Genomic DNA, 57,242 nt, shown 5'->3' with positions numbered 1-57,242 from the left:
GTAGTGAAACCGGCGGAACGCTATATCGATACCGAAACCCAGTTGCTGCTGGGGCAGCCTGAAGAGTATCCGGCGGCGATGGTGGATGCGCTGACGACCTTGTTCAGCCAGCGGAAACCGGTACGCCGCGCTTTCCTGGCGTTGATGCACGATCGCGCCGTAGACGAGAAGCCGAACCTGTTAGTGGGTCTGGAAGTGGATGGCGATCCGGCAGAGATTGAAGCCCTGATCAGCGAAGCCGGCATGGTGGCCAGCGAAACCGCGCCGAACGATGAGCCAGTCGATTTTTGCCTGGTAGAAGAGAATGCGCGGGGCGTGAGCCATTACCTGATCACCCATACCCAGGCCTTCTATCAGCGTCGCTGGGGCAGTTGGCTGCGCAATATGATCCCATCGACCGATAAAACCCAGTAAGCCGACCGACCAGGATCCCATTTGTCGCTGACTATCGAGGATTAAGATAATTTTTTTTTAATGAAATGTTGATTTTCCCGTAGGCAAGCGTTAACAGCGCACATATAATCTGCGCCACTTGAAAGGCCGGCACCTCACCTTATCGCCCGGCCTGTTTTGGAAGACATAATAGAGGCCATCATGACCGTAGAACGTACCTTTTCCATCATTAAACCAAACGCTGTAGCTAACAATGACATCGGCGCTATCTATGCTCGTTTCGAGCGCGCGGGTTTCAAAATCATCGCATCTAAAATGTTGCGTCTGACTCGCGAACAAGCGGAAGGCTTCTACGCTGAGCACAAAGGTCGTCCTTTCTTCGACGGTCTGGTGGAGTTCATGACTTCTGGCCCAATCGTAGTTCAGGTTCTGGAAGCCGAAAACGCCGTACAGCGTAACCGTGACATCATGGGCGCAACCAATCCGGACAACGCATTGGCCGGCACCCTGCGTGCTGACTATGCGGACAGCTTCACGGCCAACGCCGTGCACGGCTCAGACGCAGTAGAATCTGCCCAGCGTGAAATCGCCTATTTCTTTAACGAAAGCGAAATCTGCCCACGCTAATACCCGCCGTCTTTAGGGTTAAGTAGGTTTCACTTGGTGAGAGCGGTGTTTACCGGCAGATACAATAAAAAATGTCGTGAAAGCCGTTCAGACGTAGAAACCCGCTACTAAAATTTGTACAATGCCGCGCCCCAGGGAAGCTATCTTGCCTGGGGCGTGTCTTTTGATGACACACTTACTTTCCACTCCTTCAAGCCATAACGTGTAATAACGAGGCTAAGAGATCATTATGTTAGAACCCATCGCGCCCGAGCATACCTTGTCTGAAAATAATTCCCTGACCGTGCAAACGGAACAACTGGCTACGGCCAAAATCAACCTGCTGGATTTGAACCGCCAGCAATTGCGCGAATTTTTCGCCAATATGGGTGAAAAACCTTTCCGCGCCGATCAGGTGATGAAGTGGATGTATCACTATTGCTGCGATGATTTTGAGCAGATGACCGACATCAACAAGGTGCTGCGCAATAAATTACAGCGCGTAGCGGAAATCCGTGCGCCGGAAGTCGCAGAAGAGCAGCGTTCGGCCGATGGCACCATCAAGTGGGCCATCAAGGTGGGCGATCAACAGGTCGAAACCGTCTACATCCCAGATGGCGATCGCGCCACCCTGTGCGTGTCTTCACAGGTAGGCTGCGCACTGGAGTGCAAATTCTGTTCCACGGCTCAGCAGGGCTTTAACCGCAACCTGCGCGTCTCGGAAATCATCGGCCAGGTTTGGCGTGCCGCTAAAATCCTGGGGGCCATCAAAGTCACCGGCCAACGTCCTATCACCAACGTGGTGATGATGGGCATGGGCGAGCCGTTGCTTAACCTGACCAACGTGGTGCCAGCGATGGAAATCATGCTGGATGACTTTGGTTTTGGTCTGTCCAAGCGCCGCGTTACCTTGTCTACCTCCGGTGTCGTACCCGCTCTGGACAAATTGGGTGACATGATCGATGTGGCTCTGGCCATTTCGCTACATGCGCCTAACGACAAGATCCGCGACGAGATCGTGCCGATCAACCGCAAGTACAATATTGAAACCTTCCTGGCAGCGGTACGCCGTTATCTGGAAAAATCCAATGCCAACCAAGGGCGGGTCACCGTTGAGTACGTGATGCTGGATCACATCAACGACAGTACCGACGATGCGCACCAACTGGCGGAAGTGCTGAAAGATACGCCGTGCAAGATCAACCTGATCCCATGGAACCCGTTCCCTGGGGCACCTTATGGCCGCAGCTCCAACAGCCGCGTCGACCGTTTCTCCAAGGTGTTGATGGAATACGGCTTTACGACTATTGTTCGTAAAACCCGTGGCGATGACATCGATGCTGCCTGTGGGCAGTTGGCGGGAGAGGTGATCGATCGTACCAAGCGTACCCTGAAAAAGAAAATGGCCGGGGAACCTATCAACGTACGAGCGGTCTGAATCCTATAGCATGATTTTTTTGTTATCTAACAGCCTGTTATGTGAGCAGCAATCCTTCAGGCGATCGGGTAACATCGGATAAGGAAATGAGTGCAAGCATGAAGCTGAAACTGTGGGGTGTAATATTGGCGGCCAGTTTGCTGGCGGGCTGCTCCAGCTCGCAACCCGATCACGACGGGCCAGCGGTGGCAGCAGGCCAGACCCGGTTACAACTGGGCCTGGAGTATCTGAACCAGGGCGATCTACCGGCTGCCAGGCAGAATCTGCAAAAAGCGGTCGATGCGGCCCCACAGGATTATCGTACCCAATTGGGCATGGCACTCTACAACCAGCGGATTGGCGATAACGCCGCCGCTGAACAGCGTTATCAGCAAGCGCTTAAACTTGCACCGGGTAACGGTACCGTATTGAATAATTACGGTGCGTTTCTCTGTAGTTTAGGGCAGTATGTACCGGCCCAACAGCAGTTTAGCGCTGCGGCACTGGCGCCAGAATATGGCCAGGTTGCCGACAGTCTGGAAAACGCAGGTTACTGTTTCCTCAAGGCCGGTCAAAATGATGAAGCTCGTAAGTTATTAACGCGAGCGCTGAAGATCGATCCGGACAAGGGGGCTCCGCTACTAGTGGAAGCAGAAAAGCAATTTGGAGAAGGGAAGCGCGCGCAGTCGCAACTTTTATTGGACAGTTATCAACATGTTCTGCCGGCGAGTGCCGACAGTCTATGGTTACAGATTCGTTTCGCCGCGTTAGCGGGCCGTCAGGATAGCGTTCAACGCTATGGCAAACAGCTAGCGCGAAGTTTTCCACAATCCAAACAGTACCAGCAGTTCTTAGCTAATGAATACTGAAGATTCCCAAGATAAAACCGTATCTATGACAACAGGTCAACGCCTGCGCCAGGCTCGTGAACAACTCGGGCTGAGTCAACAGGCCGTGGCTGAACGCCTGTGCCTAAAAATGTCTACCGTGCGCGACATTGAAGACGACAATATGTCTGCCGATCTGGCTTCAACGTTCGTGCGTGGTTATATCCGTTCCTATGCCAAGCTGGTGCATTTGCCAGAAGATGAACTGTTGCCGATGATGGAAAAACAGGCACCGGTGAGAGCGGCCAAGGTGGCTCAGATGCAGAGCTTCTCTTTGGGTAAGCGCCGTAAAAAGCGTGATGGCTGGCTGATGAGCTTTACCTGGCTGATTGTGTTTGTGGTCGTGGGTTTGACCGGTGCCTGGTGGTGGCAGAATCACAAGGCTCAGCAGGAAGAGATCGCCACCATGGCGGATCAATCTTCCGCACAGTTGTCTCAGCATGGTGAAGGCCAGCCCGTGCCATTGACCGACGGTAACGTGGATAATGGTGCATCGGCAGTTGTTCCAGACAACAGCCCTGCGCCGTCAACCAATAGTGCTGCTACGACTCAACAGGCCCCGGCCGTGCTTGATCCTCAGGCGGCTCAACAGCCTGCTGTGGTAGCACCAAGCCAGGCTACTATCCCGGATGCGACATCGACCGCGCCAGTCGCTCAGGCTCAGTTGCCTACCGGTGCTGCTGGCGTCAGTGCTTCAGAGGCTGATGCCAACGGGCTGGTGATGGATTTTTCCGGCGACTGCTGGGTACAGGTGGTTGACGCGACTGGGAAATCCTTGGTCAGCGGCATCCAGAAAAGCGGTTCCCGGCTGAATCTGGCTGGCAAGGCGCCGTTTAAACTGACCCTTGGCGCACCGGCTTCGGTACAGGTCCAATTCCAGGGTAAACCGGTCGATTTAAGCCGGTTTGTCAAGTCAAACCGTGTTGCTCGTCTGACCGTTGCCGCGCAGTAATTGCGCGGCTATTGTCGGAATAAAAGAGCAGCAGTGGAGAGTAACTGATGCATAACCAAGCTCCCATTAACCGCCGCAAATCCACCCGTATTTACGTCGGTAACGTGCCTATAGGCGATGGAGCGCCGATTGCCGTGCAATCGATGACCAACACCCGTACCACCGATGTCGAAGCGACGGTTAATCAGATCCGGGCTCTGGAGCGCGTGGGGGTTGATATCGTCCGCGTTTCCGTTCCCACCATGGACGCCGCCGAGGCGTTTCGGCTGATCAAGCAGCAGGTCAACGTACCGCTGGTGGCCGATATCCATTTCGATTACCGCATTGCGCTGCAGGTTGCCGAATACGGCGTTGACTGCCTGCGTATCAACCCTGGCAACATCGGCAACGAATCTCGTATCCGTTCAGTGGTTGATTGTGCGCGTGACAAAAATATCCCGATCCGCATCGGCGTTAACGGCGGCTCGTTGGAAAAAGATATTCAGGAAAAGTACGGCGAACCTACGCCGGAAGCGCTGCTGGAATCCGCTATGCGTCACGTGGATATTCTGGACCGTCTCAACTTTGACCAGTTCAAGGTGAGCGTGAAAGCGTCCGACGTGTTCCTGGCCGTGCAGTCTTACCGGCTGCTGGCTGCCCGTATTGACCAGCCCTTGCATCTTGGCATCACCGAGGCGGGCGGAGCACGTAGTGGCTCAGTAAAATCAGCCATTGGCCTAGGTATGCTGCTGTCGGAAGGGATCGGCGATACGCTACGCATTTCGCTGGCGGCGGACCCGGTCGAAGAAGTGAAGGTTGGCTTTGATATCCTGAAGTCCTTGCGCATCCGCGCCCGTGGCATCAACTTCATTGCCTGCCCAACCTGTTCACGTCAGGAGTTTGACGTCATTGGCACCGTCAATGCGTTGGAACAGCGCCTGGAAGACCTCATCACCCCGATGGATGTGTCCATTATCGGTTGCGTGGTGAACGGGCCGGGCGAAGCTCTGGTGTCGACTATTGGGGTAACCGGTGGGCACAAGAAGAGTGGCTTCTACGAAGACGGCGTGCGCCAGAAAGAGCGTTTTGATAACGAACAGATGATTGACCAGTTGGAAGCTAAGATCCGGGCCAAAGCGGCCATGATGGACGAATCCAAGCGTATTTCGATCAATCTTCTGGAAGAATAAGTCGGCGGCTATTGGCCCGCTGATTGTTTATCCGAGGACTGGATTGCGCATCTGCGTTGAATAGCGGGTGGCAAAGTCCCTATAATCGGATCCATTTTATATAAACGGACAGAGAACTCACGTGGCAAAAAACATTCAAGCCATTCGCGGCATGAACGATTACCTGCCGGAAGAAACGGCACTGTGGCAGCGTATTGAAGGCACACTCAAGCAGGTGCTGAGCGGCTATGGCTATAGCGAAATCCGGTTGCCGATTGTAGAGCAGACCCCGTTATTTAAACGCGCCATCGGTGAAGTGACCGACGTCGTGGAAAAAGAGATGTATACCTTCGAGGACCGCAACGGCGAAAGCCTGACGTTGCGCCCGGAAGGAACGGCTGGCTGCGTACGCGCCGGTATCGAACATGGTCTGCTGTACAATCAGGAACAGCGTCTGTGGTATATCGGCCCGATGTTCCGTTACGAACGTCCACAAAAAGGCCGTTACCGCCAGTTCCATCAGTTAGGGGCTGAGGTATTTGGCCTGCAAGGCCCGGATATTGACGCCGAACTGATCCTGCTCACCGCCCGCTGGTGGAAAGCGCTGGGTATTGCCGAACACGTCAATCTGGAACTGAACTCCATCGGTTCACTGGAAGCTCGCGCCAACTATCGTGACGCTCTGGTGGCTTTCCTGGAACAGCATCAGGAAAAACTCGACGAAGACTGCAAGCGCCGCATGTACAGCAACCCACTGCGCGTGCTGGATTCTAAAAATCCAGAAGTGCAAACCCTGCTTAACGATGCGCCGCGTCTTTCCGATTATCTGGATGACGAGTCCAAAGCCCACTTTGCCGGGCTGTGTGAACTTTTAGCTCAGGCCGGTATCCCATATACCGTTAACGAGCGCCTGGTGCGCGGCCTGGATTATTACAATCGCACGGTGTTTGAGTGGGTCACCACCAGCCTGGGCGCTCAGGGCACCGTGTGTGCCGGTGGCCGCTACGACGGCCTGGTTGAGCAACTGGGTGGGCGCGCTACCCCTGGGGTTGGTTTTGCCATGGGTCTGGAGCGTCTGGTGCTGCTGGTTCAGGCGGTTAATCCGGACTTCAAGGCACCGGCCACCATCGACGTGTACGTCATATCGAGCGGGGCGGGTACCCAGAGTGCGGCCATGTTGCTGGCAGAGCAGGTTCGTGATGCTGCGCCGCAGATTAAATTGATGACCAACTATGGCGGCGGCAACTTTAAAAAGCAGATCACCCGTGCGGACAAGTGGGGCGCGCGTATCGCCCTGATCCTGGGGGAGAATGAAGTCGCAGCACAGCAGGTGGTGATTAAAGACCTGCGCAGTGGTGAACAAGAAACGCTGGCGCAAAGCGAAGTCGCTGCGCGTCTGGCTTTGATGTTAGGTTAAGGAGAAGGACACCGTGGAAGTCTATACCACTGAAAACGAACAGCTTGACGCCGTGCGCAACTTTTTTGCCGAAAACGGTAAAGCTTTGGTTGTGGGTGTGGTGCTCGGTATTGGTGCCCTGGTTGGTTGGCGCTATTGGCAGAGCAACCAGACCTCCAGCATGATGGCTGCCTCACAGTCTTATCAACAGGTTGACGTTGCCCTGGCATCGGGTAAAGCCGAAGACGTGGCAACGGCAGAGAAGTTTATCCAGGCGAACGACAACAGCTACGGCGTGTTCGCGGCTCTGGATTTGGCTAAACACTTTGCAGAACAAGGTGATTTCGCCAAGGCAGAACAGCAACTGGTGGTGGCACAGGGCCATGCCAAAGATGAAAACCTGCTGGCGCTGGTAAACCTGCGTCTGGCTCGTATTCAGTTGCAAGAGAAAAAGCTGGATGAAGCGCTGAAAACGCTGGATGGCGTGAAAGGCGAGGGTTGGATGGCGATGATGCAAGACGTACGCGGCGACGTACTGTTGGCCAAAGGCGACAGCAAAGGTGCGCGCGAAGCTTACAGCAAAGGCATCGAGTCCAATGCTTCTCAGGCGCTTGCGGCAGTAATGCGCATGAAATTGAATAACTTGTCCAGCTAAGGGGAATTCCCATGCAATTGCGTAAAACACTCTTGGTCGGACTGGTTTCCGTGACTTTGCTGAGCGGTTGCTCGCTGTTTAGTGGCGAAGAAGACGTGGTTACCATGTCGCCGCTGCCAAAGGTTGAAAATCAGTTCACGCCGAACAAAGCGTGGAGCACGTCAGTCGGCGATGGCATTGGCGAGTATTACTCTCACCTGCGTCCGGCTTATCAGGACAGCACGGTTTATGCTGCCGACCGTCGCGGTACGGTGAAAGCGATGGACCTGGCCGACGGTAAAGAAAAATGGAAGGCCGATCTCTCCGAGAAAACCGGCTTCTTCTCCAGTAACCTGCCTGCTCTGCTGTCTGGTGGCCTGACGGTGTCTGGCTCCAACGTATACGTTGGCAGTGAGAAAGCGGTGGTGTATGCGCTGAATACCGAAGACGGTAAAGTCGCCTGGCAAACCAAGGTGGCGGGTGAAGCGATTTCCCGTCCGGTGGTCGCCGAGGGGCTGGTGCTGATCCATACCACCAACGGCCAGCTGCAAGCGTTGAACGAGTCTGATGGTGCCATCAAGTGGACGGTCAACCTGGATATCCCTTCACTGTCACTGCGTGGTGAGTCTGCTCCGGCAACGGCCTTTGGTGCAGCGGTAGTTGGCGGTGACAACGGTCGCGTCAGCGCCGTGTTGATGCAGCAGGGTCAGTTGATCTGGCAGCAGCGTATTTCCCAGCCAAGCGGTGCGACCGAGATCGACCGCCTGAATGACGTAGACACCACGCCGGTGATTATTGACAACGTGGTCTATGCCTTGGGTTACAATGGCAACATGGCGGCGCTGGATCTGCGCTCCGGCCAAATCATGTGGAAACGTGATATGGGCTCGGTGAACGACTTTATCGTCGACGCAGGCCGTATCTATGTGGTCGATCAGAATGACCGTGTAGTGGCGATGAATACCGAAGGTGGTGTTAACCTGTGGCGTCAGAGCGATTTGCTGCACCGTAACCTGACCGCACCAGCGTTGTATAACGGCTACCTGGTTGTCGGCGATGCCGAAGGTTATCTGCACTGGATCAATACCACCGATGGCCGTTTTGTGGCTCAGCAGCAAGTGGATAGCTCCGGCTTCCTGTCCGCGCCAATTGTGGCCGGTGACAAACTGCTGATCCAGGCGCGTGGCGGCAAGGTTTACGCCTTCACTCGCTAACCGTTTTAGCCCCAATAGATCGCAGGCTGTGCAGCCTGTAAGATTCATGGGATAACGGCTCCTGATACCAGGAGCCGTTTCGTATTTTTAAGCTATGCTGCTGCTGTCTATTGCGCTGCATAGTAACGCATTGATTATTAAGTAATGAGGCTTCAACATGATACCTGTCGTTGCGCTGGTCGGGCGCCCGAATGTCGGTAAATCCACCTTGTTTAACCGTTTAACACAGACGCGCGATGCGCTGGTGGCGGATTTCCCCGGGCTAACGCGAGACCGCAAGTATGGTCGTGCTGAAGTTGAGGGCAACGAATTTATTATCGTCGATACCGGGGGTATTGACGGGACGGAGGATGGCGTTGAAACGCGTATGGCCGGTCAGTCGCTGCTGGCGATCGAAGAGGCCGATATCGTGCTGTTTATGGTCGATGCTCGTGCCGGCCTGATGCCTGCCGATCAGGGGATTGCTCAGCACCTGCGTAATCGCCAGAAGGCGACGTTTCTGGTTGCCAACAAAACCGATGGCATGGATCCGGACACCGCGACGGCAGATTTCTATTCCTTGGGCCTGGGCGACGTCTATGCGATTGCCGCTTCCCATGGCCGTGGCGTCACGCAGCTGATTGAACACGTGCTGGTGCCGTTCATTCCGGCAAAACCGGAAGAAGTCGAGCTGACCGAAGAAGAAGCCAATGCCGCCTATTGGGCCGAGCAGAGCGGTGAGCTGGAAGAGGGTGAATATGAAGATCCGGAAGATGACTTCAACCCGCAGGATCTGCCGATCAAGCTGGCGATCGTTGGCCGCCCTAACGTAGGTAAGTCGACGCTCACTAACCGTATCCTCGGCGAAGAGCGTGTCGTTGTGTTTGACATGCCAGGCACGACCCGCGACAGCATTTACATTCCGATGGTGCGTGACGAGCGTGAATACGTGCTGATCGACACCGCCGGGGTGCGCAAGCGCGGCAAAGTTACCGAAACCGTAGAGAAATTCTCGGTGATCAAAACGCTGCAGGCGATCGAAGATGCCAACGTAGTGTTGTTGGTGATCGACGCCCGCGAAGGCATTTCCGATCAGGATCTGTCGCTGCTGGGCTTTATCCTCAATAGTGGGCGCTCACTGGTGATTGCGGTCAACAAGTGGGATGGCATGAGTGAGGAAGATCGCGATCACGTGAAAGAGATGCTCGATCTGCGTTTGGGCTTTGTCGATTTTGCGCGTGTGCACTTTATCTCTGCGCTGCACGGCAGCGGTGTGGGTAACCTGTTCGAATCTGTGAACGAAGCCTATGAGTGTGCTACTCGTCGCGTAAATACCTCGATGCTGACCAAGATCATGCAGATGGCTGCCGAAGACCACCAGCCGCCGTTGGTGCGTGGCCGCCGCGTGAAGCTCAAATACGCGCACGCAGGGGGTTATAACCCGCCTATCGTGGTGATCCACGGTAACCAGGTATCCGATCTGGCCGACTCCTACAAACGTTACCTGATGAACTACTTCCGTCGTTCACTCAAGGTGATGGGGACGCCGATCCGCATCCAGTTCAAAGAGGGCGAGAACCCGTTTGCGGGTAAGCGCAATACCTTGACGCCAAACCAGATGCGCAAGCGCAAGCGCTTGATGAGCCACCTGAAGAAGTCAAAATAACAATCGTAGGGCGTGGAATTGATACCGCGCCCTATTTTTATCCAGCTTAAACCGTTCTATTATCTGCCAATCTCACTTCTTCACCGACCCTGCAAAGGAACCTCATGTCCTGGGAAACCTGGAGTTTTGCCTTTAGCGTCACCGTACCCAACTTATTGATGATGCTGCTGGGGATCCTGCTGCGCCACTGGCGGCTGATGGACGACCGCTTTATCGATGGGGCCACCAAACTGGTCTTTAATCTGGCGCTGCCCTGCTTGTTGTTCTTCAGCATCGCCACCAACCATCCGCAACTGCGCGATAATTTTGCTCTGGTGATCTACGGTGCGGTAGGGACGATAGCGACCTTCTTGCTACTGGAGATCGCGGCCAAGTGGCTGGTGAAAGAGCCACGCGAGCGTGGCGTGTTTGTACAGGGAGGGTTCCGGGCGAATACCGCGATTGTTGGTCTGGCTTATGCTATGACTGCCTACGGCGATGAGGGCGTCGCGATTGCCTCGCTGTATCTGACCGTGACGGTGATCCTGTTTAACGTGCTGTCGGTCATCACCCTGACGCGCAGCCTGCAAGGCGGCAACGGGCAGAAGATCAAACATTTGTCATTGCTGCGCAGTATCGTGACTAATCCGCTGATCTTGGGGCTGCTGAGTGGCCTGGCCTATGCGCAGACCGGGTTGGGGATTGCGCCAGTGCTCAAGCAGACCGGCAGCTATATCTCAGGCCTGTCATTACCGTTGGCCTTGCTGTGTACCGGGGCCAGCCTCGATCTGCGGGCAATGTTCCGCTCTTCCAACGTCGCGGCGTTGTCTTCGTCGGCTAAACTGTTTTTGGTGCCGGTGTTGATGACGTTTGGGGGTTGGCTTTGCGGTTTCGAGGGCGCTACGCTCGGCATTATTTTTATGTTCTCTGCGACGCCAACCGCCTCCGGCAGCTATGTGATGACGCGTGCCATGGGGGGCAACGCGACGTTGGCCGCCAATATTATTGCGATCACCACCGTGGGATCCTTCTTTACCACCGCGTTGGGGATCTCTTTCTTACGCTCGTGGGGCGTGATTTAAACCAGGAGGAAAGATGGACGCCTTATGTCCGGTTTGTGCCCAGCCGATGAGCTGGGTGAATGGCCACTATCATTGTGACGACTGCAACAGCGATTACCGGCAGCTTGCCGAGTGCCCCGACTGCGGGCAACCGTTGCAAGAACTGAAAGCCTGTGGCGCCGTGGATTATCTCTGCCAGCATGGCCATGGGCTGATCTCCAAAAAGCGGGTGAAGTTCAGCTATCAACCGGTGGAATGACCTTATGCATCATAGAGCCGGTGGTCGTGCGTGCTGACCGCTGGCGACACCTTGTTTTGGCTGAGCCGCTTTACCGATGCCCGAACCGCTAAACGCCCATGCAACAGCATATTGCTGGGTGGCGCATCCGGGCGCAGCATACGGCGCTGCAACAGCGCTATGGCCTCTGCACCCAGCTCATCACGAGGAACGTGAACCGAGGTTAGCGGCACGTCGTGGATCTCCGCCAGATTAAAACCATCCGTACTCATCACCGAAATATGCCCCGGCACGCTGATGTGCATTTTCTTTAGCGCATTGACGGCACCCACCGCCATATAATCCCCCCCTGCCAGGATCGCCGTTGGCAATTGTGCCCGATCGGTAACGCCGTTGATAAAGGCTGTGATGGCCTGCTCGGCTTCTTCGCTGCCAAAACCTGAGGTGGTGACCAGATGCTGGCGGTCATCGAAGGGAATATTATGCCGCACATAGGCTTGTTTGATCCCCGCCAGCCGCAGCTCCATGGTGTTGCGCCGTAGACATTGCAGATTGAGGATACGGCTGTGGCCCTGTTGCAACAGATAGTTGGCGGAATACTCCCCAATCAGCTGATGGTCGGGGGAAACGCTGTCTAACCGCATCTGGCGATCGGTGCAGTTAATCAGAATGCAGGGTTTGTTCAGATCGGCGGCCAGCGTATGGATATGCTCGTCATCAATGCCGATGATCAGCACGGCTTCGGTTAACGGATCGCCCATCTTTTCCAAAAACAGCACGCTGTCGCTGTGTTGCTCCTCCAACCCGCAGTAGCGGATCCTCACATCATGTTGCGCCAGTGCGGTGGTGATCCCCTGGATCACCTTGTAGTAGAAAATATCGGTGCGGACATCAAAGGCGCGCTGTGGGGCAAATACCATCACGTTGTTCAACATCAGCCTGCCGTTGGAAAGCCCCTGCAAGATACCGTTTTGCTGCGCGCAAGCCAGCACCCGTTGCCGCGCCTCGGCGCTGGTGTTGGCTTTTCCTGCCAACACGCGTGAAACGGTGCTGATCGAAAGCCCGGTTTGGCGCGCAATTTCCTGTATTTTCAGCTTTCCGTTCATTTTGTGATCTCCTTCAAATTTGGTCGTGAGAATATTTTCACGGCGTATGTCTTCCTTTCAGACGGCTTTCTATGGCTATAACGGCGAAAATTTAGCTGGTGTATGAAAATTTTTGCAAATTTCGCCATTTCACTTGCACTCTCCGCTGGTTAGTCTGCCTTGGTACACCAATTTTATAGATTTATCAGTCCAATTTATTGGATGGAATACAAGTAAAACAACATTAAATCATAGGGTTGTCGCAGCATTGACGTTGTATTTGTGGCCGACGTCACAAATAACGCTGTTAACACCTCCGTTAGCAAGAGTTGCCCTACCAAAAAGGCGTATGGTCGCCACGGAGATCAAGATGAGTGTAGAAATCAATCAAACGGTCGTCGCCAGCAGTCGCCGTAAATTCAAATCGTTGCGCTGGTGGATGTTGGCCCTGTTCCTGTTAGGCGTCACGGTTAACTACATTACCCGCAACTCGCTGGGTATTCTGGCACCTGAGCTGAAAACCAGCCTCAACATGACCACCGAGCAATATTCTTGGGTGGTGGCGTCCTTCCAACTGGCTTATACCCTGTTCCAACCGATCTGCGGCTGGCTGATAGACGTCATTGGTTTGAAGATGGGGTTTCTGGTTTGTGCCAGCATCTGGGCGGTGGTGTGCATGATGCATGCTGGCGCGGGCAGTTGGTTGCAACTGGCGATCCTGCGTTTCTTCATGGGCGCAGCTGAAGCGGCGGCTACCCCGGCTAACGCTAAAGCCATTTCTGACTGGTTCCCGAAAAAAGAACGGCCGATTGCCGCTGGCTGGGCAGGGGTTGGCTTCTCGATCGGCGCGATGTTGGCTCCGCCGATCATTGTGATTGCCCATGTGTCCTTCGGCTGGCAGGGGGCATTTCTGTTCTCCGGTGCCTTGGCGCTGATCTGGGTGGTTTTGTGGTGGGTGTTTTACCACTCGCCGCAACAGCATCCGAACCTGAGCCAAAAGGAGTTTGACCTGATCAACGAGGACAATGAACCGGTACTGCCGAAGCTGCCGTTCTTTAAATCGTTGGCGATCCTGTGCAAAAACAAAAAATTCTACGGCATCGCCATCCCTGCGTTTCTGGCTGAACCGGCATGGGCGGTGTTCAGCTTCTGGGTGCCGCTGTATCTGGCCACCGAGCGCGGCATGGATCTCAAACAGATCGCCATGTTTGCTTGGCTGCCGTTCCTGGCAGCGGATATCGGCAGCGTCGCCAGTGGTTATCTCACTACGCTGTATCGCAAATGGTTCGGCTGTTCACGGGTGAACTCGGTGGTGGCCAGCTCGGTGACCGGAGCCTTCATGATGGTATCGCTGGCGTTTGTCGCGATCACCAAAGACCCCTACATCGCGATCGCGCTGATCTCCATTGGTGGCTTTGGCCACCAGGTGATCTCCTGCATGTTGAGCGCGCTGGTGGTGGAATCCTTCGATAAAAACCAGATGGCGACGGTGAACGGTATGCGCGGCTCCAGCGCCTGGATCGCCAGTTTCCTGTTCACGCTGTTGATTGGTGCCGTTTCCGACACCGTCGGCTTCAACCCGCTCTTCGTCGCCATGGGCTTCTTCGATCTGATTGGTGCGATGTTCCTGATCGGTTTGATCGCCGAGCGCGGCAAAAAACCTTCACCTACTGTTTAAGTTGGATAATTATGAAAACGTTAAAAAACTGGACGCTGGCTGGGCAATACGCCGACCGTGTTGAACTGCTGGTGGATGAGCAACACCTGTTCTGCCTTTACGTGCTGGAAAGCAATCTGTTCCGCGTGCTGATCAAACGCCACGGCGAACTGGCACTGGATCGTACCTGGAGTATCGCTCCGCAGGAGGATGTGCCTTGGGAAGGGCGGGATCGCCTCAGCGTCGCCGGTTTTGGTCTGCCGGGCTATCAACTTGGCCAGCAGGCAGACCGTTTGACAGTAGCGACTCCGCAGTTGCGCGTGACGATACATCAGCCGCTATGGCTGGAATGGGAATATTGCAATGCGGCGGGGGAATGGCTACCACTGGCTGCGGATCGCCCAACCAGTGCCTATCTGCTTAATGCGCACGGTGACGGCGTGGCGCACTATCAGCGCCGCCATCAGTGCGAACGTTACTATGGGCTAGGTGAAAAAACGGGCGATCTGGAGCGTACCGGCCGCCGCTTTGAAATGCGTAACCTGGACGCGATGGGTTACAACGCCGCCAGCACCGATCCGCTTTATAAACATATCCCGTTTACTATCACGCGCCGGGAAGAGGTCAGCTTTGGCCTGTTTTATGACAACCTGAGCAGTTGCTGGCTGGATCTTGGGAATGAGATCGACAACTATCACCTGGCCTATCGCCGCTATCAGGCCGAGGCGGGCGATCTGGATTACTATCTGTTCCTGGGGCCAAGGGTGCTCGACGTCACCAAGGCCTTCGTGCGTCTGACCGGTAAAACCCATTTTGGGCCGAAGTGGAGCCTGGGGTACAGCGGCTCGACGATGCACTACACCGACGCACCGGATGCCCAGCAGCAGTTGCAGCAGTTTATCCAGCTGTGCCGCCAGCACGCCATCCCGTGCGATTCGTTTCAGCTCTCTTCCGGCTATACCTCGATCAATAACAAACGCTACGTCTTCAACTGGAACTACGACAAGGTGCCGCAGCCTAAACAGCTTAGCCAAGCCTTTCACGATGCTGGGCTGAAGCTGGCGGCGAATATCAAACCCTGTCTGTTGCAGGATCATCCCAAATATCAGCAGGTGGCGGAACTAGGCTTGTTTATCCGCGATTCGCAGAGCGACGGCCCAGAACGTTCCAGCTTCTGGGATGACGAAGGTTCGCATCTCGACTTTACCAACCCGGCAGCGGTGCGCTGGTGGCAGCAGGGGGTGACGGAGCAACTGCTGGAAATGGGGATTGATTCCACCTGGAATGACAACAACGAGTATGAAGTGTGGGATGGTGAAGCGCGTTGCCATGGCTTCGGCAAGCCGATTGCCATCAAGCATATTCGCCCGGTGATGCCGTTGCTGATGATGCGTGCCTCACTTGAAGCACAGCAGCGTTTTGCGCCGAACTTGCGGCCTTATTTGATCTCGCGTTCTGGCTGCGCCGGTATGCAGCGTTATGTGCAAACCTGGAGTGGCGACAACCGCACCAGTTGGCAAACCTTGCGCTATAACACCCGAATGGGGGTGGGGATGAGCCTGTCCGGGCTGTTTAACGTTGGGCATGACGTGGGCGGTTTCTCCGGCGATAAGCCAGACGCGGAGCTGTTGGTGCGTTGGGTACAAAACGGAGTAATGCACCCGCGCTTTACCATTCATTCCTGGAATGATGATGCTACCGTCAATGAACCCTGGATGTACCCGGCGGCGACGCCGATGATCCGAGATGCCATCAACCTGCGTTATCGCCTCATGCCATACTTCTACACGCTACTTTGGCAGGCAAGCCATGATGATGAGCCGATGCTGCGGCCAACCTTCCTCGATCATGAGCACGATGAGCGCACCTTCGGTGAGACCGATGATTTCCTGATTGGCCGCGACCTGCTGGTGGCCAGCGTGGTGGATCAGGGGCTGCGCCAGCGTGAAGTCTACCTGCCGGATAACGTTGATGGTTGGTATTGCTTCTATAGCGGCCAATGGTACAGCGGTGGTCAGAGTATTGTGCTAGAGGCACCGCTGGAACGCTTGCCGTTACTGGTACGCGCTGGGGCCGGGCTCCCGATGTCACAACGGTTGGGGCATGTAGACAATGCGGCAGACGATCGCCGGGAACTGCGGCTGTTCCCCACCAAGGGCTGCGGATGGTCCTCAGGCCTGCTGTTTGAAGACGATGGGGAAAGCCATCGCTGGCAGCAGAATAATGCGCTGTGGCTCCGCTGGGAGGCGGTGAGTGACAATCAGCGCATCGAGCTGACCTTCACCCACGAGGGGCATTTCAAACCGACGTGGCAGGTGCTGAACATTGTGCTGCCAGCAGGTGAGACTCGCGAGCTGTGGGTGAACGGGGTTTGCCGGGATACTTTTGTGCTGTAATTAATGTCATATCCCAACCCTCTGCAGAGGGTTGGGGAAGTATCAAACTGGATGAAGCTTTGCGTGGGATTGGTTATCATTAATACACTGCTATCCAGGTAGCCTTACGCTACGCAATTAGGATACGCTGATCCGTGAGTTGGCCAGTCGTGCGCCATCGCATGAGGAGGAATTGATGACTATTGCAGAATATCTTGAGCAAAAAGGACGGCTAGAAGGCAAACTTGAGGAAGCAGTGAAAATAGCTCGTTCCATGCTGGAGAACGGTTTCGAACGCACCATGGTAATGAAACTGACCGGCCTTTCCGCAGAAGAAGTCGATCAGCTCTGCCACTAACCGCTATTCCACCACGCGTTTCTTACGCGGCTTTTTTGCCACGGTGACGGTTTTGACTTCGCTCTCCACCCAGCCATCCTGCAGGCGGGTTTTCAGCATTTCCCCAACCTGTGCCTGTTTGGTGGTTTTCAGTAACTCACCCTGTGGCGTCTGCGTTACGCTATAGCCGCGAGCCAGGGTTGCCAGCGGGCTAACCGCCTCCAACTGACTACAGGCGACGCCAAAGCGTTGGCGATAGCCATTGAGTTGCCGCTCCATCCCTTGCTGCAATCGGTATTCCTGCTGCTGAACACGCTGCTGCAAGCGGTGGATGCGGCCCATCGGCTGTACCTGCGCCAGGCGCTGCTGCACGCGTTCACTGCGGCGAGAAGATAGCCGTAATTGCTGCTGCATCCCATCTTCCAAACGGCGCTGTAGCTTGAATAACAGCGTTTGCTGCCGAGCTAGCCGCAGGTGTGGATGCTGCTGTTGCAGACGGTGGTTGATGCGGGTGAACTGCTGCTGGCGCTGCGCCAGATAATAGTCCATCGCCATTTCCAGCCGCTGTTGCTGTGACTGCAATTGGCGCAACAGCTCAAGCTGATTACGGCTGACCAACTCTGCGGCCGCGGAAGGGGTAGGTGCCCGCAGGTCGGCAACAAAGTCGGCAATGGTGACGTCTGTTTCATGGCCGACGGCGCTGACGATCGGGATACGGCTGGCAAAAATTGCCTTCGCGACGCGTTCGTCGTTAAAGCTCCATAAATCTTCTAACGAGCCACCGCCGCGCCCGACGATCAGCACATCGCACTCATCACGGCGGTTGGCGGTTTCGATCGCGCGAACGATCTGCAACGGTGCTTCTGCACCTTGCACGGACGTGGGATAAATCACGATCGGCAGTGAAGGATCCCGCCGCTGTAGCACCTGCAAAATATCGTGCAGCGCTGCGCCGCTGGCGGAGGTGATCACCCCAACGCATTTGGCCGGGCTTGGCAAGGGTTGTTTGAACTGCTGATCAAATAAACCTTCGGCCGCCAGGCGCTGTTTTAACTGTTCGAATTGTTGTTGCAGCAGGCCGTCACCGGCAGGCTGCATGCTTTCGGCGATCAGTTGGTAATCACCACGTGGTTCATACAGGGTGATGCTGGCACGTACCAGAACCTGCTGGCCATTTTGTGGGCGAAAGGTGGTGCGGCGGTTGCTGTTGCGGAACATCGCGCAACGCACCTGGGCACGGTCATCTTTCAGCGTGAAATACCAGTGACCGGAGGAGGGCTGGGAGAAGTTGGAGATCTCGGCGGAGAGCCAAATCTGCCCCATTTCCATTTCCAGCAGCTGTCGAACCGTCTGATTGAGGCGGCTTACGGTAAAAATGGACGGTGAAGTAGGTAGTGACATGTGACCCAGATCAAATTTCAAAACAAGCACTTAATTGGTCGATATTACAGCTCGGCGAAAGGTAATCAAGAGTTTTTGTAAGAAAGTGCTGGAGGCAACCGATTACGCTCTGTATAATGCCACGGCAATATTTTATCTTTTCCGCATCCACCTTGGTGAGATATTGCCCATGCTACGTATTGTAAAAGAAGCTCTAACGTTTGATGACGTTCTCCTGGTTCCAGCCCACTCCACAGTTCTGCCTAATACCGCAGATCTTGGCACCCAACTGACCAAATCTATCCGCCTGAATATCCCTATGCTGTCCGCAGCCATGGATACCGTAACCGAATCCAACCTGGCCATTGCGCTAGCGCAGGAAGGCGGTCTGGGCTTCATTCACAAAAACATGTCCATTGAGCGCCAGGCGGAAGAAGTTCGCCGGGTGAAAAAACATGAAAGCGGCGTGGTCACGGACCCACAGGCCGTTACACCTTCCACCACGTTGGCAGAAGTGAAAGAGTTAACCGCGCGTAACGGCTTTGCCGGTTACCCGGTTGTGACCGAAGAAAACGAACTGGTGGGGATCATTACCGGCCGTGACGTGCGCTTCGTAACCGATCTGACTCAGCCTGTCACCGCAGTGATGACGCCAAAAGAGCGCCTGGTCACCGTCAAGGAAGGCGAAGCGCGTGAAGTTGTGCTGCAAAAAATGCACGAAAAACGCGTCGAAAAAGCGCTGGTGGTGGACGACAGCTTCCACCTGCTGGGCATGATCACCGTCAAAGACTTCCAGAAAGCAGAGCGCAAACCTAACGCCTGTAAAGATGAGCATGGCCGTCTGCGCGTAGGCGCTGCGGTAGGTGCCGGTGCCGGTAACGAAGAGCGTGTTGATGCGCTGGTCGCTGCTGGTGTTGACGTACTGCTCATCGACTCTTCACACGGCCATTCCGAAGGCGTGTTACAGCGCATCCGTGAAACCCGTGCCAAATACCCAGACCTGCAAATCCTTGGCGGCAACGTCGCGACCGGGGCTGGTGCCAAAGCCCTGATGGAAGCTGGCGTAAGCGCGGTGAAAGTCGGTATCGGTCCTGGCTCTATCTGTACGACTCGTATCGTAACCGGCGTGGGTGTTCCGCAGATCACCGCTATCGCCGATGCGGTCGAAGCGCTGGAAGGAACAGGTATCCCAGTTATCGCTGACGGTGGTATCCGCTTCTCTGGCGATATCGCCAAAGCGATTGCTGCCGGTGCGTCTTGCGTGATGGTTGGTTCAATGCTGGCGGGGACGGAAGAATCTCCGGGCGAAATCGAGCTGTATCAGGGCCGTTCGTTCAAATCTTACCGTGGGATGGGGTCTCTGGGCGCGATGTCCAAAGGTTCCTCGGACCGTTACTTCCAGACCGATAACGCCGCTGATAAACTGGTGCCGGAAGGTATCGAAGGCCGTGTGGCCTACAAAGGCATGCTGAAGGCGATTGTACATCAGCAGATGGGCGGCCTGCGTTCCTGCATGGGCCTGACCGGCTGTGCGACCATCGATGAACTGCGTACCAAAGCCGAGTTTGTGCGCATCAGCGGTGCCGGGATTCAAGAAAGCCATGTGCATGACGTGACCATCACCAAAGAATCACCAAACTACCGCATGGGCTAATGCTTTAACCTCTCTCCTGCGGGAGAGGGGCAGGGATGAGGGCAGCCTCTCATCCCAAATACCCTTTTTGCTCTTTTTCTCTGTTGCTGGAATTTGCCTCACATGACAAAAAATATTCATAAGCATCGCATCCTGATCCTGGATTTCGGTTCACAATACACCCAACTGATTGCCCGCCGCGTGCGTGAGATCGGTGTTTACTGTGAGCTGTGGGCCTGGGACGTCAGCGAAGAGCAGATCCGCGAATTCAATCCAAGCGGCATCATTCTCTCCGGTAGCCCGGAAAGCACCACCGAACTGAACAGCCCGCGTGCGCCAGAGTATGTCTTCACCGCTGGTGTACCGGTATTGGGCGTGTGCTACGGCATGCAGACCATGGCGATGCAACTGGGCGGCCATGTACAGGGTTCTACCGAGCGTGAGTTTGGTTATGCGCAGGTGGAAATCACCCAGGCAAGCGCCCTGATCCGCGATATCGAAGACGCTATCAGCCCGGCAGGCAAACCGGTATTAGACGTGTGGATGAGCCACGGCGATAAAGTTACCGCTATTCCGTCAGATTTCGTCACCGTTGCCAGTACCGATACCTGCCCGTTTGCCATTATGGCCAACGAGGAAAAACGCTTCTACGGCGTACAGTTCCATCCTGAAGTCACCCATACCCGCCAAGGCCAGCGTATCCTGGAGCGTTTCGTACTGGATATCTGTGGTTGTGAAGCGCTGTGGACGCCTGCCACTATCATTGAAGATGCCGTTGCGCGTATTCGTGAGCAGGTCGGTGAAGATCACGTGATCCTCGGCCTGTCTGGCGGTGTGGACTCATCCGTTACCGCCATGCTGCTGCACCGTGCCATTGGCAAGCGCTTGACCTGCGTATTCGTAGATAACGGCCTGCTGCGCCTGAACGAAGCTGACCAAGTGTTGGAAATGTTCGGTGACCACTTCGGCCTGAACATCGTGCACGTGGCGGCAGAGAACCGTTTCCTGAGCGCGCTGGCGGGTGTTGATGAGCCAGAAGCCAAGCGTAAGATCATTGGCCGCGTCTTTGTCGAAGTGTTCGACGAAGAAGCCTGCAAGCAGAGCGCCGTGAAGTGGCTGGCTCAGGGCACCATCTACCCGGATGTGATCGAGTCTGCTGCTTCGGCTACCGGCAAAGCGCACGTGATCAAATCGCACCACAACGTCGGTGGCCTGCCGAAAGAGATGAAGCTGGGGCTGGTGGAACCGCTGAAAGAGCTGTTCAAAGACGAAGTGCGCAAGATTGGTCTGGAGCTGGGCCTGCCGTACGACATGCTGTACCGTCACCCGTTCCCTGGGCCAGGTCTGGGCGTGCGCGTATTGGGCGAAGTGAAGAAAGAGTACTGTGATCTGCTGCGCCGTGCCGATGCGATCTTCATCGAAGAGCTGCACAAAGCCGATCTGTACAACAAGGTCAGCCAGGCGTTCACCGTGTTCCTGCCGGTGCGTTCCGTTGGCGTGATGGGTGATGGCCGTAAATACGATTGGGTTGTCTCTCTGCGTGCGGTAGAAACCATCGACTTTATGACCGCGCATTGGGCACACCTGCCGTACGATTTCCTTGGCCGTGTTTCCAACCGTATCATCAACGAAGTCAACGGTATTTCCCGTGTGGTTTATGATATCAGCGGGAAGCCACCGGCGACGATCGAGTGGGAATGATTCAGTCGATTTCCTCCCTGCACTGAAGCATTTAGTTTGATATTAACCCTCTGTTTTTACAGGGGGTTTTGTTTTTACTCTATTATGAATTTCGACTAACTCACACCTGTTGACGGTATTGCCAATTGGCATATTGTTAGTCTGCTTAACTTTATTTTTGTACGAAAAACTAGCCCAAGGAGCACATGGGCTGTAATCATGCTGTTAGACAAAGGGATCCATCAATATATAGCTGGCATCCTTACGTTTATGTTGATCGATCAGCGGCACCAGGCGTTTAAAGTGTTCGGTCGCGCAGTGAGCATCCAACGCCGCGCGATCTGGCCACTCTTCGATAAAGATAAAGTGCCCGGCATCCTTTTGATCGACATACAGATCATAGGCGATGCAGCGGGGTTCCTGCTTGGTGGCTTCAACCAGCTCTTGATAAAGTGGCAACACCGTTTCTATCGCTTCAACCTTGATAAAATCTTCGGCAATGACTTTCAGCATTTTTATTTCTCATCCACTTTTACGACTCGAGTATTGCGTAAGTTGAGTGCTTGCCCTGCATGACCGATTGGTGTCATACGAGGTATTGGCTGGTCGCTATCGTTTTCCACCAGGCGTGAATAGTCCTCTCCTGCCGCAAAAAGATGATCCTCTCCCCATTGGCGCAGTGCGACGATAATCGGGAAGATTTCGCGGCCTTTATCGGTCAGCAAATACTCCTGATAGGCGCTGCCATCGGCGGCAGGGCTTACTTGCAAAATCCCCTGGGTGACCAGCGTGCGTAGCCGAGTGGAAAGAATATTCTTTGCCATCCCCAGATTCTTTTGAAACTCACTAAACCGGCTGATGCCGTCAAAGGCGTCGCGGATGATCAACAGTGACCACCAGTCACCCAGCACATCCAAGGTTCGTGCTACTGGGCATTGAGCATCCTCAAGGCTTTTTCGTTTCATGCTGCGGCTCCAGACTTATTCTGGTTGCATTATAAAACCTCTTTCACTAAAGTGCATTGAGTTTAATAATGAAACCACTTATAACGAGGCGCTTGATGAGTGATAAACCGCTGGAAGCCTTCCGCTCGCAGTCTGTTGAGCTTTTACCTACGTCACTGGTGCTGCTGTTGGCAGCAGCCTGCGCTTTCAGCGTGGCCAATGTTTATTACGCGCAACCGCTGCTTGATGCCATTGCGGTGGATTTTAATATCAGCCTGGCAAGGGTAGGGATGGTGATCGCGGCGACCCAGATCGGCTGTGCCTGTGCGCTGTTATTGGTGGTTCCTTTGGGGGATTTGCTGGATCGCCATCGCCTGCTGGCGGTGCAGCAAATACTGTTGATTGCTGCGTTGCTGATGGTTGTTGTGTCTAGTAGTAGTCTGGCACTACTGGCGGCCATGCTGCTGGTGGGGCTGTTGGGAACTGCGATGACGCAGGGATTGATCGCCTTTGCCGCTACGTTGGCCTCCCCGCAGGAACGTGGACGCGTGGTGGGGGCCGCTCAGGGCGGAGTGGTGATGGGTTTACTGCTGGCGCGCACTCTCTCAGGGTTACTGGCGGATATCGGCGGTTGGCGAACGGTCTACTTTTTCTCAGCGGCGATTACCCTGATATTGCTTCCTGTTCTGGCTCGTTTATTGCCAAAACAGCCTGCTTGCGAGTTGAAGTTAAGCTATTGGCAACTGCTGAGCTCAATGCTGGGCCTGCTGCGCCATGACCGGATTTTGCAGGTACGCGGTATGTTGGCGTTGCTGATGTTCGCGGCATTCAGCATCTTCTGGAGCACGCTGGTTCTCCCCTTGAGCCAGCCCCCATTTCTTTTTTCTCATTCGACCATTGGTGCATTTGGGTTGGTAGGGGCAGTTGGTGCGCTGGCGGCGATGAGGGCCGGGCATCTAGCTGACCAAGGCTGGGGGCAGCTAGCTAGCGGGATGTGCCTGTTGTTGCTGATGATCGCTTGGTTGCCGCTTGGGTTGATGGAGCGAGGAATGGCGTACCTGATTGGCGGTATCATCTTGCTGGATCTGGCCGGGCAGGCAATCCATGTCCTCAACCAGAGTATGATTTTCACTGCGCATCCGCAGTCCCACAGTCGTCTGGTTGGGTGCTACATGCTGTTTTATGCCGTCGGCAGTGGGTTGGGGGCGTTTGCCGGTAGCCATATTTATGCGTGGGCGGGGTGGCATGGCGTATGCTGGCTGGGCGGCTCGGTAAGCCTGGTGGCATTGCTGTTTTGGTGGCGCACGCTGAAATATTGCCGTTGACCCTTCCGTGCGCTAGTGAAGGTTTATCCAGCAGCTTTTTTTTCCGCCATACCCTGGATAAACAGCAATCCCAACGCAATGACGACCGGAATAAACACCAGCATATTCAGCCAGAACCAGCCGAGAATATGCATCATCTGCCCAGATAACAGAGAGGCTAATGCGGTGGTGCCGAAGACAAAAGAGTCATTCAGTGATTGAACCTTCAGCCGTTCTTGATGTGTGTAACAAGCGCTCAGCATGACGGTCGCGCTGACAAAGCCAAAGTTCCAGCCGACGCCAAGCAGAATTAATCCTCCCCAGAACCAGATGACCTCGGTGCCTATCATGGAAACCGCAGCGGCGCAGGCCGTCAGCAATAGCCCGCTGGCGCAGACGTAACGTGGCCCGAAACGCGATATCAGCCGGCCAGTGATAAACGCCGGCGCGTACATGGCCAGAATATGCCATTGGATCCCTAATGTGGCAGTAGACAGGCTGTGTCCGTGATGGATCATCGCCAGCGGTGTTGCGGTCATCATAAACGTCATCAGCCCATAAGAGACCAAGGCTGCCACTGCGGTGGTGATAAAGCGCAATGAACCGGCGATTTCCCCCAGAGAGCGAATTTTATCTGTTGATGTTGTTTGAACGGGGTCGGAAAGCGGGTTTTGTTGAGCCGCCAAGCGAGCGGTCATGCGCCGCATTTGCCATAAAAGCAGCAACGCAATCAACGCCAGCAGAGACTGCCCGAGGAAACTGGCCGACAGGGGAACTGGCAACAGGTTTTGCGTCCAGATCACCAGTTGTGGGCCAATCACTGCTGCTAACAGTCCGCCAAGCATAACCCGGGAGATCGCCACGGGTTGCTCAGGTTTGGTGACATAATCCGTTACCGCAAAACGGTAGCTTTGCACGCACGCCGCGTAACCCCCGGCCATCAGACAGCCCAGACAGAACAGGATGAAGGAGCCGTTTATGACGCCCCATGCAGCTATTATCCCACCGATGAATGCACTGAGCGCGCCAAGGGTATAGGCGTTAACGCGCCCAAAGCGGGCTATCAGGGCTCCTACAGGTAACACGGACAAGGCCAGGCCAATGTTGAAGAGACTGACCGGCAGCGTGGATAAGGCTTTATTACTGCTTAATGTCTCACCCACCAATCCGCCCAGTGAGATGATAATCGCAGGTGAGGATGCACCTATCGCCTGAAGGGCAAAAAGCAGATGTACGTAGCGCTTTGTTTGTGCGCGGTAGGTGTCTATCCCTGTATTGACGCCAGCCGGATCCACGATGGCTATTCCTTGGTTGGTTATGGGGAGTGAATGCACTGAATGAATCAGGCGCTATGCCCATGACGCCTGATTCGGTAATAGTAATCAATAGTACCCTAGCAATTTCCACCAGGCGAGGCCGACAACGAAGATCAGAATGACGTTGAACGTCACCACGCAAAAGTTGATTTTGTAGAAACGTGGCCGTTCAAAATATCCCTGAGCGAAGTAAATGGGGCCAGGGCCGCCGCCATATTCGGTATTTCCCCACATCAAATTGCTGAAAATACCAAAACAGATGGCAACCATCATCGGTGGCGCGCCAGCAGCGATAGCGGTAGCCGCGAACGGTGCATACAGTGCAGCGACATGGCCGGAGGCCGTGGCAAACAGATAATGCACATAAATATACAGTATCCCCAGAATGACAAACGTCTGCATTGCGCCAAAACCGCTAATAGTGGTTTCGAGCTTGGTGGTCATCCAACTGATAAAACCGAGGCTGGATAGCCCGCCCGCCAGGCTGATGATGACGCTGAACCAGATCACCGTATCCCACGCGGCCTGATCTTTAAGCAGGTCTTTCCAACTCACGGCATGAGTAGCAAACAGATAGGCAGCCAACCCCAGCCCTACCGTGGTGGCCGATAATCCTGTCAGCAGACTGGTGCCCCAGCCCAGCAGCGCCAAGATAAAACCCAGCGCGACCTTTTTTTCAACGCCTGACATAGCACCCAGCTCATTGAGGGCACGGCGTCCCATGTCTTTCGCTTCCGGGGTCTTTTTAAGTTCCGGGTTCAAGATCTTATAGACCAGCAGTGGCATCAGGAAAAAGCACACCATGGCGGGAACGACCGCGGCCACGAACCAGCCACCCCAGGTTATTTCTACCCCCAACGAATCTTTTGCCAGGCTGCCCACCAGTGGGTTCGCCGCCATACCCGTCAGAAATATGGCCCCGGTAATGGGGGTGAACTGGAAGCACACCATAATCAGAAAGTCGCCGATCTTTTTACCGCTCTTACCTGGTGCCGACCCTAAGACTTCATTGATAGAGCGTACGATGGGAAAGATGATGCCTCCCGATCTGGCGGTTACCGATGGCATGGCCGGAGCCATAATCAGATCGGATACCCCTAGCGAGTAGGCAATCCCCAGGCTGCTGCCACCAAATAGTGACAGCATTTTATAGGCGATACGCTTGCCCAAGCCGGAGGTAACGAACCCCAATGACAGGATATAAGCACAGAAAATCAGCCATACTGTCCCACTGGCAAAGCCGGATAAGGCTTTAGCCTCCGTCAGGGTTCCGGTAAAAATGGCTACGCAAAGCGCGACCAGCATGACTGCCCCGGAGGGCAGTGGTTGAGTCAGAATTGCCGCAATAGTTGCTGCAAAGATGGCGAACATCTGCCAAGCCTGCGGTGTTAATCCCTCGGGAACCGGGTAAAGCCAGATTGCCAAGCCTAAAAGCAGTGGGACCAGGGTGGCGATAGCTTTTTTCTTTCTGTCGGGTGATCCTGCTGACATAATTATCTCCTTATACAAGGATTGAATTTCCTGCGGATGCGTTAGCCCTGTTTGGCTGATTGCTGTACTGCCCGATCCACCATTTGCGGTGCCATACCCAAATAATTGGTCGGATCGGTAAGCTGCTCAATCAGCTCTGGCTCCAGACGACTGGCAATAGCCGGTAACGCGTTCAGCACATCGGCGAGGCGTCCTCCCTGTTCATTGACAATGCGGCAGGCGTCATACACCACATCATGGGCATCCTGGCGGCCAATATAAGGTGCAAGCCCCATCATCACGGCTTCGGCTACGATCAGCCCATTCGTCATGTCCAGGTTTTTTGCCATGGCAGCTTCATCCACAATCAGCCCACCGAGCATAAATCTTGCCTGCTTCAGTGCACCGGCGCTGAGAATGAAGCTTTCTGGGATGGCTATCCATTCGGCATGCCAGGGCCCGGTAGCGCGCTCCAGATCCTGGACCATCGCATCCAACATCAACCCAGCCTGCTGACGAACTCCTTTGGCGCAGGCCAGCATAAGCTCACTGGATATGGGATTGCGTTTTTGCGGCATGGTACTGCTGGCACCACGGCCTTTGACGAAGGGCTCATAGAGTTCGCCGAATTCGTTTGAGGCCATTAGCATGACGTCATAGGCGATTTTGCCCAACGATCCGGTGATCAGGCCCAACAGGTTAACGGCTTCGGCAAAACCGTCGCGTGCTACATGCCAGGTGGAGTCCGGAGTGCCCAGTCTCAGCTCTTCCATCATCGCCTGCTGCACAGCCAGCCCCTTATCCCCCAGCGATGCCAACGTCCCGGCGGCTCCGGCGAATTGGCCTACCAGGACGCGCGGGCGGGCTTGCGCCAGGCGTTCGGCGTGCCGATCAAACATATTGAGCCAGATTGCTGCCTTATAGCCGAAGGTGATCGGCAAGGCTTGCTGCAAATGGGTGCGTCCGGCCATTGGGGTGGTTCGGTAGCGCTGTGCCATGTCAGCCAGAATGCGGCGTAGTTCGTTGAGATCGGTTTCGATAAGTTCGAATGCATCGCGGATTTGCAGGACTACTGCGGTATCCATAATATCTTGTGTCGTTGCCCCCCAGTGAACGTATCCCCCTGAGCTGCCAGCCTGCTTCGATATCTGATGCACCAACGGTAAAATGGGATAGCCAACGATTTCGGTTTCATGACGCAGTAGGTCAAAATCCAGCGTGTCTGCACTGCATCTGGCCGCAATTTCCTCTGCGGCTTCCACTGGGATCACTCCACAGCGAGCTTCGGCTTTGGCCAGAGCGACCTCCACCTCGACGTACTTGCGTACCAACTCGCGATCATCAAAAATGGCACGCATTTCCGGGGTACCAAAAGCGTCACGGAACAGAATAGAATCAAGAACATTAGAAGCCATATTGCCTCCCTGAGTGTAAGAATGGTGGTAAGATTTATTTCATATGTCATATAGGGACAGGTGGCTAAACAGCAGCTCGTGAGGCGCGAGGAAACGAGGACTCTTGCTGTTCAGGCTTCCTTAAATGTCCGTACATTTAATATGTACGGACAATATATAATGTACGGACATTTGAGCAAAGCTGTCTTGCTACAACTTTGTGATGTTGATCTGAAAGTTTTTTCGGGAGTAACGGCCAGACCGCTATGAAAGAATCTCTTTATAAACGTATTGCTCGTGAGCTGGTGCAAAGCATTGCCTCGGATAAGTACCCGGTAGGCACGCTGTTGCCACCTGAAATGGAGCTGTGCGAACAGTTTGATGTCAGCCGACATACCATTCGTGAAGCCTTGCGTGATATCACCGAGCAGGGGTTGATCGTCAGGCGTAAGGGGATTGGCACGCTGATAGTGGAAAAAAAATCAGACAGCGCTATGAATCACCCGCTGGCCAGCCTGGAAGATTTGCTTTTCCTGGCCAACAATAACCTTCGGGTGGTGAAAAAGATTGATGAGGTGGTGGCTGATGAGGAGCTATCTCAAGTGATCGGTGGTGCGCCAGGATCGCGCTGGTTACATATCGCCAGTATCCGTGAAGACGGCGCAAAGAAAGACGCCCCCATCTGCTGGACAGACAGCTATACCCGACTTATTTATGACAAGATACGTCGCCTGGTGCGCAGCGATCCCTACGCATTGATCAGCGAGCTGATTGAAAAACATTATGGGGTCAAGAGTGAAGAGGTTCGGCAGACCATCACCGCCGTTGGTGTATCGCCGAAAATTGCCAAAGTGCTTGGCGTTGAACCCGGCTCACCCGCACTGAGAATTGTTCGTCGTTACGTGGACCGCCATGGTGAAACGTTCGAAACGACGGTGTCCATCCATCCGGCGGACAGATACGCTTGTTCCATTGTGCTGAAACCGCAAGCTTAAGAACAACGCTATCCTTTCGGCGAATGTAAAAGGTAATACTCTTCGCCGCCGTCACCACCGGTGGAGACGATCTGCCAGCCGTGCTTGTGATAGAACGCCAGCGCCTTGTCATTTTTCACCAGGCACTTGAGCGACCCGGTTGAGGTAAACGTCTGTTCTGCGGCATGCAACAGCGCGCTGCCCACGCCCTGCGGCGGCAGGAGAGGATCGACATACAGATTATGAATAAAATTATCGGCGTGATAAATCGAGACAAAGCCGAGCAGCTTGCCGTCCCGTTCGGCTACCCAGATCTCTTCGCCAATCGTTGAGCGATCAAAATCTTCCAGCCGATAATTTCGCGTGTCACGCCAGGTAAAGGCGGTTTGGCGGGCGGCCAGATACAGGCTGCGCAGGAAAAGGCGATCGGCCTCTTGGTAAGGTCTTATGTGCATGGCGGCTCCTGATGATTTGCTAGCACTATAGCTGACAATCAACTCATTTCAACGCTGGTACCCAGCCGTTGCGCCAATCCTTTGGCTCCGGCCCGCATCACCGCATCGTGGTTCCAGCGAAATAACGGTGCTGCCAGCGGTGCCAGGCAGTTCATCCAGAGCGTAGTGGTTCGGACATGCCAAGTATAGCGCGCAAGGGTATAAACCCCATCGGAACTTAACAGCCATTGGCCAATCCCTTCAACTTCGCCGCTGGCTTGTCCCTCCAATAGCTGTAGCGGCACGATATTGACTATATGCATGTCGAAAGTGATGCGGTAAGGCAGCACGCCTTGCCAGGTATAATGATGTAGCGCCCCGATCCCAAGCTCATTGCCTTTCACTATCTCGACCACCTGTAACAGGTTTTTCCACCAGCTTGGCCAGATATCGGGATGATAGAGTACCTCCCACACCGTCTGTAATGGGGCTTTGATACGCCAGGTAGTGACGAACTGGTATTCGGCCATATTGGGCTCTGCCTTAAGGGGTAAAGAAGTCAGTGGGAAAATGCAGGTTGAACACCAGAGCGTCCATCATCACGGTTTCTATTTCTCGATTGTCGGTATCGTAGCTGACCACCTTGGTTGGGAAGCTGTGGCTATCCTCTAACCAAACCTCATAACGGTGAACGCCACCGACATTAACCCCCGCTGCTCCAAGGATGGTGACATGCAAAGCGGCTTGTCCCGCCAGGGCTTCCTTACCGATGACGGTCGTTTTTCCCCCTTGCTGGAGGTGGCGAATATTACGCAGCAAGGTGCCAACGTCCGATTGGTCTATGCGATGGCCGTTAGGGCCTTGTACCAACGAGTTGCTGGGTGACAGGCTCAGCACTGGCAGAGTGCCGATACCGAATGGCCATACGCGTACCTTAGCGCTATCGGGATCATAGATCAGCACGGCACCACGATGAGGTTCGCTGAAATCCATCCGCACATAGCCCGGCTTACGGTAGCTGTAACGCATCAGGGTGCGATCGCCTTGTGCCGAGCGTGAGTCGATCTTGCACTGATACTCAGCAATCTGGGCCAATTGCTCCTGTGCCTGACTAATCGGGTCAGAGGGGGATGCTGCGAAAGTATGAGCGCTAGCTATCAACATCGTTGCCAGAAGCCATTGGTGGCCGAATAAGTGGTTGATACTTTTCTCCCTGTGGAACCCTGGCCGAAAAAGGTCTGCCTCATTAATTAAATATAGGATCTGGATCACAGAGGAGAGCGGTTTATTCTTCATCCTACAAATATCGTAACATTCGAATGTTTGCGTGCTGATGCGCAGCATACCCTGAGTAAGTTTTTGACCAGCAACAGTGGTAGCAGGATGGCGGTTCCCCATTCCGCAGCTCGGTGATGTTTATCCAGGTGCTACCCGCAAATGCTGGCAGAGATGATGATGGAACGTGACGAAATTGACGATATTAAGGTTTTCGCGGCCCAGGCCATCCAGTATTGGCCCCAGTGAATGGTTGTATTTTTTCTTGGTGTTGCCATCTCTGGTTACTTGCTATGCTACCTGCCGTAAATCCTGCACCGGATTGGTTTCCAATGTGTGAACGTGCGTTCCCTGCGCTTTCCCTAACCATAGTGAGTCTGACATTTCATGAAAATTAAAAAAAATATGTACTTGGTTTTTCTGCTGGCCATTTCTCTTGGTGGTCACGCTGCTCAAGTAAAACCTGTTGAGCCTGAGAATGGCCATACTAAATTGCAGAACGGTCAAGACGGTCAGGATGGTCAGGATGGTCAGGATGGTCAGGATGGCCAAGACGGCCAGAATGGTCAAGACGGTCAGAATGGCCAAGACGGTCAGAATGGTCAGGATGGTCAAGACGGCCAGAACGGTCAGTCATCAATTTGAAATCTGATTATACCTTGAAGCTAGGCTGGCTGCTGGATGTATGCGTGGGGGCCAGGTTGCAGTTGTGATAGCTATCACAGTCAGATTGTTGCGAAATTCGGTTACGGGGCAGTAATAAAAAAGGCTTCACCCCTCTCGGTTTGAAGCCCTTAGTCATCGTTCAAGCGTCAGCGCTTATTTCACATCGACCTGATAGAAAATATGCTTGCCGAACGGGTCGATTTCGTATCCGGTGACCTCTTTGCGCACCGGCTCAAAAATCGTCGAGTGGGCAATCATCACCGCCGGCATCTGATCGTGCATCATCTGCTGGGCTTCCTTGTAAAGCGCTACGCGCTTTTGGTGGTTACTTTCGGCTCGAGCCTCCAGGATCAGCTTATCAAACGGCTGATAACACCACTTCGACGAGTTAGAGCCGCCGTTGGCTGACGTGCAGCTATACAGCGGGCCAAAGAAGTTATCCGGATCCCCGGTTGCCGTGGTCCAGCCCATCAGTGCGGCCTGATGCTCGCCGTTTTTCACCCGCGTCAGGTACTCGCCCCACTCATAGGTCACTACTTTGGCCGTTACGCCCACTTTCGCCCAGTCGGCCTGGATCATCTCTGCCATGCGCTTGGCGTTCGGGTTATACGGGCGTTGAACCGGCATTGCCCACAGATCGATGGTCATACCGTTGGCGAAGCCAGCTTCTTTCAGTAGGGCTTTGGCCTTCTCCGGATCGTAATCGTAGTCTTTCAAATCCGCATCGGCACTCCACACGCCCGGAGGCAGTATATTTTTCGCCGCAGTGCCAGTACCTTGGAATACTGCCTCGATGATTGCCGGTTTATTGATGGCCAACGCCAACGCCTGACGGACCTTCACGTTATCCAGCGGGGCCTTTTGAGTGTTAAACGCCAGGAAGCCGGTGTTCAAGCCTGCTTTTTGCATCAGGTTGATGTCTTTATTTTCCCTCATGCGTGGCAGGTCTGCCGGGTTAGGGAACGGCATCACCTGGCATTCATTTTTTTCCAGCTTGGCGTAACGGATCGACGCGTCCGGCGTGATGGAGAACACCAGACGGTCGATTTTCGCTTTGCCCTGCCAGTAATCAGGGAAGGCGGTAAACAGGATGCGGGAGTCTTTATGATATTGCTTCAATTCAAACGGCCCGGTGCCAATCGGCTCCATATCTACACGCTCTGGCGTGCCCGCCTTCAACATGCTATTAGCGTATTCCGCAGAGAGAATTGAGGCGAAATACCAGCCTAAATCGGCAACAAACGGCGCTTCCGGATGGGCCAGCGTGAAACGCACGGTATGGTCATCAACCTTGTCGATGGCGGTGATTAGCTTGCCGAACTCCAGGCTTTCGAAGTTGGAGTAGTTGCCGTTGGAAACGTTGTGATAGGGATGGTTTGGATCTTTCTGGCGCATAAACGAGAAGATCACATCATCGGCGTTAAAGTCGCGCGTTGGCTTGAAATATTTGTTGCTCTGGAACTTCACTCCTTGGCGCAGATGGAAGGTGTACACCTTACCGTCTTCGCTGACGTCCCAGCTTTCTGCCAGGCTAGGCTGCAGTTCGGTGGTACCGACTTTGAAATCCACCAGTCGGTTATAGATCGGCACCGCGCTGGCATCTACGCTGGTCCCGGAGGTGTAGAGTTGCGGGTTAAAGTTTTCTGGTGAACCTTCTGAACAATAGACTAACGTTTTTGCTGCTACCCCAGAGCTTATTGAGAGCGCTGCTATGGCCAGCGCAAGCTTTGTAATTTTAATTATCATCACTATCTTCCTGTTGGTGAGCCTACCACTGAAAAATAAAGCTTGTACTAAAGCGCTTAATAAATAACATTAAATTTACATTGTCAGCAAACAACATCGAACGATAACAATGAGGTCAACGCTAGCCTCGGTAAAGGCAGTAGTTGGCAAAAATAAACTCTAACAAAAGGGTGAATTCTGAAAGATTGCTCTGGTGATCCTAGCCATGGAAGCCTTGCAAACGGGATGCGTTCATACACAACATAATGTCTTCACCGCTCGCCACGCAGTTAACCCAACGTTTCTTCCGCTACCTGGCCGTCACCAGCCAGAGCAACCCAGCGGTAAGTACTTTGCCCAGCACTCCTGGCCAGTTCGCCATGGCGGAGATGCTGGCTGAGGAACTACGCCAACTCGGCCTGGATAATGTGGTTATTGACGAACATGCCACCGTCACCGCAGTGAAAAAAGGCAACGTACCCGGTGCGCCACGTATCGGGTTCATCACGCATATTGATACTGTAGACGTTGGTTTATCGCCGGATATCCATCCACAAATCTTGCGCTTTACCGGTGAGGATTTGTGCCTGAACGCGCAGCAAGATATCTGGCTACGCACTGCTGAACACCCGGAAATCAAAGCCTATCCGGGGGAAGAGATTATTTTCAGCGATGGCACCAGCGTGTTGGGGGCGGATAACAAAGCGGCCGTCACGGTAGTGATGACGGTGTTGGAAAACCTTACCGCAGAGGACCAACACGGCGATATCGTGGTGGCGTTTGTACCGGACGAAGAGATTGGCCTGTGTGGCGCCAAAGCGCTGGATCTGGCGCGTTTCGACGTCGACTTTGCCTGGACCATCGACTGCTGCGAATTGGGTGAAGTGGTGTATGAAAACTTCAACGCCGCCAGCGCCGAACTGCGCTTTACCGGCGTGACCAGTCACCCGATGTCCTCTAAAGGTGTGCTGGTGAATCCGCTGCTGATGGCGATGGATTACATCGGCCACTTCGATCGCCAGCAGACTCCTGAGCATACCGAAGGGCGCGAAGGTTATATCTGGTTTAATGGTATGCAGGCATCGCAAAGCGAAGCGCTGCTGAAAGCCAATATCCGTGATTTCGATTTGGCGAATTTTGAGCGCCGCAAACAGCAGATTGGTGAAGTGGCGGAGAAGATTGCTGCGCAATATCCCACCGCTCGGGTGGAGTATCACATCAGCGATACCTACAGCAATATCAGCAATGCCATCACCGATGACCGCCGGGCCATAGATTTGATTTTTGCCGCACTGGCCGAGTTGAACATTGAGCCTAAAGTCATCCCGATGCGCGGCGGTACAGACGGTGCGGCGCTGTCTGCCAAAGGGTTATTAACGCCAAACTTCTTTACCGGCGCGCATAATTTCCATTCACGGTTTGAGTTTTTACCCCTCAAGTCGTTTGAGGCTTCTTATAATGTGGCGTTAACGCTGTGTAAGCTGGCGGCTAAATAAAGGGGGATATCGCTTCAACATTATCGCAGCCAGGCTTATTCAAGCCAGGCTGCGAAAGTTCTATTTGTTTGGTTAACTCGAATAAACACGAAAGCCGCTACGATTTAGCAGATAAAAACTCAGACAGCCGCTATTTTTTCACTATGATCAGATGATAATCGCCGTTTATGCCGATATATCTGGTCATACCACTATTGAAACTATCCTATCGCCATTATGTTAGCAGCAGTGGGTAACGTACTGATCTTTGTGCCAGGCACTTTGGGTCCCTCAGCCCGATATCAATCTTGGGTGCCTATTACACAATGTTTAAGTGAGTGGGCCTAGAATGGCTGGACCTGATGGTGGCTTTGCATAGCCATTGGCGTGATGAGAACTATTGAGCCTGCTGTAATAGCCGCTCAGGTGCCAAAACCTTAATATTTCTTTCAAGGGTTGGGAGTATTATCTCCCAACTCCGCAAATTCAGTCTGGGAGTCAACAACATGACTATCGATTTACAACGTCTTCAACAGGTGGCATCGGATGCCTATGCGCAGTATTCCACATTGAGTGGCGGCGAGAATGCCAGCTATATCCCTTTTTTAGCGAGCGTGCCAAGCCATTTAGCCGCCTTGGTGATTGTAACCGTTGACGGGGATATCATTTCTCAGGGGGATGCGGAGTTTCGCTTTGCGCTGGAGTCAATTTCAAAAGTGTGCTCGCTCGCCTTGGCGTTGGAAGATGTTGGCCCACAACAGGTTCAGGACAAGATTGGTGCCGATCCCACTGGCTTGCCCTTTAACTCAGTGATTGCTCTGGAGCTACATAAAGGTAAACCCCTCTCGCCGCTGGTGAATGCCGGGGCAATGTCAACGGTGAGCTTAGTGAAAGCGAGTGACCGTGAAAACCGCTGGTTGCGTATTCTTGATATGCAACAGCAGTTAGCGGGTGCACAAATCGCACTCTCTGACGAGGTGAATGATTCAGAGCAAACGACCAACTTCCATAACCGTGCGATCGCCTGGTTACTCTATAGCGCCGATGCGATGTACTGCGATCCAATGGAAGCCTGCGATGTGTATACCCGTCAATGTTCAACGCTGCTTAATACCATTGAATTGGCCACGATGGGGGCGACAATTGCCGCCGGTGGTATCAACCCCGTCAGCAAAAAGCGAGTGCTGACAGAGTCTAACACGCCCTTTATTTTGGCAGAAATGACGATGGAAGGGATGTATGGTAGTTCTGGCGATTGGGCATACACCGTTGGTTTGCCAGGTAAAAGTGGTGTTGGGGGCGGTATTTTGACCGTGGTGCCTGGTGTAATGGGGATTGCTGCGTTCTCACCACCACTTGATCCCGTTGGTAACAGCGTGCGGGGGCAAAAAATGGTTGCGGCTGTTGCCCAGCAAATGGGATATAACCTTTATCGGGGGCGTTAATCATGAACAGGCCGCCAGTTTCTAAGGGCCTGTATAAAAAATGCAACCGCTGCAATCCATGGCAAGGCTTTACGCATGGCGGGCGTGAAAGTCACGCAGCCGCAGGAAAGGCTATTTTTTGACTATCCCTGAAATATCATTGGTATTGATCAGATGATAGTCGCCGTTCATGTCAGTATAGCTGGTCATACCGCTATTGCGGTCAGTGTCCGGTTCGCCGTGGGCCTGTAGGCTATCGCCATATTTAGTCGTGATAATGTAGTCACTGGTGCAACCTGCCAGCGCCAGTGTCAGGAAAATGAGAGGCAGAAAAGTGAGTTTTTTCATTGGTCAACAGGCTCTTTCCATTTTAACTGCCTCATATTACAGACAAAGTGGCCCGAGATGCAAAGGCTACCTTGTTACACTTCAGCGCGTTTGGGTTTCAAAGATATCCGTCGGTAAATGGGTGTAGTCCACCTTCTTGAGCTTAAAGTTGGTGATATAGACGGGGCCGGCTTTTTGCTCGGAAAGAAACGAGTATTTCGGCGTCAGCTCTTTGGTTTTTATCCCGGTCCACGAAGCGAAAAAGGTCAGGAAATCATTGGCTGAACGAGGGGCTTTAATCAGGCGGTGTTCGGTGTCATCGCTGGAAAGCACCATAAAGGGGACCTGAAAATTTTGTTGAAACTGGTCATCGTGCGCCAGATATTGCACCTGGGTACCGCGCTCTTTAAACGCCAGACCGTGATCGGAGAAGTAGACCATTGAGAAACTTTCCCCGGTATCGCGTAACTGCTGATAGAGCTGTTTTAGCAGGCTGTCAGTTTGCGTCATGGTGTAAAGATAGCAGGAGGTTTCTTTGGATTGTACAAAGTCCACGTATTTCCCCTGAGTTCGGTCGCAGGCTTGCGGATGTGAACCCATCAGGTGCAAGACGATCAGCTGCGGGTTAGTGTTGCGCGGGGCGGCAAAAACCTGGGCGGTCATCTTGAGCAGCGTTTCATCATGGGTATTCTTATCTGCTTCAAAATCACCGTTTTTCAGAAACTGCACTTCATCGGCACGTTTGGCAATGCTGGCGATAGCGGTGTCATATTCACCAATTTGGCCTTGGTTTGAGAACCACCAGGTCTGAAAACCTGCCCGATTGGCCAACGTGACGAAGTTATCTTGATACTGGGGTTTACCGTTAATAACACGGGTTAACGTAATGCCGAGCGATTTCTGTGTTGATCCGCTGGCCGCAATATAGTTAAGCAATAGCGTGCCGTTTACGTGGCTGGCAAAGGGGGTATTGTCCCAGTGCCCACCAAACGCACCTAAGGCATCTCGCCGCGCGCTTTCGCCGATCACTACCATGTAAATGTGATACTTCGGTTTCACCGCCAGCACGTTCCAGGAATCTTTCAGTTGCGAAAGCGCCTGCATACGGGCTTTTTCATCAATCACTTCCTGGTTATTGACGATCACATCTCTGACGAAGCGAAACACGGGATAACCAGAATCGGTCAATTTAAACACGCCGCCGTACGCCAGATTCTGTACTGGCGTGACAAAAAAGCAGACCACGCTGATGGTGAGACATAAGCTGTTGAGGGTGTTCCAAGCGCCTTTCGGGGTTGGCTTACGGCGCAACGCGATAATGCCCAGAGCCAGAATAAACAGCGACACCAGATAGCTGTACCACGGGAAGATGGTCAATATCTCGCTGGACTCTTCCACCGAGGTCGAGTGTAACGCCAGCAGGGTATTAAAATTGGGCGAGCCATAGGCCTGAGCAAACGGGAAATACATGGCAGCGATGAGGCTACACAGCCCGATCACACTCTTTTGCAAGCGTGGGCTGAGACGCCACAGCAGCAGTAACACACAGCCGAACGCCACGGCATACAGCAGACTAAATGGATAGCCGAGGGCGAAGTTGATCAGCAGCGACAGCAGGAAATAAAAGCCTGTCCACGGGGTTAGGGTGACGTCACGTGCTGCCAGGGTATCTTTAACCGTTGAGTTCATGTTTACCGAAAGTTATCAAATGCTGTGTGGTAACTCTGACAAGAGAAGAGTCATAAATCCGTGTGGTAGACGGAAAGGGGGAGGAGGGATAGACCGCATCCAGCGAGCCGCTTCATGTACCCGGATGCGAGAAGATAGAGCCGAATGAAAACAAGATCAACTGATAATTACGGGCTGTTTTGAGAGGTTGATTGCAATTTCGAGCGGAAAGAGAAGTAAAGTGGAACGGTGCGGATATTCAAGAAAATTGCAGCCCCCTTTATGTGAACGGATCGTTATCAGTACGCCCCCTTTTTAGGGGCATCCAGAGCATTTTGTATCAGGTTAATCAGTATGGTCCGAGGAGCTATATTGCTACTGTCGCTTAAATCTGGCGTTATTGAAGCGGGGAGGAAATATCCTCGGATGAGGAGTGTTCAACCAGTTTAAATAGCTCGCGCCGTTCCTCTGTGGTGAAATCCCGCCATTCGCCCAGCGGCAACCCTTTCAGAACGATGTTCATAATACGTGCGCGCTCAAGCTTGGTGACTTCATAACCAAAATATTTGCACATGCGGCGGATTTGGCGGTTAAGCCCTTGCACCAGGGTGATGCGAAACACCTGCGGAGCTTCTTTCTCCACTAGGCATTTTTGAGTCACCGTGCCCAGGATGGGGACGCCTGCGCTCATGCCCTGAATAAACTCATCGGTCACCGGTTTGTTGACGGTGACCAGATACTCTTTTTGATGATTATTGCCAGCACGAAGGATCTTATTGACCAACTCGCCGTCATTGGTCAGGAAAATCAGCCCCTGGGAGTCTTTATCCAGGCGTCCGATAGGAAAGACGCGTCTGCTGTGATTAACGAAATCACCGATGTTATCCCGCACGTGCTTCCCCATGCTGGTGATGATGCCAACAGGCTTATTCAGTGCGATAAGCACCAAATCGTCCGCACTACGCGGTTCGATCGGCTGGCCGTTAACTTTCACCATATCCCCGACCAATACCTGATCGCCCAAGGCGGCTAACCGGCCGTTGATGAAAACGTGGCCCTCCTTGATGTGGAGATCGGCCGTGCGACGAGAACAAATGCCGCTGTCGCTAATGTATTTGTTAAGGCGGATAGATGAGTGAGTTAGCATGGTTTCCCCGTCAAACGCGAACTATACATTACCTGGGGGGGACGGAGTCTCTTTTTATTTTTTGACGCTATCGCGTGATTGACCTCACTGGCGGCAGCGCTAATAATGGCAAACGTCGACTCGGGGTGCCCTTAGGGGCTGAGAAATTACCCGTATTACCTGATCTGGATTATGCCAGCGTAGGGATGTCGCGGTATCTCAGCCGGTACCCGCCTTCTTGAACGCCGGTTGGGAGCATTATGTTTACTCGACCTGATGTGTTACCCGGCACCCGTGCCGCGGCCTGTTTTAACCAATTTAAACGCCAACCTCCGTTGATCCACTGCCTGACCAACGAAGTGGTGCAAGAGCTGACGGCCAATGTGCTGCTGGCGCTTGGTGCTTCTCCCGCGATGGTGGTGGAACCGGAAGAGGCCGCGCAGTTCAGTCGCGTGGCCGATGCGCTGTTGATCAATATCGGCACCCTGCATGCATCGCGAGCAGAATCAATGCTAGCCGCCATAGAGGCTGCCAATTGTGCTGAAAAACCCTGGTTACTGGATCCGGTTGCCGTTGGGGGATTGGAATATCGCGCTACCTTCGCCCGCCGTTTGCTCACCCTGCGGCCTGTGGCGATCCGTGGCAACGCGTCGGAAATCATTGCATTGAGCGGCCTGCAGACCAGCGCCCGTGGCGTAGATAGCCAGGATGACTCGCTGGTGGCATTACCCGCAGCACAGGTATTGGCGCGTAATTGCGGGGCTATTGTGGCCGTCACCGGTGAGACAGATTACATCACCGATGGCGAGCGAGACTGGGCCGTTACGGGTGGTGATGTATTAATGACGCGCGTGGTGGGGACTGGCTGTGCGCTTTCAGCGGTTGCAGCAGCATTTTGCAGTTTGCCGGGCGATCGGCTGGATAACGTTGCCACCGCTTGCCGCGTGATGGCGCTATGTGGTGAAAGGGCCACGGCGCAGTGTTCTGGCCCTGGCAGCTTTACTGCCGCCTTTCTGGATGCCCTCTACCAACTGCGGATGGAGGATCTGCTATGAAACGAATTAACGCACTCACCATCGCTGGCACCGATCCTAGCGGCGGAGCCGGTATTCAGGCCGATCTGAAAGCCTTCTCCGCGTTGGGGGCCTATGGCACCAGCGTGATCACCGCGCTGGTGGCGCAGAATACCCGTGGCGTGCAGTCGGTATATCATATCGAACCGGCATTTGTGGCCGCCCAGTTGGATTCGGTACTCAGCGATGTGCGTATCGATAGCGCTAAAATCGGCATGTTGGCTAATGCCGATATCGTGCGGGCAGTGGCCGAGCGCCTACGCCATTACAAGCTGCCTTATGTGGTGCTGGATACGGTGATGCTGGCTAAAAGTGGTGACCCGCTGCTGGCACCGGATGCGGTGGAATCCATCCGCCGTGAGCTAATGCCATTGGTTTCCATTATCACGCCTAACTTGCCTGAGGCCGCTGCTTTGCTGGCCTGTGCTCCGGCACAAAACGAAGCGCAAATGCGTGAGCAGGGCCAGGCATTGTTGGCGATGGGCTGTCAGGCGGTGTTGATGAAGGGGGGGCATCTAAGTGAAGAGGAAAGCCCAGATTGGCTATTTGCTCCTGGCTTTGAGCAGCGCTTTAGTGCGCCGCGCATAGCGACCAGGCACACGCACGGCACCGGTTGCACCCTATCTGCGGCACTGGCTGCCCTGCGTCCGCGCCACCAGAGCTGGGCCGATACCGTGGCAGCGGCAAAAAACTACCTGCAACTGGCTTTACAGCAGGCCGATAGCCTGGAGGTGGGGCAGGGTATTGGGCCGGTGCATCATTTCCATGCTTGGTGGTGAGCCAGAGATTGAGTTTAAGCTGGCTAAACGGGTGGTGACATTAATCGAAGGTATTGGTGACAAGCGGGGACGCCTTGCCACAATGTCGGAAGAAATGTCGGAAGAAATGTCGGAAGAAATGTCGGAAGAAATGTCGGAAGAAAATTTACCACCGCTTCCTGGAAGGAAAGCGGTTAATCAGGGTTGGGGCAACCAAAAAAGGGTACTGGCAGGTTGTCTGACGAAAAACGCTGGGCCAACTTTCCCGTTTAATTGTGGTCTGAGCTACTTGGAGCTACGCTTTTGATTTACCGAGGGAGAAGACCATGATAGGAAAAAAGAGGTTGCTGGGAGCCCTGGTTGCGGCCCTGCTTGGATTTAGCACCGGCAGTTTTGCCGAACAGATTATCACTGCTTCAGATCTGATCCAGCAGCCGGGCTACCAAACCAGTTGGAAAAATATGGTGAAGGGCCAGGCACAGTTACCGGGTTGGGCGCGCAAAGGGATCGGCACTTCCACACCAGCCGAAACCGTCACCTGGCAAGGGCAAAGCTACCAGATCGGTAACATCTGCAAGCCGCATGACTGCGCCAATAACTTTATGATTGTGGCTTTTAAAGCAGACAAGTCCCAGGCTTGGGGCGTGCGGATTGAAGTGCCCAATAAGCCGCAGGCCATTGACCATCCGAAGAAATACGCCAAATATCAATGGTTGGGTAAACCGGATGATCAGATGAAAGCGTTGCTGAAGAAACAGTTTGAGGGTAATCCAGACTGGAAGTAACGCTGCTGAGGGGCAAAGCTACGCGCCAAGGCCGTTAAGCGGGCGTAGCATGCTACGCCCCTGCTTGAGAGGTTTGCTACTATCAGCCGATCCCGGCCTGATGCAGGTCGTGCAGGTTGATTGCCCCTACCAGTACACCATCGATATCTACCACCGGAGCGGCGCTGATGTGCTGTTCGTGCAGCGCTTCCAGGGCTTCCCCGGCACGCCACTGTTCTGGCAAGCGGTAGCCGGGGCGAGTGATCGCCGGGCTGAGGCTATCATTGAGGCTATTACCCTTCACCAACCAGCGGCGCAGGTCACCGTCGGTAAACACGCCCACCACTTTTTGCTGTGCATCACATACGGCTACCAAGCCTAGTCCGGTACGGCTCAACTCCAGCATGGCTTCCATCACGTTGGCGCTTTCTTGCACCATCGGCAGGCGATCGCCAGTACGCATCAAATGATGGACGCGATTTAGCAGGCGAGCACCCAGGCTGCCACCTGGATGGGAGCGGGCAAAGTCTTCTGCATTAAAACCACGCTGGCGCATCAGGGCCATCGCTAATGCATCCCCCATCATCAGCGTAGTCACTCCGCTGGAGGTTGGTGCCAGGCCCATCGGGCAGGCTTCACGTTCAACGCTGATGTCCAACGTACAGGCAGCACCCAGCGCCAGTGGCGACTCTTTGCCACCGGTCATGGCAATGACTGGGATCTTGCTCTCTGCCAGCAGCGGCAGGATCAGATCCAGCTCTTTGGCGCGGCCGGAATAGGAGATGAAGATCACCACATCCTCGGCGCCGATCATCCCCAAATCGCCATGCAAGGCTTCCGCCGGATGGACGAAAAACGACGGGGTGCCGGTGCTGGCCAATGAAGCGGCAATCTTCTTGCCGATATGGCCGGATTTACCAATACCGGAAATCACCGCCTTGCCACGGCAGTTGAGCAGCAGTTCACAGGCTTGGACAAAGTTGTCATCCAGGCGTGTCAGCAGGCGCTGCGCTTCGGTCAGCTCAATTTCCAGCGTTTCACGGGCAAAGTTGAGCAGGGCAGTGGCATTACTCATCAAGTGGGTCTCCTACCAGAATGATATTGATACCTTTGGCCTGTAGCGCAGCCAGGTAATCCGGGTTGATGCCGTTATCGGTGATCAAAGTATCCACGACGCTCAGATCGCACACCACGTTAGGGCTTTTGCGGCCAAACTTCGAGGAATCGACCAGCAATACAATGCGGCTGGCGGCTTCACACATCGCCTTGCTGACATTATGCACCTCATTAAAGGTGGTGACACCCGCATTGAGGTCGACACCGTCGGCCCCAATAAACAGCTTGTCGAAGCTGAACTGCTGAAATGCCGATTCCGCCAGGCTGCCATGAAAGGAGGCAGATTTTTTCCGGTAGGTGCCGCCGGGCATCAGGATGGTTTGATCGTTATCCAGTTCCACCAGCGCGTTAACGATAGTCAGGCTGTTGGTCATCACGGTGATGTTATTGAACTGCGCCAGATGCGGCACCATCTGCAATACCGTGCTGCCCGCGTCAAAGATCAGTGAATCGCCATCGTCGATCAGCTTGATGGCCGCATAGGCGATCTGGCGTTTCTTTTCGGTGTTGATATGGGTTTTACGATCGATGGGCTGATCGCCATCGTCACGGCTAAGCACCACGCCGCCATAGGTGCGGATCACCTCGCCTTCTTCTTCCAGCAAGGTGAGATCTTTACGGATGGTGGTGCCGGTCGTGGAAAAATGCTCTGCCAGGGCATCCACTGCCGTTTTGCCATGCCGCTGCAAGTATTCGAGGATAGCGGCTTGCCGCTGCTTTGGTTTCATAGAGATCCCTGTTCACAAGAGTTGACCATTCCTCTCGGTGATATAGTTCACTATGAAAGGTAATGTCTTTTAATGTGAAAATATCATGATTTCGGTGCGATCGCTAACGATAGTGCAGTTTGGCATGCCCGATCCTCAGGGAAGATCACATCTGGGCAGAGTTGTTGTTGGTGCATGCCATGTAACTGCGTGAGTTGTTTCGGCTGGGCGAAGATGGTCAGGCCACGCATCAGCATGCTGCCACAGACTCGTTGTTGGGCATCAAACGCCAGCGCCAATACCACGCGAGGTTTGAACCTGCCCCCAGAACGGCCAACGCCTACGGTGCCCAACTGGCATAGGCTCTCGAACGCGCGGTTAAAGCGCTGGAGCTGCCACCAACCCAGGGCGATTTGCATCAGCCAGGCGATAACGGCGAAGGTAACTAGTGCGCTGGTCATACGGTTGTTCTCCTGTGTGAAAATAAAGGTGAGAGTCCGGTGATCGTCCCCTCACCCTAGCCCTCTCCCACAGGGAGAGGGGACTGTACGTGCCACGAATTAACTTTCGTACCTAGCCATTGAGCCTATGCCACAGATGATCTCCAGCACCTTACCGCGACACCGAACTGGCTCCCTCTCCCTAAAACAGGTGTGCATGAGGAGCACGGTCTATGCATTGGGAGAGGGTAGGGGTGAGGGGCTGCTAGGTGTTTTTCCTCTGGCCCCTAACCGATTAATATCAGAACATCACCTGGCCACCGGTAATGTTGATCGACTGGCCGGTGCAGTAAGAGGCTTTATCGCTGGCATAAAACAGCAGCGTGTTCAGCACGTCCTGGTAGTCACAGCCGCGTTTCAGCGGAACCTTATCGGTATAATACTTCTCGACCTCTTCAGGCTTGATCCCCAGCTTCTGCGCATATTGCGGCAATAGCGACTGGAACATCGGCGACTTCAACAGGTTACCGAGCATCAGGGAGTGCACGGTGATCCCGTAATCGGCCAGATCGAGCGCCAGCGACTGCGTCAATCCAACGCCACCGAACTTGGCGGCGCTGTAGCCGGAATTATGCTTACTGCCGACCTTGCCGGATTTAGAGTTGATTTGAATGATGCGTCCGGCGATACCGTCGCGGATCATCAGGCGAGAGAACTCGCGGGCACACAGGAAATAACCCACCAGGTTCACCTGCAAGGAGCGGTCAAAGTCCCCCAGTGGGAAATCGGTGATCGGCGCGGCTTTGGCAATCCCGGCGCTATACACCAACAGGTTTGTCTGACCGAAAGCCCGGTCAACCGCGCTAGCCAGCGCGATAACGCTGGCCTCATCGGTGGCATCGGCCTGGAAACCGATGGCGCGATCGGCCCCGAACTCCTGATTGATTTGCTGTGCCACCAGATTGGCGTTGTCGGCATTCAAATCGGCGACCGCAACGCGATAACCCGCTTCAGCCAGGCCATGGCACAGGAAAGCACCCAACGTTTGGCCACCGCCAATCACTACAGCTACTTCAGACATGATCTACTCCTTATGCGATAAATTTCAGTGTGCTGCCTAACGGGATATCAGCGGGCGTGCTGCCTATTACGTGGATCGTGCCAGGGAATTCAGCCTGAGTTTCTCCATCAAAACGTACGGTGATATGGCCCAATTCGCGCAGGTTCTGGGTGGCAACCTCTCCGACAGCGGTGATGGGGTAGCGCCGGTCGCCAAGCTCCATTACGCCCCCGGTTTGTAATTCACCGGCGGTCTCGCCGTGCTGGTGGATGAAGCAGTACTCTTCAATATCTGCCGGTGCGCCTTCGCGGAAGGTGATCAGCATGTTGTCCAACAGTGCGTCACGGGCGCAGCCGCCAATCTGGGTGATCGTGGTCTGGAAAATGGTGCTCATGGTTTTCCTCCGGGCAATTTATTGGTAGATAAAGGCCGATGCGGCCCAGGCGATCAGTACCGTAGGGGCGCCAGTGAGGAAGCGCCCAACCAATACCGAAGGGACGCCGACACGCACCGTATCCTGCTTGGCCTCTGCCAGGGACAGACCTACCGGGATAAAGTCACAGGCGGCCTGGGCGTTAATGGCGAACAGCGCCGGGAGCGCCAACTGAGGGGGGATATGGCCAAGACCAATCTGTACGCCCACCAACACGCCGATGACCTGAGCGATGACGGCGCCAGGGCCGAGGAACGGTGAAAGCAGGGGGAAGGAACAGATCAGCGCCAATGTCACCAAGCCGATTGGGCTGTTGGCCAGCGGCGTCAGGCCGTGGGCGATAAAGTCACCCAGACCAGAGGCCATGATGATGCCGATCAGCGCCGAGACGAAGGCCATAAACGGCAAAATGGTTTTTAACACGGTGTCGATGGTGTCACGTCCGGCCTGGAAAAATACCGCTACAACTGACCCCATACCCATCCCGACTTTTGCCAACAGGCCATCGCTCTGTTCGGTGATTTTTTTGCTGGTATCGTAGTCACGTACCTTTGGTTGTGGCTGTTTTTCAGTGGGCAGAGGAGTTTCAGACCCTTGTGCAACCTCAATCAGGCTGATGTTGTTTTCCCGCACGCCGGAAACGTAAATATCCTCCAGAATAAACTGCGCCAGCGGGCCAGAACGGCCAGTTGAATGAATATTGATGGTTGGGATGCGGCGTTTAGGGTAGATGCCACAACGCAACGTCCCCCCACAGTCAATAATCGCCAGGCCAATCTCTTCCGCCGGTGGTTCGCCTTCTTTGAAACCGTCGACCGCAGGCCAGCCGGTTAAATCGCTGAGCTTATCGACGATCGCCGGACGGGTACCAGCGGTGATATAGACGATTTTCTTACCGGGTTCGATAGGTAACTGTAGTGGGCCACCCCACCCGCCAGCACCTTTCTCAATACGGATATAAGCACTCATGCTGCGCTCCACAAATTAAAGTTGAACCTGGCGATCCAGTTGGATGCCCATCTTGCGTTCAAACACGCTGGTGGTGAGATCGGTGATCCAACCGCGGAAGAAGTTGGTGAACAGCCCAACCAGGAAATAACTCACTGCCAGAGGGGCCAACGGCAAGCCAAGCGTGGTCAAACCGCTGGCAATTCCGAGGTAAACGAACAGTTCGCCAGGGTTGATATGGGGGAACAGGCCGTTCATGGAGTGGCAACTGTAGGAGGCTGCGGCGTAATAACTGGGTTTATATTTCTCTGGCATAAAACGTCCGAGACTCAACGTCATCGGATTACAAAACACAAAGGTGCCGATCAGGGGGAGTAGCAGGTAGCGTGAAACCGGGTTACCGGCACAGCGCTGTGCCAAGCGTTCGATACGTTCCTGGCCAACAAAGTTGATCAACGCGTTCATGATAACTAACAGGCTGATCAACAACGGTAAAATGCCGGTCACCATACCGACAAACACTTCTCCGCCTTTTTGGAACAGGCCGATAAACCATTCGGCTCCGTGGGTTATTAGCTCAATCATTTTTTTCTCCTGTGATGGATGCTATGGCCTGGAGCGAAGTGCGGCTCTGTCGCCATGGGTCATACAGTAACCACTTTGCTGCGGTTTTTGTTTTAAATGGATCACACTTTGAAAGATAAATATTTTATTGTGAAAGTTAAAGATGAAAGAAAAGTAATTAATGATGAAAGGAGAGAGGGGCGAGGGCATGAAAAAGGCCCAGCAGAGCTGAGCCTTGAAGACTAATAATTTGATAAATAACGATTAAGCGATGGTAACGCTGTTGTCGAGATAGGTGTCCTGCACGGCATTGATCAGGGCGATGCCATCCTTCATCGATTTCTTGAACGCTTTACGCCCCAGGATCAGGCCCATCCCGCCAGCCCGCTTGTTGATCACGGCGGTACGCACTGACTCTTGCAGATCGTTTTCCCCTGCCGCGCCGCCAGAGTTGATTAAACCAGCACGGCCCATGTAGCAGTTTGCCAACTGGTAGCGCACCAGATCGATTGGGTGATCGGTGGTCAGCTTGTCATAGACGCGATCGTCGGTATAACCGAATTTCACCGCACGGTAGCCGCCGTTGTTCTCGGCCATTTTCTGTTTAACGATATCGGCACCGATGGTGGCCGCAATGTGGTTGGCTTGGCCGGTCAGATCGGCGCTGGAATGATAATCGACGCCATCCTTGTTGAACGCAGGGTTACGTAGATAGGCCCACAATACGGTCACCATGCCCAGTTCGTGAGCGCGCTCAAAGGCAATCGAGATTTCTTCAATCTGGCGGCGTGATTGCTCAGAACCGAAGTAAATGGTTGCACCAACCGCCACCGCACCCATGTTGAACGCCTGCTCAACGCTGGCATACAGGGTCTGGTCGTATTGCGTTGGATAGCTCAGGGTCTCGTTGTGGTTCAGTTTGACCAGAAACGGGATCTTGTGGGCGTAGCGGCGGGAGACCGAAGCCAGCACGCCGTAAGTGGATGCCACGCAGTTACACCCGGCTTCGATAGCCAGTTCAACGATATTTTTCGGATCAAAATAGAGCGGGTTGGCGGCAAACGAGGCCCCGGCAGAGTGCTCCACCCCCTGATCGACCGGCAGGATAGACAGGTAACCGGTGCCCGCCAGGCGGCCATGGTTGAGCAAGGTTTGCATTGAGCGCAGCACGCTGTTTGGGCGGTTGTTGTCGATCATCACCCGATCAACAAAGTCGCCACCGGGCAGGTACAGATTTTCCGCAGGGATGGTGGCGCAGCGGTGCTGCAAAAGGTCTTCCGCTTCCTTACCTAACAATTGTGCAATATCCGTCATGATTCACTCCCGTTAAAGCTTCCTATACACCGGTAACTCTGGGTATTTGGCCACCGGCGTAGTCAAAAGCGGTGATTGAAGCTATGCAAAAGATACTAATCAAAACCTGATGGTGCGAAGAGACAATAGGTGCGATTGAGAAGAAATGCTATTTAGAAAGCAAAATTTGCGAGTGAGCGCTTGTTGATGGTGTCCCCTTTCCTGATCGGAGAGGGGAATTGCTTTTATTCGGCTTCAAACCAGTCGGTGTTTTGCAGGGCAATCGGGGTGATCGAGTAGATCATCTCTTGTAAATGCTCGTGAATAGCCCGCTCCGCCGCATCTGGATCCTGGGCTTTCAGTGCCTCAAAAATGCGGTAATGCTGGTGGATCAGATTCTCCGGCGGTGACACTTCGCTCAGGCTGAGGAAGCGCACCCGATCCATCGTCGCTTTGATGGTCTCGATGGTTTCCCACGCCAGGGCACAGTTGGCCATTTGCGTCAGCAGATGGTGGAATTCGTCGTCCAGCGCCAAAAACTCACGGATCTGATTATTCTGTGCCGCCAGCTCCTGGCGATGCAGGTTATGCTCCAGCGTCATCAACTGCTCGGGGGTGATGGTGGTGGCAACTCGCCGCACGATGGCACATTCCACCGCCTGACGGATAAAGCGCCCGTCGGCCACTCGTTTGGCGGAAATTTTCATCACGAAGGTACCGCGTTGCGGCAAGATCTGCACCAGCCCCGCTTCAGCCAGTTTGATGAAGGCCTCGCGCACCGGTTGGCGTGAAACGCTGAAACGGGTGGAGATCTCTTTCTCGGAAAGCAACGTGCCCGGAGGGATGGTGCAATCGACGATATCTTTGCGCAGGAAACGATAGATCTGCTGATTGACCGGGACATTATTCGTGAGGACGTACGATTCTGACATGGCGACAATCAATATATGAGAGTAGTAGTGAATGCCACCATACTAGCAGATTAACCTGTGAAAGAGGGCGGATAAATCCACCCGCATTCTATGCTTTGCTCTTAGCGCGCCAGCACTCTTGCCACCGTTGCTTTCGCTCCCCGCGCCAACAGCGCCAGATAAGCGTTGGTCACGGCATTGACGAAACGTTGGTTATCCGGCAGGTCGCGTCCGAATACCGAGGTCATTTGCAGTAACGCCATCACGCGAGGCTCACCTTCAGCACTGTTGGCGACGCGACGGGCAATTTCCTCACGCAATGGATCGCTGATGTCGATCGGTTGACCCTGTTCGTCCTTACCGCCGACGTAACGCATCCAACCCGCTACGCCCAGCGCCAGACAGTCAAAATCACTATCGTTGGCCAGATGCCAGCGCACCGAGTCCAGCATGCGCTGCGGCAGCTTTTGCGTACCGTCCATGGCGATTTGCCATGTGCGGTGCTTCAACGCCGTGTTGCGATAGCGTGCCAGCAGGGAATCGGCGTATTTCTCCAGATCGGTGCCCGGGGTGTTCAGCGTGGGAGCCTGCTCAGCCAGCATCAGATGGCGGGCGGCATTGACGTAATGCGCATCCTGCATACAGTCGCTGATATGTTGGTAACCGGCTAAATAACCCAGATAGGCCAGGAACGAGTGGCTACCGTTCAGCATACGCAGCTTCATCTCTTCGAACGGCAAAACATCGCTGACCAGTTCGGCACCGGCTTGTTCCCATGCCGGGCGGCCCGCGACAAAATTGTCCTCAATCACCCATTGGCGGAACGGCTCGCAGGCTACGGCTGCCGGATCCTGCACGCCGGTTTGCTGTGCGACCTGGGCCAGGGTGTCTGGCGTCACAGCTGGCACGATGCGATCGACCATGGTGGAAGGGAAGGTGACGTGGGTTTCGATCCACGTTGCCAACGCCGGATCGAGCGCTTTGGCATAGGCGGTGATCACGTTACGGGTGACATGGCCGTTTTCCGGCATATTGTCGCAAGACATTACGCTGAATGCAGATTGCCCGGCCGCTTTACGCTGAGCTAAGGCTGCGACGATGACCCCAACGGCGCTCTGCGGATGATGCGGATTAGCCAGATCCCGCATAATCAACGGATGATCCAGCTGCAACTGGCCGGTGGCGGGGGAATGACAGTAGCCTTTTTCGGTGATGGTCATGGACACAATCGCCACTTCGGGCTGGGCCAGGGCCTGGAATACGGCGTCCAGCCCGTCAACTTGCGCATGTAGCGCCTGTTTTACTACGCCCACCACTCTGCATTGCCAGGCATCGGCTGACATCTCTGCCACGCTGTAGAGCATATCTTGCTGTTTGAGATCGGCGATTTGCTGTTCGCCACCGATCAGGTTGATTTCGCAATATCCCCAGTCGCTGCCGTGCTCCTGTGCCAGGATATCGGCGTATAGCGCCTGGTGGGCGCGATGAAAGGCACCAAAGCCCAGATGAACCAGGCGCGGAACCAGTTTGCTACGATCGTACTGCGGAACAATGGCGTTGGCGGCTAACAGCTTGGTATTCATGTTAACACTCACTGTGTAATGGTCTGATTGCCGCAGAACCTTCTCTGCGGCAGAAAATTGAAGGGGATTAATGACTGCTGACGCGTTGGGCTATCGGCAGCGCAGGGCTTTCTGCGGCATCTTCCGCCAGGCTCAGGTCGCGATCTCTGACTTCTGGCATCAATATCGCGGCCAGCAAGCCGATAACGGAGTAAACGATCATCATGACGGCGATTGGCCACCAGGAGTCGGTCATATTGCAGAAGATACCGGCCAATACCGGGCCGAAGCCGACCGCCACCAAACCACCGGCCTCTTTGGAGATTGCCATGCGGGTAAAACGGTTACGTGAACCAAACATTTCCGCCATGGTGATGTTTTCCAGCGCAAACAGGCCCAGCACCGCGACGTTATGGATAATAATGATCGAGGCCATAATCACGTTCACCTCATTGGTCTTATCCACAATCATCGAAATCATTGGGTAAGCCAGAATGATGGCGGAGATATTGACCAGGATATAAGGCACCCGGCGGCCGATCTTGTCGGAGAGCCAGCCAAGGAACGGGATGGTAATAAAGCCAATGGCGGAGCTGATCATCAAGGCGTCGGTAGGGATAGCCTTCTCAAACAGCAGGGTTTGCACCAGATAACCGGCCAGGAAGGTCTGGATCAGACCGGAGTTGCCTGCCTGGCCAAAACGCAGCCCGGTAGCCAGCCAGAAGGATTTGCTGCTGAACATCGCCGACAGCGAATGGGTATTGTCAGCCACGGCGTGAGCCGGTGTTGCGGTGGTGCTGTCGTCGTTAACCTTTTCAAACACCGGGCTTTCTTTCAGGTTCATACGCAGCCAGATGGCGAACAGCATGACGACCACGCTGGCCAGGAAAGGTACGCGCCAACCCCAGGCCAGCAGCTCTTCTTTAGACAGGAAGAAGAACATGACGGCCCAGATTGCAGTTGCCGACAGCGTGCCACAGTTGGTGCCCATGGCAACCAGGGAAGAGATAATCCCGCGTTTACCCTTAGGCGCATATTCCGCCAGCATGGTTCCGGCTCCGGATATTTCCGCACCGGCACCCAGCCCTTGAATAATACGCAGTAACACCAGTAATAGAGGGGCGAAAATACCGATTTGCGCATAGGTTGGCAGCACGCCGATTAAGGTGGTGCAGATCCCCATCATGGTAATGGTAATAAACAGCACCCTTTTACGGCCGATGGTATCCCCCATGCGTCCAAAGAAGAAGGCACCCGCGATACGGGCGATATAACCCGCGCCGTAGGTTCCCATCGCCAAGATTAACGCCATGGCGGCAGACTGTTCCGGGAAAAATATTTCATGGAAGACTAATGCTGCACCTAGCGAATAAAGCTGAAAATCCATAAATTCCAGTGCGGTACCAAGCCAGCCGGAAACGGCTGCCTTGATCAGATCCGAGGTACTTCTTTCCGGCTGAGTGTTGTCAATTTTTGCGTTCATCATTGTTCTGTTCTCTGCAAATTGTTGTTGTAAGGACGGCAAAGATTAGGGTCAGAAGCCCCTGTTTCTCTCCAGCTACAGCAGGCCGTAGCTGGAAAGTGGTCAGGTCAGAATTTCAGTAAAACCTTACAGCACTGCTTTTGGTCTTTTTCGAAGATCTCCATCGCTTCAAGCACTTGCGTAAACGTAAACTGATGGGTGATCAACTTCTCTGGTTGGATCTGGCGTTGCGTCATCCAGGCAATCACCTGCGGGAAGCGGTTGCTGTTGAGGCGGGAGCTGTAAATCGAGATCTCTTTGCTGGTAATGGCTTGCTGGCTGATCACGCAGGGCTCGGCAGAGAAGCCCATAATGCCAATGCGTGCGGCGGGAGAAGCCAAGCCGATCGCCTCCGGCAGAATGGCCGGGTGGCAGGCAGCATCGATGATCAGCGTTGGCCGGATGCCGAGTTTTTGTAACTCGTTGGCCAAATCAAGCTGGCTGTTGTTGATTACCACATCCGCGCCGTTGGCGGTGGCCATAGCCAGGCGCTCATCGATACGGTCAGCCACCACAATCTGTTTAACGCCGTAAACGCCGCGCAGTGCCTGAATAGAGGTGAGGCCCATCGGCCCGGCACCATACACCAATGCCACATCTAACGGGCCAGGTTGCAGTTGGCTACAGATGTTGGCAGCAATGGTGAAGGGTTCGACCATCGTGGCTTCGTTGTCTGGAATGCTGTCCGGCACCCGATGGGCATTTTGAGCCGGTAGCGTCACATATTCGCTGAATCCGCCGTCACGGTGCACGCCAATAACCTGCAGTTCGGTGCAGACGTTCGGCCTGCCCACCGAGCAGGGATAGCAATGGCCGCAGCTGACGACCGGATCGCCCACCACGCGTTCGCCGATGCGTGACGGGTCGACACCTTCGCCAATAGCGTCGATATGGCCAAAGAATTCATGGCCGATCACGCGCGGGTATTTGGCAAACGGGTTATGGCCACGGTAGATATGCACGTCGGAACCGCAGATCCCGGCGCTAGCCACACGGATCCGGACTTCACCCTGCTGCGGTGAGGGCAACGGGCGTTCTTCAATCACCAATTGCCCTGGCTGTTGAACAGTAATGCTTTTCATAGAAACTCCTCGGTTTACCAGTTCCACAGGGTGCCGTCTTCCAGGCGCGCTACCGGTAGGTAGGCCGGATCGTAGGGATATTTGGCAGCCAGTTTTTCGTCAAACTCGATGCCCAACCCTGGTTTTTCGCCTGGATGCATATAGCCGTTGTCAAACGTCCAGTTATGTGGGAACACTTCCAGCATCTGTTCGGAGTAGCCCATATATTCCTGCACGCCGAAGTTCGGCACCCACAGGTCAAAGTGCAACGCCGCCGCCATGCAGATTGGTGAAAGATCGGAAGGGCCGTGTGAGCCGGTACGCACCTGATACAGCGAAGCGAAATCGGCGATACGGCGCATGCCGGTGATGCCCCCGGCGTGGGTGATGGTGGTGCGGATGTAATCGATCAGTTGCTCTTCAATCAGCTGTTTGCAGTCCCAGATGCTGTTGAACACCTCACCGACCGCAATCGGGGTCACGGTATGCTGGCGGATCAGGCGGAAGCACTCCTGGTTTTCGGCCGGGGTAGGATCTTCCATCCAGAACAGGCGATATTGCTCAACGCTTTTGCCAAAGCGGGCCGCTTCGATCGGCGTCAGGCGGTGATGCATGTCATGCAGCAGATGTTCGTCAAAACCGAATTTGTCACGCACGGCTTCAAACAGTTTAGGGGTGAAATCGAGGTATTTCTCGGTTGACCACAGCTGCTCTTCCGGCCAGTTACCTTTGGTCGCAGGTTCATACGCCAGGCCTTTGCCCTTGGCCATGCCGTAGGTGGTTTTCATCCCAGGTACGCCACATTGAGCGCGGATCGCCTTGAAGCCCAGTTCCTTGTGCTTGGCATAATCGTCCAGCACTTCGTCAATCGAGTGGCCGGTGGTGTGGCAATACACCATGACGCCGGTACGTGAAGCGCCACCCAGCAACTGGTACAACGGCATATTGGCCGCTTTGGCCTTGATATCCCACAATGCCGTATCCACCGCAGAGATTGCCGACATAGTCACCGGGCCACGGCGCCAGTAAGCACCTTTGTAGAAGTACTGCCAGATATCTTCGATCTGGTGAGCATCGCGGCCAATCAGCTGCGGGCAGACGTGGTCTTCCAGATAAGACGCGACCGGCAGTTCGCGGCCATTCAGGGTTGCATCGCCGATCCCGGTTAGCCCGCAGTCGGTAGTGATCTTCAGGGTGACGAAATTTCTTCCAGGGCAGGTGACAAACACCTCGGCTTTAACAATTTTCATGACTTCCACATCCTGTTGTTGCTGATAACGTATGGGCGGAAATTAACCTTGAACTAACTACCATACAAGTATGATTTATGAGAATTGCCGCTGGAGATCACATTTATTGGTGGATCGCAGACGTGGGGGGTTTTTATCTTGAGGTAAAAAGAGGGATGTTGGTTCGCTGGCGTGTTCAGAAGCGGGAGTTAATTTGTTGCACCAGCCCTTCACCCCAACCCTCTCCAACAGTGAGAGGGAGCTGTTTCGATGATGTGGTGGGGACGAGATGGGGTTGCCGCAGATTAAATCCCGCTGTTGGAGAGGGCGTTTATACGATGTAGTGGGTGAGCGCAGGATCTAATTTGTAGCATGTACTTTCCCCTCTCCTTGGGGAGAGGGTTAGGGTGAGGGGGTTACGCCGGGCTAACGCCTGCTCGATCTGAGCGCGTGGCTTATTTGCTTATCCCAGCAGGTCGCAATTTGGTGGCAAGCGGCACTCAATAGCATTTGGCAGCACCTCAATGCGGAAATTGCGGCCCTTCAGCGGTTCGCCATCAAGGTTAAAGGTGATTTCATGTGGCGCGGTGATTTCCAACCATGGCAATGAGGCATCAACTACGTTGCTGTTTTCCTCACCGCTAAACAAGATATTGACCAGCGTAGGCAGCAACTCTTCGGCGGTGAGCAGGCGTACCTGCAATAAACCGTCGTTGATCAGCGCGCCAGGGCAAAGCTTTTGCCCACCCCCGGCTTGCCTGCCGTTACCGATACCGATCACCAGCGCTTCTCCGGCCCAATGGAAATCGGGCCCACGGATCTCGCAGCTGTCGGCTTTCAGCGCATCCAGGCGCAGCAGCCCATGGATGAAATAAGAAACGCCCCCCAGCGCAGACTTCAGTTTTTCCGGGGTTTCGGTGGTGATGCGGGTGCCAAAGCCGCCAGTCGCCATATTGATGAAATAGCGTTCGTCATTGACCTTGGCCAGATCGATCGGCACCGCTCGGCCCTTGATGGCTAACTGCAAGGCCAAATCTGGTTGTAGGGGAATAGAGCAGGCGGTAGCAAAGTCGTTGGCGGTGCCCAGCGGCAGTATGCCGAGTATTGGGCGAGATTCTGCGGGGAGTTGTGCCAATGCGGCAGCGACCTCATTGATGGTGCCGTCACCGCCACCGGCGATCACGGTTTCAACCCTCAGTTGGCTAGCCTCTTTGACGTAACGAGCAGCATCTCCCAGTTCCCAGGTGACGCGGACATGCAGGGTCTGGCCCTCATGGCGCAGCAGGTTCACCGCTGCGCGAACTTCCTCGTTGCCGGAGCTTTTACCATTGATGATAAGCAGTGCTGGTGCATATTGGTGCATTCCTGATCCTTGTGGCGAAAAACGAATCGGCTGTCAAAGGGTGGCCAGATGGTTTTCCCAGTAGCTAGACCCCTAACCCAAGCTGTCAACGATAAACCACAAGCCAGTGGCGGGCCATAAGAATATTCAGGTAATGCGAGTTTGGCTGCGGCCGGGTATTTATATAGTCAATGCCCAATGGAGGGAATATCTTTCTCCCACGCGAGTTAAGCGTTGGTATTAACGGCCTTATTAATCGCTATAGAATAGTTTATATATTGCAGAGAAAATGATAAGCCGCCTGGCGTAATGCAAGAAATATCCTAAAAATGCCAATAAAATTTTCAGTTGATTGAAATTAAAGGGGATAAAAAAGAAAAGGCCAACCCAAGGGAGATTGGGCTGGCTAAGGAGGTGGTTCCTAGTATTGCTATGCAAATATTTCGTTATTAGTTTTAAGCAGCCTGATAATAACCAAGCCGCGTGCTAATTGATGTGATCTGATTCTAATATTTGCCAAAAATTGCCACCCAGGCGGGTGGCGATAAACATCTTAACCGTTCTGGCTATCATCCTGCGGCAAATTGCGGATCAACAACGCATAATTGAGGTCGATATCCTCGGGGATCGGCAAATAAACGATATGGCCGTTGCCCGGAGCGACATCGATCGTTTCGCCCTTCTTGTTTTGCAAACTTTCCAGGGTAAACAATATGTTACCCCCTGGCGTCATCATCTCTACGCTGTCACCGACCAGGAATTTATTTTTTACATCCACTTCCGCCCAGCCGTTACGGCGCACCCCGGTAAATTCCCCGACAAACTGTTGCAGTTCGGAAATGGAGGAGCCGTAATCATAGTTCTGATGGGCATCGTGTGTATGGCGGCGCAGGAAACCTTCGGTATAGCCACGATGAGCCAGACCTTCCAGCGTGGTCAGCAGGCTAGGATCGAAGGGTTTACCGGCAACGGCGTCGTCAATGGCACGGCGATAAACCTGTGCGGTGCGGGCGCAGTAATAAAACGACTTGGTACGGCCTTCAATCTTCAGCGAATGTACGCCCAACTGAGTGAGGCGCTCTACGTGCTGGATGGCTCGCAGATCTTTTGAGTTCATGATGTAGGTGCCGTGCTCGTCCTCAAACGCGCTCATGTACTCGCCGGGTTTCTGTGCTTCGGAAAGCATAAAGACTTTATCGGTTGGCGCGCCAATGCCCAGC

At 54.1% G+C, this 57,242-nt stretch carries 55 protein-coding genes and 1 riboswitch (2 of these 56 cut by a window edge); of the genes, 26 read left to right on the top strand and 29 right to left on the bottom strand.

Translation table 11 applies throughout. The annotated features are described in order from the left end of the window. From sseB to N6G83_RS26835, 12 genes are all read left to right on the top strand, one after another. Positions 1-414: the end of an enhanced serine sensitivity protein SseB gene (sseB, locus tag N6G83_RS26890; protein WP_065686608.1), read on the top strand. 423 nt of this gene lie to the left of the window's left edge; the window shows 414 of its 837 coding nt (coding positions 424-837); the start codon falls outside the window, past its left edge; it ends in the stop codon at positions 412-414. A 180-nt stretch (positions 415-594) separates the two neighbouring features. Next, positions 595-1,020, top strand: coding sequence for a nucleoside-diphosphate kinase (gene ndk / locus N6G83_RS26885; protein ID WP_004952077.1), 426 nt, complete (start codon positions 595-597; stop codon positions 1,018-1,020). Between the two features lie 229 nt (positions 1,021-1,249). After that, complete coding sequence (locus tag N6G83_RS26880; RefSeq protein ID WP_211134437.1) at positions 1,250-2,437, top strand: bifunctional tRNA (adenosine(37)-C2)-methyltransferase TrmG/ribosomal RNA large subunit methyltransferase RlmN; 1,188 nt, start codon at positions 1,250-1,252, stop codon at positions 2,435-2,437. A 98-nt stretch (positions 2,438-2,535) separates the two neighbouring features. Continuing rightward, entirely contained in the window at positions 2,536-3,285 is a 750-nt protein-coding gene (gene pilW / locus N6G83_RS26875; RefSeq protein WP_024526992.1) for a type IV pilus biogenesis/stability protein PilW, read from the top strand. Then, positions 3,275-4,255 (top strand): cytoskeleton protein RodZ, encoded by a 981-nt coding sequence (gene rodZ / locus N6G83_RS26870; protein ID WP_024526993.1) that lies wholly within the window; start codon positions 3,275-3,277, stop codon positions 4,253-4,255. The genes pilW and rodZ overlap by 11 nt, the downstream gene beginning before the upstream one ends. 47 nt (positions 4,256-4,302) lie before the next feature. Beyond that, positions 4,303-5,424, top strand: a complete 1,122-nt coding sequence (ispG, locus tag N6G83_RS26865) for a flavodoxin-dependent (E)-4-hydroxy-3-methylbut-2-enyl-diphosphate synthase (protein WP_024484238.1) — start codon at positions 4,303-4,305, stop codon at positions 5,422-5,424. Between the two features lie 121 nt (positions 5,425-5,545). Beyond that, positions 5,546-6,820: a histidine--tRNA ligase gene (gene hisS, locus N6G83_RS26860; protein ID WP_065686605.1), complete on the top strand. Its 1,275-nt coding sequence runs from the start codon at positions 5,546-5,548 to the stop codon at positions 6,818-6,820. 13 nt (positions 6,821-6,833) lie between these two features. Next, positions 6,834-7,454 (top strand): YfgM family protein, encoded by a 621-nt coding sequence (locus tag N6G83_RS26855; RefSeq protein ID WP_024526995.1) that lies wholly within the window; start codon positions 6,834-6,836, stop codon positions 7,452-7,454. Positions 7,455-7,465: 11 nt separating this feature from the next. Then, on the top strand, positions 7,466-8,647 hold the full coding sequence (bamB, locus tag N6G83_RS26850) for an outer membrane protein assembly factor BamB (RefSeq protein WP_024526996.1): 1,182 nt from the start codon (positions 7,466-7,468) through the stop codon (positions 8,645-8,647). 157 nt (positions 8,648-8,804) lie between these two features. After that, on the top strand, positions 8,805-10,292 hold the full coding sequence (der, locus tag N6G83_RS26845) for a ribosome biogenesis GTPase Der (protein ID WP_024526997.1): 1,488 nt from the start codon (positions 8,805-8,807) through the stop codon (positions 10,290-10,292). Positions 10,293-10,396: 104 nt separating this feature from the next. Further along, on the top strand, positions 10,397-11,353 hold the full coding sequence (locus N6G83_RS26840) for an AEC family transporter (protein WP_021178844.1): 957 nt from the start codon (positions 10,397-10,399) through the stop codon (positions 11,351-11,353). A gap of 13 nt (positions 11,354-11,366) precedes the next feature. After that, positions 11,367-11,591 (top strand): zinc ribbon domain-containing protein, encoded by a 225-nt coding sequence (locus N6G83_RS26835; protein ID WP_021807182.1) that lies wholly within the window; start codon positions 11,367-11,369, stop codon positions 11,589-11,591. A 2-nt stretch (positions 11,592-11,593) separates the two neighbouring features. On the opposite strand, the gene N6G83_RS26830 is transcribed toward N6G83_RS26835, so the two are convergent. After that, positions 11,594-12,676 (bottom strand): LacI family DNA-binding transcriptional regulator, encoded by a 1,083-nt coding sequence (locus N6G83_RS26830; RefSeq protein WP_211134436.1) that lies wholly within the window; start codon positions 12,674-12,676, stop codon positions 11,594-11,596. Between the two features lie 349 nt (positions 12,677-13,025). On the opposite strand from N6G83_RS26830, the gene N6G83_RS26825 reads away from it, so the two are divergent. The 3 genes from N6G83_RS26825 to N6G83_RS26815 all read left to right on the top strand — a co-directional run bounded on the left by N6G83_RS26825 (position 13,026) and on the right by N6G83_RS26815 (position 17,045). Further along, on the top strand, positions 13,026-14,333 hold the full coding sequence (locus N6G83_RS26825) for an MFS transporter (RefSeq protein WP_024484230.1): 1,308 nt from the start codon (positions 13,026-13,028) through the stop codon (positions 14,331-14,333). An 11-nt stretch (positions 14,334-14,344) separates the two neighbouring features. Then, positions 14,345-16,708 carry a TIM-barrel domain-containing protein gene (locus N6G83_RS26820; protein ID WP_211134435.1) on the top strand — a complete coding sequence of 788 codons (2,364 nt, stop codon included), beginning with the start codon at positions 14,345-14,347 and terminating at the stop codon, positions 16,706-16,708. 175 nt (positions 16,709-16,883) lie between these two features. Continuing rightward, complete coding sequence (locus N6G83_RS26815; RefSeq protein ID WP_158006244.1) at positions 16,884-17,045, top strand: hypothetical protein; 162 nt, start codon at positions 16,884-16,886, stop codon at positions 17,043-17,045. A 3-nt stretch (positions 17,046-17,048) separates the two neighbouring features. Here the strand turns inward: N6G83_RS26815 and xseA are convergent, their stop codons facing one another. Then, positions 17,049-18,425, bottom strand: coding sequence for an exodeoxyribonuclease VII large subunit (gene xseA / locus N6G83_RS26810; RefSeq protein ID WP_021178839.1), 1,377 nt, complete (start codon positions 18,423-18,425; stop codon positions 17,049-17,051). A 169-nt stretch (positions 18,426-18,594) separates the two neighbouring features. On the opposite strand from xseA, the gene guaB reads away from it, so the two are divergent. Continuing rightward, complete coding sequence (gene guaB, locus N6G83_RS26805) at positions 18,595-20,058, top strand: IMP dehydrogenase (RefSeq protein WP_037411907.1); 1,464 nt, start codon at positions 18,595-18,597, stop codon at positions 20,056-20,058. 102 nt (positions 20,059-20,160) lie between these two features. Then, positions 20,161-21,738 carry a glutamine-hydrolyzing GMP synthase gene (gene guaA / locus N6G83_RS26800; RefSeq protein ID WP_024527003.1) on the top strand — a complete coding sequence of 526 codons (1,578 nt, stop codon included), beginning with the start codon at positions 20,161-20,163 and terminating at the stop codon, positions 21,736-21,738. 204 nt (positions 21,739-21,942) lie between these two features. Here the strand turns inward: guaA and N6G83_RS26795 are convergent, their stop codons facing one another. Both N6G83_RS26795 and N6G83_RS26790 read right to left on the bottom strand, forming a co-directional pair. Next, the gene (locus tag N6G83_RS26795) at positions 21,943-22,230 is read right to left on the bottom strand and encodes a putative quinol monooxygenase (RefSeq protein WP_029710740.1); all 288 of its coding nucleotides are present in this window, start codon (positions 22,228-22,230) and stop codon (positions 21,943-21,945) included. A 2-nt stretch (positions 22,231-22,232) separates the two neighbouring features. Further along, the gene (locus tag N6G83_RS26790; protein ID WP_024527004.1) at positions 22,233-22,682 is read right to left on the bottom strand and encodes a winged helix-turn-helix transcriptional regulator; all 450 of its coding nucleotides are present in this window, start codon (positions 22,680-22,682) and stop codon (positions 22,233-22,235) included. 95 nt (positions 22,683-22,777) lie between these two features. On the opposite strand from N6G83_RS26790, the gene N6G83_RS26785 reads away from it, so the two are divergent. Further along, entirely contained in the window at positions 22,778-23,986 is a 1,209-nt protein-coding gene (locus tag N6G83_RS26785) for an MFS transporter (RefSeq protein ID WP_211135653.1), read from the top strand. Positions 23,987-24,009: 23 nt separating this feature from the next. Here the strand turns inward: N6G83_RS26785 and N6G83_RS26780 are convergent, their stop codons facing one another. The 3 genes from N6G83_RS26780 to N6G83_RS26770 form a co-directional block, all read right to left on the bottom strand. Further along, positions 24,010-25,260 carry an MFS transporter gene (locus N6G83_RS26780; protein ID WP_226906462.1) on the bottom strand — a complete coding sequence of 417 codons (1,251 nt, stop codon included), beginning with the start codon at positions 25,258-25,260 and terminating at the stop codon, positions 24,010-24,012. 87 nt (positions 25,261-25,347) lie between these two features. Continuing rightward, positions 25,348-26,772 (bottom strand): DASS family sodium-coupled anion symporter, encoded by a 1,425-nt coding sequence (locus N6G83_RS26775; protein WP_211135652.1) that lies wholly within the window; start codon positions 26,770-26,772, stop codon positions 25,348-25,350. 41 nt (positions 26,773-26,813) lie between these two features. After that, positions 26,814-28,166 (bottom strand): adenylosuccinate lyase family protein, encoded by a 1,353-nt coding sequence (locus N6G83_RS26770; RefSeq protein ID WP_211135651.1) that lies wholly within the window; start codon positions 28,164-28,166, stop codon positions 26,814-26,816. Between the two features lie 245 nt (positions 28,167-28,411). On the opposite strand from N6G83_RS26770, the gene N6G83_RS26765 reads away from it, so the two are divergent. Further along, entirely contained in the window at positions 28,412-29,140 is a 729-nt protein-coding gene (locus N6G83_RS26765; protein ID WP_260524059.1) for a GntR family transcriptional regulator, read from the top strand. Between the two features lie 8 nt (positions 29,141-29,148). On the opposite strand, the gene N6G83_RS26760 is transcribed toward N6G83_RS26765, so the two are convergent. Genes N6G83_RS26760 through N6G83_RS26750 form a run of 3 tightly spaced genes read right to left on the bottom strand, consistent with a single transcriptional unit; the run spans position 29,149 to position 30,648 of the window. Next, a complete protein-coding gene (locus tag N6G83_RS26760; RefSeq protein ID WP_074029441.1) occupies positions 29,149-29,574 on the bottom strand; it encodes a GNAT family N-acetyltransferase in 426 nt (141 codons plus the stop codon). 38 nt (positions 29,575-29,612) lie between these two features. Further along, a complete protein-coding gene (locus N6G83_RS26755; RefSeq protein WP_211135650.1) occupies positions 29,613-30,083 on the bottom strand; it encodes an SRPBCC family protein in 471 nt (156 codons plus the stop codon). A 13-nt stretch (positions 30,084-30,096) separates the two neighbouring features. Beyond that, positions 30,097-30,648, bottom strand: a complete 552-nt coding sequence (locus tag N6G83_RS26750) for a DUF1571 domain-containing protein (RefSeq protein ID WP_233169620.1) — start codon at positions 30,646-30,648, stop codon at positions 30,097-30,099. Between the two features lie 567 nt (positions 30,649-31,215). Here N6G83_RS26750 and N6G83_RS26745 point away from each other — a divergent pair. Next, the gene (locus N6G83_RS26745; protein ID WP_211135649.1) at positions 31,216-31,473 is read left to right on the top strand and encodes a hypothetical protein; all 258 of its coding nucleotides are present in this window, start codon (positions 31,216-31,218) and stop codon (positions 31,471-31,473) included. Between the two features lie 174 nt (positions 31,474-31,647). Here the strand turns inward: N6G83_RS26745 and N6G83_RS26740 are convergent, their stop codons facing one another. Continuing rightward, entirely contained in the window at positions 31,648-33,240 is a 1,593-nt protein-coding gene (locus N6G83_RS26740; RefSeq protein WP_024527012.1) for an ABC transporter substrate-binding protein, read from the bottom strand. A 245-nt stretch (positions 33,241-33,485) separates the two neighbouring features. Between N6G83_RS26740 and pepT the strand changes: the two genes are divergently transcribed. Next, on the top strand, positions 33,486-34,715 hold the full coding sequence (pepT, locus tag N6G83_RS26735; RefSeq protein ID WP_074029437.1) for a peptidase T: 1,230 nt from the start codon (positions 33,486-33,488) through the stop codon (positions 34,713-34,715). Positions 34,716-35,200: 485 nt separating this feature from the next. Continuing rightward, entirely contained in the window at positions 35,201-36,139 is a 939-nt protein-coding gene (glsA, locus tag N6G83_RS26730) for a glutaminase A (protein WP_211135648.1), read from the top strand. A 111-nt stretch (positions 36,140-36,250) separates the two neighbouring features. Here the strand turns inward: glsA and N6G83_RS26725 are convergent, their stop codons facing one another. From N6G83_RS26725 to rluF, 3 genes are all read right to left on the bottom strand, one after another. Then, on the bottom strand, positions 36,251-36,466 hold the full coding sequence (locus N6G83_RS26725; protein WP_024527015.1) for a YgdI/YgdR family lipoprotein: 216 nt from the start codon (positions 36,464-36,466) through the stop codon (positions 36,251-36,253). Between the two features lie 81 nt (positions 36,467-36,547). Then, entirely contained in the window at positions 36,548-38,134 is a 1,587-nt protein-coding gene (locus N6G83_RS26720; protein ID WP_211135647.1) for a phosphoethanolamine transferase, read from the bottom strand. Between the two features lie 376 nt (positions 38,135-38,510). After that, positions 38,511-39,260: a 23S rRNA pseudouridine(2604) synthase RluF gene (gene rluF / locus N6G83_RS26715; RefSeq protein WP_024527017.1), complete on the bottom strand. Its 750-nt coding sequence runs from the start codon at positions 39,258-39,260 to the stop codon at positions 38,511-38,513. A gap of 111 nt (positions 39,261-39,371) precedes the next feature. Beyond that, positions 39,372-39,463, top strand: a riboswitch (TPP riboswitch). A gap of 36 nt (positions 39,464-39,499) precedes the next feature. Here rluF and thiM point away from each other — a divergent pair. The 4 genes from thiM to N6G83_RS26695 are packed head-to-tail and all read left to right on the top strand — an operon-like array spanning position 39,500 to position 41,855. Then, complete coding sequence (gene thiM, locus N6G83_RS26710; RefSeq protein ID WP_024527018.1) at positions 39,500-40,294, top strand: hydroxyethylthiazole kinase; 795 nt, start codon at positions 39,500-39,502, stop codon at positions 40,292-40,294. Next, the gene (thiD, locus tag N6G83_RS26705) at positions 40,291-41,091 is read left to right on the top strand and encodes a bifunctional hydroxymethylpyrimidine kinase/phosphomethylpyrimidine kinase (RefSeq protein ID WP_211135646.1); all 801 of its coding nucleotides are present in this window, start codon (positions 40,291-40,293) and stop codon (positions 41,089-41,091) included. The genes thiM and thiD overlap by 4 nt, the downstream gene beginning before the upstream one ends. Continuing rightward, entirely contained in the window at positions 41,078-41,377 is a 300-nt protein-coding gene (locus N6G83_RS26700; protein ID WP_211135645.1) for a hypothetical protein, read from the top strand. The genes thiD and N6G83_RS26700 overlap by 14 nt, the downstream gene beginning before the upstream one ends. A 19-nt stretch (positions 41,378-41,396) precedes the next feature. Then, entirely contained in the window at positions 41,397-41,855 is a 459-nt protein-coding gene (locus N6G83_RS26695) for an inhibitor of vertebrate lysozyme family protein (protein WP_065686575.1), read from the top strand. 82 nt (positions 41,856-41,937) lie between these two features. Here N6G83_RS26695 and gutQ read toward each other — a convergent pair whose 3' ends face one another. The 15 genes from gutQ to yegQ all read right to left on the bottom strand — a co-directional run. After that, entirely contained in the window at positions 41,938-42,909 is a 972-nt protein-coding gene (gene gutQ / locus N6G83_RS26690; protein ID WP_065686574.1) for an arabinose-5-phosphate isomerase GutQ, read from the bottom strand. Further along, on the bottom strand, positions 42,902-43,678 hold the full coding sequence (locus N6G83_RS26685; protein ID WP_021178807.1) for a DNA-binding transcriptional repressor: 777 nt from the start codon (positions 43,676-43,678) through the stop codon (positions 42,902-42,904). Before N6G83_RS26685 ends, gutQ begins: the two co-directional genes overlap by 8 nt. Positions 43,679-43,761: 83 nt before the next feature. After that, positions 43,762-44,118: a transcriptional regulator GutM gene (gene gutM, locus N6G83_RS26680; protein WP_024527023.1), complete on the bottom strand. Its 357-nt coding sequence runs from the start codon at positions 44,116-44,118 to the stop codon at positions 43,762-43,764. 280 nt (positions 44,119-44,398) lie between these two features. Then, the gene (srlD, locus tag N6G83_RS26675) at positions 44,399-45,178 is read right to left on the bottom strand and encodes a sorbitol-6-phosphate dehydrogenase (RefSeq protein ID WP_024527024.1); all 780 of its coding nucleotides are present in this window, start codon (positions 45,176-45,178) and stop codon (positions 44,399-44,401) included. Positions 45,179-45,188: 10 nt separating this feature from the next. Continuing rightward, complete coding sequence (gene srlB, locus N6G83_RS26670; protein ID WP_211135643.1) at positions 45,189-45,551, bottom strand: PTS glucitol/sorbitol transporter subunit IIA; 363 nt, start codon at positions 45,549-45,551, stop codon at positions 45,189-45,191. Positions 45,552-45,569: 18 nt separating this feature from the next. Continuing rightward, the gene (locus N6G83_RS26665; RefSeq protein WP_024527025.1) at positions 45,570-46,559 is read right to left on the bottom strand and encodes a PTS glucitol/sorbitol transporter subunit IIB; all 990 of its coding nucleotides are present in this window, start codon (positions 46,557-46,559) and stop codon (positions 45,570-45,572) included. Positions 46,560-46,574: 15 nt separating this feature from the next. Beyond that, the gene (locus N6G83_RS26660) at positions 46,575-47,123 is read right to left on the bottom strand and encodes a PTS glucitol/sorbitol transporter subunit IIC (protein WP_021178802.1); all 549 of its coding nucleotides are present in this window, start codon (positions 47,121-47,123) and stop codon (positions 46,575-46,577) included. A 243-nt stretch (positions 47,124-47,366) separates the two neighbouring features. After that, positions 47,367-48,416 (bottom strand): class I fructose-bisphosphate aldolase, encoded by a 1,050-nt coding sequence (fbaB, locus tag N6G83_RS26655; RefSeq protein ID WP_211135642.1) that lies wholly within the window; start codon positions 48,414-48,416, stop codon positions 47,367-47,369. A gap of 224 nt (positions 48,417-48,640) precedes the next feature. Continuing rightward, entirely contained in the window at positions 48,641-49,327 is a 687-nt protein-coding gene (locus N6G83_RS26650) for a GntR family transcriptional regulator (protein WP_024527027.1), read from the bottom strand. 101 nt (positions 49,328-49,428) lie between these two features. After that, positions 49,429-50,889 carry a mannitol dehydrogenase family protein gene (locus tag N6G83_RS26645; protein WP_211135641.1) on the bottom strand — a complete coding sequence of 487 codons (1,461 nt, stop codon included), beginning with the start codon at positions 50,887-50,889 and terminating at the stop codon, positions 49,429-49,431. 67 nt (positions 50,890-50,956) lie between these two features. Continuing rightward, positions 50,957-52,351: an MFS transporter gene (locus N6G83_RS26640; RefSeq protein WP_024527029.1), complete on the bottom strand. Its 1,395-nt coding sequence runs from the start codon at positions 52,349-52,351 to the stop codon at positions 50,957-50,959. A gap of 107 nt (positions 52,352-52,458) precedes the next feature. Further along, positions 52,459-53,472: a Zn-dependent oxidoreductase gene (locus N6G83_RS26635; RefSeq protein ID WP_211135640.1), complete on the bottom strand. Its 1,014-nt coding sequence runs from the start codon at positions 53,470-53,472 to the stop codon at positions 52,459-52,461. 14 nt (positions 53,473-53,486) lie between these two features. Further along, entirely contained in the window at positions 53,487-54,701 is a 1,215-nt protein-coding gene (gene manD, locus N6G83_RS26630) for a D-mannonate dehydratase ManD (RefSeq protein WP_024486179.1), read from the bottom strand. Between the two features lie 442 nt (positions 54,702-55,143). Further along, the gene (gene yegS / locus N6G83_RS26625; protein WP_074029415.1) at positions 55,144-56,043 is read right to left on the bottom strand and encodes a lipid kinase YegS; all 900 of its coding nucleotides are present in this window, start codon (positions 56,041-56,043) and stop codon (positions 55,144-55,146) included. Between the two features lie 532 nt (positions 56,044-56,575). After that, positions 56,576-57,242, bottom strand: the final stretch of a protein-coding gene (gene yegQ, locus N6G83_RS26620) for a tRNA 5-hydroxyuridine modification protein YegQ (protein WP_024527032.1). It continues 686 nt past the right edge of the window; 667 of the gene's 1,353 nt are visible here — the last part of the coding sequence; the start codon falls outside the window, past its right edge — the gene reads right to left on this strand; the stop codon is at positions 56,576-56,578.

The sequence above is a fragment of the Serratia sp. PL7 genome (assembly GCF_945957435.1).
The sequence above is the reverse complement of the archived record's forward strand: the minus strand, read 5'-3'. Positions and strand labels throughout refer to the sequence as shown.

What these genes read in the sequence shown, in the direction of transcription:
- N6G83_RS26770 (WP_211135651.1), bottom strand. Translation starts at nt 28,166, where the DNA reads ATGGCTTCTAATGTTCTTGATTCTATTCTGTTCCGTGACGCTTTTGGT.
- glsA (WP_211135648.1), top strand. Translation starts at nt 35,201, where the DNA reads ATGACTATCGATTTACAACGTCTTCAACAGGTGGCATCGGATGCCTAT.
- N6G83_RS26685 (WP_021178807.1), bottom strand. Translation starts at nt 43,678, where the DNA reads ATGAAACCAAAGCAGCGGCAAGCCGCTATCCTCGAATACTTGCAGCGG.
- gutM (WP_024527023.1), bottom strand. Translation starts at nt 44,118, where the DNA reads ATGACCAGCGCACTAGTTACCTTCGCCGTTATCGCCTGGCTGATGCAA.
- guaA (WP_024527003.1), top strand. Translation starts at nt 20,161, where the DNA reads ATGACAAAAAATATTCATAAGCATCGCATCCTGATCCTGGATTTCGGT.
- pilW (WP_024526992.1), top strand. Translation starts at nt 2,536, where the DNA reads ATGAAGCTGAAACTGTGGGGTGTAATATTGGCGGCCAGTTTGCTGGCG.
- gutQ (WP_065686574.1), bottom strand. Translation starts at nt 42,909, where the DNA reads ATGAGTAATGCCACTGCCCTGCTCAACTTTGCCCGTGAAACGCTGGAA.
- N6G83_RS26745 (WP_211135649.1), top strand. Translation starts at nt 31,216, where the DNA reads ATGAAAATTAAAAAAAATATGTACTTGGTTTTTCTGCTGGCCATTTCT.
- N6G83_RS26840 (WP_021178844.1), top strand. Translation starts at nt 10,397, where the DNA reads ATGTCCTGGGAAACCTGGAGTTTTGCCTTTAGCGTCACCGTACCCAAC.
- guaB (WP_037411907.1), top strand. Translation starts at nt 18,595, where the DNA reads ATGCTACGTATTGTAAAAGAAGCTCTAACGTTTGATGACGTTCTCCTG.
- N6G83_RS26830 (WP_211134436.1), bottom strand. Translation starts at nt 12,676, where the DNA reads ATGAACGGAAAGCTGAAAATACAGGAAATTGCGCGCCAAACCGGGCTT.
- N6G83_RS26795 (WP_029710740.1), bottom strand. Translation starts at nt 22,230, where the DNA reads ATGCTGAAAGTCATTGCCGAAGATTTTATCAAGGTTGAAGCGATAGAA.
- N6G83_RS26650 (WP_024527027.1), bottom strand. Translation starts at nt 49,327, where the DNA reads ATGTCAGAATCGTACGTCCTCACGAATAATGTCCCGGTCAATCAGCAG.
- N6G83_RS26645 (WP_211135641.1), bottom strand. Translation starts at nt 50,889, where the DNA reads ATGAATACCAAGCTGTTAGCCGCCAACGCCATTGTTCCGCAGTACGAT.
- srlB (WP_211135643.1), bottom strand. Translation starts at nt 45,551, where the DNA reads ATGAGCACCATTTTCCAGACCACGATCACCCAGATTGGCGGCTGCGCC.
- thiM (WP_024527018.1), top strand. Translation starts at nt 39,500, where the DNA reads ATGTTTACTCGACCTGATGTGTTACCCGGCACCCGTGCCGCGGCCTGT.
- N6G83_RS26820 (WP_211134435.1), top strand. Translation starts at nt 14,345, where the DNA reads ATGAAAACGTTAAAAAACTGGACGCTGGCTGGGCAATACGCCGACCGT.
- N6G83_RS26755 (WP_211135650.1), bottom strand. Translation starts at nt 30,083, where the DNA reads ATGGCCGAATACCAGTTCGTCACTACCTGGCGTATCAAAGCCCCATTA.
- thiD (WP_211135646.1), top strand. Translation starts at nt 40,291, where the DNA reads ATGAAACGAATTAACGCACTCACCATCGCTGGCACCGATCCTAGCGGC.
- N6G83_RS26825 (WP_024484230.1), top strand. Translation starts at nt 13,026, where the DNA reads ATGAGTGTAGAAATCAATCAAACGGTCGTCGCCAGCAGTCGCCGTAAA.
- N6G83_RS26790 (WP_024527004.1), bottom strand. Translation starts at nt 22,682, where the DNA reads ATGAAACGAAAAAGCCTTGAGGATGCTCAATGCCCAGTAGCACGAACC.
- manD (WP_024486179.1), bottom strand. Translation starts at nt 54,701, where the DNA reads ATGAAAATTGTTAAAGCCGAGGTGTTTGTCACCTGCCCTGGAAGAAAT.
- N6G83_RS26785 (WP_211135653.1), top strand. Translation starts at nt 22,778, where the DNA reads ATGAGTGATAAACCGCTGGAAGCCTTCCGCTCGCAGTCTGTTGAGCTT.
- N6G83_RS26760 (WP_074029441.1), bottom strand. Translation starts at nt 29,574, where the DNA reads ATGCACATAAGACCTTACCAAGAGGCCGATCGCCTTTTCCTGCGCAGC.
- N6G83_RS26740 (WP_024527012.1), bottom strand. Translation starts at nt 33,240, where the DNA reads ATGATAATTAAAATTACAAAGCTTGCGCTGGCCATAGCAGCGCTCTCA.
- N6G83_RS26880 (WP_211134437.1), top strand. Translation starts at nt 1,250, where the DNA reads ATGTTAGAACCCATCGCGCCCGAGCATACCTTGTCTGAAAATAATTCC.
- der (WP_024526997.1), top strand. Translation starts at nt 8,805, where the DNA reads ATGATACCTGTCGTTGCGCTGGTCGGGCGCCCGAATGTCGGTAAATCC.
- bamB (WP_024526996.1), top strand. Translation starts at nt 7,466, where the DNA reads ATGCAATTGCGTAAAACACTCTTGGTCGGACTGGTTTCCGTGACTTTG.
- xseA (WP_021178839.1), bottom strand. Translation starts at nt 18,425, where the DNA reads ATGTCACTACCTACTTCACCGTCCATTTTTACCGTAAGCCGCCTCAAT.
- N6G83_RS26640 (WP_024527029.1), bottom strand. Translation starts at nt 52,351, where the DNA reads ATGAACGCAAAAATTGACAACACTCAGCCGGAAAGAAGTACCTCGGAT.
- N6G83_RS26725 (WP_024527015.1), bottom strand. Translation starts at nt 36,466, where the DNA reads ATGAAAAAACTCACTTTTCTGCCTCTCATTTTCCTGACACTGGCGCTG.
- pepT (WP_074029437.1), top strand. Translation starts at nt 33,486, where the DNA reads ATGTCTTCACCGCTCGCCACGCAGTTAACCCAACGTTTCTTCCGCTAC.
- N6G83_RS26700 (WP_211135645.1), top strand. Translation starts at nt 41,078, where the DNA reads ATGCTTGGTGGTGAGCCAGAGATTGAGTTTAAGCTGGCTAAACGGGTG.
- rluF (WP_024527017.1), bottom strand. Translation starts at nt 39,260, where the DNA reads ATGCTAACTCACTCATCTATCCGCCTTAACAAATACATTAGCGACAGC.
- N6G83_RS26720 (WP_211135647.1), bottom strand. Translation starts at nt 38,134, where the DNA reads ATGAACTCAACGGTTAAAGATACCCTGGCAGCACGTGACGTCACCCTA.
- N6G83_RS26765 (WP_260524059.1), top strand. Translation starts at nt 28,412, where the DNA reads ATGAAAGAATCTCTTTATAAACGTATTGCTCGTGAGCTGGTGCAAAGC.
- N6G83_RS26665 (WP_024527025.1), bottom strand. Translation starts at nt 46,559, where the DNA reads ATGAGTGCTTATATCCGTATTGAGAAAGGTGCTGGCGGGTGGGGTGGC.
- srlD (WP_024527024.1), bottom strand. Translation starts at nt 45,178, where the DNA reads ATGTCTGAAGTAGCTGTAGTGATTGGCGGTGGCCAAACGTTGGGTGCT.
- N6G83_RS26775 (WP_211135652.1), bottom strand. Translation starts at nt 26,772, where the DNA reads ATGTCAGCAGGATCACCCGACAGAAAGAAAAAAGCTATCGCCACCCTG.
- ndk (WP_004952077.1), top strand. Translation starts at nt 595, where the DNA reads ATGACCGTAGAACGTACCTTTTCCATCATTAAACCAAACGCTGTAGCT.
- rodZ (WP_024526993.1), top strand. Translation starts at nt 3,275, where the DNA reads ATGAATACTGAAGATTCCCAAGATAAAACCGTATCTATGACAACAGGT.
- ispG (WP_024484238.1), top strand. Translation starts at nt 4,303, where the DNA reads ATGCATAACCAAGCTCCCATTAACCGCCGCAAATCCACCCGTATTTAC.
- fbaB (WP_211135642.1), bottom strand. Translation starts at nt 48,416, where the DNA reads ATGACGGATATTGCACAATTGTTAGGTAAGGAAGCGGAAGACCTTTTG.
- N6G83_RS26635 (WP_211135640.1), bottom strand. Translation starts at nt 53,472, where the DNA reads ATGAAAAGCATTACTGTTCAACAGCCAGGGCAATTGGTGATTGAAGAA.
- N6G83_RS26695 (WP_065686575.1), top strand. Translation starts at nt 41,397, where the DNA reads ATGATAGGAAAAAAGAGGTTGCTGGGAGCCCTGGTTGCGGCCCTGCTT.
- N6G83_RS26815 (WP_158006244.1), top strand. Translation starts at nt 16,884, where the DNA reads ATGACTATTGCAGAATATCTTGAGCAAAAAGGACGGCTAGAAGGCAAA.
- N6G83_RS26835 (WP_021807182.1), top strand. Translation starts at nt 11,367, where the DNA reads ATGGACGCCTTATGTCCGGTTTGTGCCCAGCCGATGAGCTGGGTGAAT.
- yegS (WP_074029415.1), bottom strand. Translation starts at nt 56,043, where the DNA reads ATGCACCAATATGCACCAGCACTGCTTATCATCAATGGTAAAAGCTCC.
- N6G83_RS26660 (WP_021178802.1), bottom strand. Translation starts at nt 47,123, where the DNA reads ATGATTGAGCTAATAACCCACGGAGCCGAATGGTTTATCGGCCTGTTC.